Origin of the sequence: Chryseobacterium sp. CBo1 (genome assembly GCF_001693475.1) — a bacterium.
GTDB lineage: Bacteria > Bacteroidota > Bacteroidia > Flavobacteriales > Weeksellaceae > Chryseobacterium > Chryseobacterium formosense.
This window is the reverse complement of the sequence record NZ_MAUH01000012.1, coordinates 173,014-223,601: the sequence shown is the minus strand read 5'-3', so window position 1 is coordinate 223,601 and position 50,588 is coordinate 173,014. Positions and strand designations below refer to the sequence as shown.

Annotated in this window: 42 protein-coding genes (1 of these 42 running past the window's edge); 24 read left to right on the top strand and 18 right to left on the bottom strand. The window is 34.7% G+C overall.

What is annotated here, in order from left to right:
- Nucleotides 1–236 precede the first annotated feature (236 nt).
- Nucleotides 237–851: a 4'-phosphopantetheinyl transferase family protein gene (locus tag BA768_RS09635; RefSeq protein WP_065720554.1), complete on the top strand. Its 615-nt coding sequence runs from the start codon at nucleotides 237–239 to the stop codon at nucleotides 849–851.
- On the opposite strand, the gene BA768_RS09630 is transcribed toward BA768_RS09635, so the two are convergent.
- From BA768_RS09630 to porU, 3 genes are all read right to left on the bottom strand, one after another.
- Nucleotides 832–3,093, bottom strand: a complete 2,262-nt coding sequence (locus tag BA768_RS09630) for an FUSC family protein (RefSeq protein WP_065720553.1) — start codon at nucleotides 3,091–3,093, stop codon at nucleotides 832–834. The two genes, BA768_RS09635 and BA768_RS09630, sit on opposite strands and share 20 nt — an antisense overlap.
- 167 nt (nucleotides 3,094–3,260) lie before the next feature.
- Complete coding sequence (gene porV, locus BA768_RS09625) at nucleotides 3,261–4,427, bottom strand: type IX secretion system outer membrane channel protein PorV (protein WP_034674352.1); 1,167 nt, start codon at nucleotides 4,425–4,427, stop codon at nucleotides 3,261–3,263.
- A gap of 56 nt (nucleotides 4,428–4,483) precedes the next feature.
- Complete coding sequence (gene porU / locus BA768_RS09620; protein WP_065720552.1) at nucleotides 4,484–8,383, bottom strand: type IX secretion system sortase PorU; 3,900 nt, start codon at nucleotides 8,381–8,383, stop codon at nucleotides 4,484–4,486.
- 165 nt (nucleotides 8,384–8,548) lie between these two features.
- Between porU and gldJ the strand changes: the two genes are divergently transcribed.
- On the top strand, nucleotides 8,549–10,150 hold the full coding sequence (gldJ, locus tag BA768_RS09615; RefSeq protein WP_034674356.1) for a gliding motility lipoprotein GldJ: 1,602 nt from the start codon (nucleotides 8,549–8,551) through the stop codon (nucleotides 10,148–10,150).
- Nucleotides 10,151–10,299: 149 nt separating this feature from the next.
- Nucleotides 10,300–11,571 (top strand): UDP-N-acetylmuramoyl-tripeptide--D-alanyl-D-alanine ligase, encoded by a 1,272-nt coding sequence (locus BA768_RS09610; protein ID WP_065720551.1) that lies wholly within the window; start codon nucleotides 10,300–10,302, stop codon nucleotides 11,569–11,571.
- Here the strand turns inward: BA768_RS09610 and BA768_RS09605 are convergent.
- Nucleotides 11,564–12,175, bottom strand: coding sequence for an NUDIX hydrolase (locus BA768_RS09605; protein ID WP_065720550.1), 612 nt, complete (start codon nucleotides 12,173–12,175; stop codon nucleotides 11,564–11,566). The genes BA768_RS09610 and BA768_RS09605 overlap by 8 nt on opposite strands.
- Nucleotides 12,176–12,204: 29 nt before the next feature.
- On the opposite strand from BA768_RS09605, the gene BA768_RS09600 reads away from it, so the two are divergent.
- Nucleotides 12,205–12,594, top strand: a complete 390-nt coding sequence (locus BA768_RS09600) for a hypothetical protein (RefSeq protein WP_034674362.1) — start codon at nucleotides 12,205–12,207, stop codon at nucleotides 12,592–12,594.
- A 29-nt stretch (nucleotides 12,595–12,623) separates the two neighbouring features.
- Here the strand turns inward: BA768_RS09600 and BA768_RS09595 are convergent, their stop codons facing one another.
- The 3 genes from BA768_RS09595 to BA768_RS09585 are packed head-to-tail and all read right to left on the bottom strand — an operon-like array spanning nucleotide 12,624 to nucleotide 15,550.
- Nucleotides 12,624–13,673: an anhydro-N-acetylmuramic acid kinase gene (locus BA768_RS09595; protein WP_065720549.1), complete on the bottom strand. Its 1,050-nt coding sequence runs from the start codon at nucleotides 13,671–13,673 to the stop codon at nucleotides 12,624–12,626.
- Nucleotides 13,674–13,676: 3 nt separating this feature from the next.
- On the bottom strand, nucleotides 13,677–14,273 hold the full coding sequence (gene lptC / locus BA768_RS09590) for an LPS export ABC transporter periplasmic protein LptC (RefSeq protein ID WP_065720548.1): 597 nt from the start codon (nucleotides 14,271–14,273) through the stop codon (nucleotides 13,677–13,679).
- Between the two features lie 2 nt (nucleotides 14,274–14,275).
- Nucleotides 14,276–15,550, bottom strand: a complete 1,275-nt coding sequence (locus tag BA768_RS09585) for a membrane protein (RefSeq protein ID WP_034674368.1) — start codon at nucleotides 15,548–15,550, stop codon at nucleotides 14,276–14,278.
- A 250-nt stretch (nucleotides 15,551–15,800) separates the two neighbouring features.
- Between BA768_RS09585 and BA768_RS09580 the strand changes: the two genes are divergently transcribed.
- The 6 genes from BA768_RS09580 to BA768_RS09560 all read left to right on the top strand — a co-directional run bounded on the left by BA768_RS09580 (nucleotide 15,801) and on the right by BA768_RS09560 (nucleotide 22,148).
- Entirely contained in the window at nucleotides 15,801–16,919 is a 1,119-nt protein-coding gene (locus BA768_RS09580; RefSeq protein ID WP_065720547.1) for an ATP-binding protein, read from the top strand.
- A 170-nt stretch (nucleotides 16,920–17,089) separates the two neighbouring features.
- Nucleotides 17,090–17,716, top strand: coding sequence for a TetR/AcrR family transcriptional regulator (locus tag BA768_RS09575; protein WP_065720546.1), 627 nt, complete (start codon nucleotides 17,090–17,092; stop codon nucleotides 17,714–17,716).
- Nucleotides 17,700–19,013: a TolC family protein gene (locus BA768_RS09570; RefSeq protein WP_065720545.1), complete on the top strand. Its 1,314-nt coding sequence runs from the start codon at nucleotides 17,700–17,702 to the stop codon at nucleotides 19,011–19,013. The genes BA768_RS09575 and BA768_RS09570 overlap by 17 nt, the downstream gene beginning before the upstream one ends.
- A gap of 19 nt (nucleotides 19,014–19,032) precedes the next feature.
- Complete coding sequence (locus BA768_RS09565; RefSeq protein WP_065720544.1) at nucleotides 19,033–20,136, top strand: HlyD family secretion protein; 1,104 nt, start codon at nucleotides 19,033–19,035, stop codon at nucleotides 20,134–20,136.
- Nucleotides 20,137–20,346: 210 nt separating this feature from the next.
- Nucleotides 20,347–20,484, top strand: a complete 138-nt coding sequence (locus BA768_RS21265) for a hypothetical protein (protein WP_165601781.1) — start codon at nucleotides 20,347–20,349, stop codon at nucleotides 20,482–20,484.
- A gap of 86 nt (nucleotides 20,485–20,570) precedes the next feature.
- Nucleotides 20,571–22,148 carry a DHA2 family efflux MFS transporter permease subunit gene (locus BA768_RS09560; RefSeq protein ID WP_034674380.1) on the top strand — a complete coding sequence of 526 codons (1,578 nt, stop codon included), beginning with the start codon at nucleotides 20,571–20,573 and terminating at the stop codon, nucleotides 22,146–22,148.
- A gap of 38 nt (nucleotides 22,149–22,186) precedes the next feature.
- Here the strand turns inward: BA768_RS09560 and BA768_RS09555 are convergent, their stop codons facing one another.
- The gene (locus tag BA768_RS09555) at nucleotides 22,187–22,828 is read right to left on the bottom strand and encodes a DNA-binding response regulator (protein ID WP_034674382.1); all 642 of its coding nucleotides are present in this window, start codon (nucleotides 22,826–22,828) and stop codon (nucleotides 22,187–22,189) included.
- Nucleotides 22,815–24,803, bottom strand: a complete 1,989-nt coding sequence (locus BA768_RS09550) for a sensor histidine kinase (RefSeq protein WP_065720543.1) — start codon at nucleotides 24,801–24,803, stop codon at nucleotides 22,815–22,817. Before BA768_RS09550 ends, BA768_RS09555 begins: the two co-directional genes overlap by 14 nt.
- A 197-nt stretch (nucleotides 24,804–25,000) precedes the next feature.
- Here BA768_RS09550 and BA768_RS09545 point away from each other — a divergent pair, with 197 nt between their 5' ends.
- Together BA768_RS09545 and BA768_RS09540 are read left to right on the top strand one after the other, a co-directional pair.
- Nucleotides 25,001–25,417: a hypothetical protein gene (locus BA768_RS09545; protein WP_065720542.1), complete on the top strand. Its 417-nt coding sequence runs from the start codon at nucleotides 25,001–25,003 to the stop codon at nucleotides 25,415–25,417.
- A gap of 190 nt (nucleotides 25,418–25,607) precedes the next feature.
- Nucleotides 25,608–26,021: a hypothetical protein gene (locus BA768_RS09540; protein WP_065720566.1), complete on the top strand. Its 414-nt coding sequence runs from the start codon at nucleotides 25,608–25,610 to the stop codon at nucleotides 26,019–26,021.
- A 73-nt stretch (nucleotides 26,022–26,094) separates the two neighbouring features.
- On the opposite strand, the gene tyrS is transcribed toward BA768_RS09540, so the two are convergent.
- Entirely contained in the window at nucleotides 26,095–27,390 is a 1,296-nt protein-coding gene (gene tyrS / locus BA768_RS09535) for a tyrosine--tRNA ligase (protein WP_065720541.1), read from the bottom strand.
- A 188-nt stretch (nucleotides 27,391–27,578) separates the two neighbouring features.
- Between tyrS and BA768_RS09530 the strand changes: the two genes are divergently transcribed.
- The gene (locus tag BA768_RS09530; protein ID WP_065720540.1) at nucleotides 27,579–28,139 is read left to right on the top strand and encodes an RNA polymerase sigma factor; all 561 of its coding nucleotides are present in this window, start codon (nucleotides 27,579–27,581) and stop codon (nucleotides 28,137–28,139) included.
- 156 nt (nucleotides 28,140–28,295) lie between these two features.
- On the top strand, nucleotides 28,296–29,162 hold the full coding sequence (gene lipA / locus BA768_RS09525) for a lipoyl synthase (protein ID WP_065720539.1): 867 nt from the start codon (nucleotides 28,296–28,298) through the stop codon (nucleotides 29,160–29,162).
- A gap of 250 nt (nucleotides 29,163–29,412) precedes the next feature.
- On the opposite strand, the gene BA768_RS09520 is transcribed toward lipA, so the two are convergent.
- A complete protein-coding gene (locus BA768_RS09520; RefSeq protein WP_065720538.1) occupies nucleotides 29,413–30,264 on the bottom strand; it encodes an AraC family transcriptional regulator in 852 nt (283 codons plus the stop codon).
- Nucleotides 30,265–30,434: 170 nt separating this feature from the next.
- Between BA768_RS09520 and BA768_RS09515 the strand changes: the two genes are divergently transcribed.
- Nucleotides 30,435–31,637, top strand: coding sequence for an MFS transporter (locus tag BA768_RS09515; protein ID WP_185114195.1), 1,203 nt, complete (start codon nucleotides 30,435–30,437; stop codon nucleotides 31,635–31,637).
- A 36-nt stretch (nucleotides 31,638–31,673) separates the two neighbouring features.
- On the opposite strand, the gene BA768_RS09510 is transcribed toward BA768_RS09515, so the two are convergent.
- Complete coding sequence (locus tag BA768_RS09510; protein ID WP_065720537.1) at nucleotides 31,674–32,054, bottom strand: STAS/SEC14 domain-containing protein; 381 nt, start codon at nucleotides 32,052–32,054, stop codon at nucleotides 31,674–31,676.
- Between the two features lie 111 nt (nucleotides 32,055–32,165).
- Between BA768_RS09510 and BA768_RS09505 the strand changes: the two genes are divergently transcribed.
- Entirely contained in the window at nucleotides 32,166–33,371 is a 1,206-nt protein-coding gene (locus BA768_RS09505; protein ID WP_065720536.1) for an NAD(P)/FAD-dependent oxidoreductase, read from the top strand.
- A 261-nt stretch (nucleotides 33,372–33,632) separates the two neighbouring features.
- Here BA768_RS09505 and BA768_RS09500 read toward each other — a convergent pair whose 3' ends face one another.
- From BA768_RS09500 to BA768_RS09480, 5 genes are all read right to left on the bottom strand, one after another.
- Entirely contained in the window at nucleotides 33,633–34,823 is a 1,191-nt protein-coding gene (locus tag BA768_RS09500; RefSeq protein WP_065720535.1) for a vWA domain-containing protein, read from the bottom strand.
- Nucleotides 34,824–34,950: 127 nt separating this feature from the next.
- Nucleotides 34,951–36,546 carry a DUF4139 domain-containing protein gene (locus BA768_RS09495; RefSeq protein WP_065720534.1) on the bottom strand — a complete coding sequence of 532 codons (1,596 nt, stop codon included), beginning with the start codon at nucleotides 36,544–36,546 and terminating at the stop codon, nucleotides 34,951–34,953.
- A 295-nt stretch (nucleotides 36,547–36,841) separates the two neighbouring features.
- Nucleotides 36,842–37,516, bottom strand: a complete 675-nt coding sequence (locus BA768_RS09490; RefSeq protein ID WP_065720533.1) for an SIMPL domain-containing protein — start codon at nucleotides 37,514–37,516, stop codon at nucleotides 36,842–36,844.
- 148 nt (nucleotides 37,517–37,664) lie between these two features.
- Nucleotides 37,665–38,780 carry a hypothetical protein gene (locus BA768_RS09485; RefSeq protein ID WP_123947093.1) on the bottom strand — a complete coding sequence of 372 codons (1,116 nt, stop codon included), beginning with the start codon at nucleotides 38,778–38,780 and terminating at the stop codon, nucleotides 37,665–37,667.
- A 31-nt stretch (nucleotides 38,781–38,811) separates the two neighbouring features.
- Nucleotides 38,812–39,384 (bottom strand): hypothetical protein, encoded by a 573-nt coding sequence (locus BA768_RS09480; RefSeq protein ID WP_065720531.1) that lies wholly within the window; start codon nucleotides 39,382–39,384, stop codon nucleotides 38,812–38,814.
- Nucleotides 39,385–39,514: 130 nt separating this feature from the next.
- Here BA768_RS09480 and BA768_RS09475 point away from each other — a divergent pair, with 130 nt between their 5' ends.
- From BA768_RS09475 to BA768_RS09465, 3 genes are all read left to right on the top strand, one after another.
- Nucleotides 39,515–41,302, top strand: a complete 1,788-nt coding sequence (locus BA768_RS09475; protein WP_065720530.1) for a histidine kinase — start codon at nucleotides 39,515–39,517, stop codon at nucleotides 41,300–41,302.
- A gap of 30 nt (nucleotides 41,303–41,332) precedes the next feature.
- A complete protein-coding gene (locus BA768_RS09470) occupies nucleotides 41,333–42,067 on the top strand; it encodes a LytR/AlgR family response regulator transcription factor (RefSeq protein ID WP_065720529.1) in 735 nt (244 codons plus the stop codon).
- Nucleotides 42,068–42,251: 184 nt separating this feature from the next.
- Nucleotides 42,252–42,791: a lipocalin family protein gene (locus tag BA768_RS09465; protein WP_065720528.1), complete on the top strand. Its 540-nt coding sequence runs from the start codon at nucleotides 42,252–42,254 to the stop codon at nucleotides 42,789–42,791.
- Nucleotides 42,792–42,918: 127 nt separating this feature from the next.
- On the opposite strand, the gene BA768_RS09460 is transcribed toward BA768_RS09465, so the two are convergent.
- A complete protein-coding gene (locus BA768_RS09460) occupies nucleotides 42,919–43,401 on the bottom strand; it encodes a hypothetical protein (protein WP_065720527.1) in 483 nt (160 codons plus the stop codon).
- A 121-nt stretch (nucleotides 43,402–43,522) separates the two neighbouring features.
- On the opposite strand from BA768_RS09460, the gene BA768_RS09455 reads away from it, so the two are divergent.
- The 5 genes from BA768_RS09455 to BA768_RS09435 all read left to right on the top strand — a co-directional run.
- Nucleotides 43,523–44,773, top strand: coding sequence for a CinA family nicotinamide mononucleotide deamidase-related protein (locus BA768_RS09455; RefSeq protein WP_065720526.1), 1,251 nt, complete (start codon nucleotides 43,523–43,525; stop codon nucleotides 44,771–44,773).
- Nucleotides 44,774–45,081: 308 nt separating this feature from the next.
- A complete protein-coding gene (locus BA768_RS09450; protein ID WP_034674417.1) occupies nucleotides 45,082–47,136 on the top strand; it encodes a M13 family metallopeptidase in 2,055 nt (684 codons plus the stop codon).
- 208 nt (nucleotides 47,137–47,344) lie between these two features.
- Nucleotides 47,345–49,444, top strand: coding sequence for a M13 family metallopeptidase (locus tag BA768_RS09445; RefSeq protein ID WP_065720525.1), 2,100 nt, complete (start codon nucleotides 47,345–47,347; stop codon nucleotides 49,442–49,444).
- Between the two features lie 149 nt (nucleotides 49,445–49,593).
- Nucleotides 49,594–50,130, top strand: a complete 537-nt coding sequence (locus BA768_RS09440) for a type VI secretion system contractile sheath small subunit (protein WP_051882635.1) — start codon at nucleotides 49,594–49,596, stop codon at nucleotides 50,128–50,130.
- A gap of 23 nt (nucleotides 50,131–50,153) precedes the next feature.
- Nucleotides 50,154–50,588 carry the beginning of a DUF5458 family protein gene (locus BA768_RS09435; protein ID WP_034674421.1) on the top strand. 927 nt of this gene lie beyond the right edge of the window, so 435 of the gene's 1,362 nt are visible here — the first part of the coding sequence; it begins with the start codon at nucleotides 50,154–50,156; its stop codon lies beyond the right edge, outside the window.

Here is a 50,588-nt window from a genome sequence, read left to right as displayed (position 1 = left end):
CTCTCAATTTTGTGAGAATAAAATCGTAAATTGCATCTAGGTTATTCATGAATGTATTTGATTGGTAGTCAATACAATTTACAAATTTTTGTAACATGAATAACTTTTTTTATAATGCACTACGGGTAATTTAAATAATAATATCACTTCAGAATTCGAATTGCAAAACTTCCATCACCCAGCTCCCATCTTCCAGCCAAAAATTTTTCACTATTTTTACTCAATAATTTAAACCGATGCCTCTTTACCGCGATTTTTCAGATGACAATGCTACGATTCTCGTATGGAAATACGATGAAACTGAAAATTTGGATATCAATACGCTTTTAGAGCCTGAAAATGCCGAAAAAGTAAAAGATTATCATCCGAAAAAATTGTTGGAGGTTTTGATGGTTCGTAAATTATTAAAGGGTTTAAAACCGCACTCAAAAATTCTATATAAAGAAAGAGAGCCATTTTTGTCTCCGAAAGATGCTGAAATTTCGATTACGCATTCTTTTCCTTTTGCAGCGATTGCGATTTCAAAAAATAAGATCGGAATTGATATTGAGAAATTTAATCCCAAAATTTTAAGGGTAATCGATAAATTCACCTATGAAAATGAGCGCGGATTTATTCCTTTTGATACGGAAGTTGTTTTTTATACGATTATCTGGAGTGTAAAAGAAAGCATGTATAAAATTCATCATTCGAAGCACTGGTCTCTGAAAAAACATTATGAAGTAAGACCTTTTGAATTAAAACATCTTCATTCTATAAAATGCAGGGTTCACGACGATAAAATTTCGGATGAACTAAAAGCGAGAGTTGAATTTTTCGACGAATATTGCTTTACGATTGTTGAGGAGTAATCTCTTCGTTTCTGTACTTTTCGATCACTTTTCGTTGTTCTTTTGCAACATCATAGATCAGTTCCAAAACATCGTGAATATTTTTAAGTTCCGTTAAATGAGAAATTTTATTCGGATCTCTTGTATCTAAATGTTCGTTTTCCATCAGTTCGGTTTTTCTTCGAAGGATCATATCTTCAATAGAAGAATCTTCTGGCTCAAGACGGCTGTCCATTCTCAAAGCTTCCGGGATTTTTTCTCCATTCAGAATTGCTGAGACCTGATTCATTTCAGACTCTATTTTTTTGCTCCAGCTTTCAGAATCAATTTCGGGATATTCGTGGTTGCTATTTGCATATTGCGATAACGAAGCGGTATAAGCAGTAATCAGATGAGAAGTTGCTACAAACTGATGCACGACTTCAAGTTTTTTCTGCTGATTTTTAGGATCAGAAATCATTCTCTGAAAATTATCGGAAAGATTGGCTAAAGAAATAATGGCGTTTTTCCGCTTTACTTTATAATCTTCCACATCGAAATTCTCATTCAGAAATTTAGACATCACACTATGAAAATAGGTAAGATTAGATTCTGCTGATTTTTTCATTAAATCTAAATTCTGCGTATGCTCCCAAACCGGAAGTACAATGTATGAAACCAGAAATGCAATGATTCCTGCAATAATGGTATCTACAATTCTGTCTTTAAAAATTACGTTTACATTTCCGGGATTCAGAAAATTAAAACTCATAAAGACATAAATCGTCATAAATAAAACCGCCCAGAAATATCTTCCCTTTAATAAGCTGAAACATAAAATCATGCTCAAAAGAAGAATCGCAAACAGAATTGCATTTACGTGAATGAAATGCAATAAAGCATAAGCAATCACCGCTCCGGCAACTGTCCCGAAAAACCGCAGAAAGTTCCGTTGTTTCGTTATAGAATAGGCTGGTTTTAAAATAGCGGTAATGGTAATTAAAATCCAATAGGTATGACCAATTTCTACAAACGGAAGCAAAGAAACCAGATAACCTAATAAAAGCGCAACGGTAATTCTTATCGCGTGGCGAAAATGTGATGAAGAAAGAGAAATATTGCTTTTTAAAACCTTAAAATTGATTTTCTGTTCATTAGGCATGAATTTTTTCAAATCCAAACCTGTGGAAAGACTTTTTGCCAATCTCACATTCTGAGAAAATACCTTATAAATCTCATTGATTTCCTTTGTAATTTCGTTGATGCGCATCATGATTTGTCGTAAAATCATGAAGTTCTCAAGGTTGTCGGGCGTCATTTGTCTGTTTCTCAGTTCGAAATAATGAACATTAAGTTCATGCTCCCGATCATGAAGATTGAAAATCGGTCTTGCACGAGTACTGCTTTGCAGGGAAATTCCAATGTTGGCAATTTCCTCGGAAAGAATATTCAGGTAATCATGTATTTTAACTAAAATTTCGGTGTCTTCAAAACTTTGCTGAAGTTTTTTGTAATCACTTTCAGAAGTCATGAGCTTTTCATGAAGATCCATCGAATTAAGAAACATCAACATCAATAATCGGCTGATTGTTGTTGATTCATTAACGATTGTTCTTGTTTTAAAAACAGTTTCACGGGTTTCTTCCTGCAGATTTTTTATTTCGATCTGCTTGGCAATGACCTGTAGACTAAGTTTGTCGAAATCCGGGTTTTTCTGATAATAATTCGCTTTAATTCTAAGAAATTCTGAGAGCTGAAGATAATTTTCACCAATCATCTGACTGGCGAGTTTATACGGTTGTATTGTGGTTACAATCAGGAAAATTAATAAAAACCAAATGCAGCCTGCTGCGAAAATAACAAGGCTTTTAAGAATATTTGCACCTGTTAAATGTCCGTCAATAAATATGGCTAAAACCACTAAGGCTAAAGAACCAACTGCCGCCAATCTTTGTCCGTATACTCCAATCAGGGAAAAAAACATTCCGAATATAACAATTTCTAAAAGAACAAGCGGAATTATTCCTTTGACTAAACTTGCAATCAATGCAACAACCACAAAGCAGAAGATGGCAAAAGTCAGTGAATTTCTGCGTCTGATGAACGGTCCCGGCTGATCGGTTAAGGCCACAAAGCTGGTTCCCAAAGGAAAAAGAAAGTATTCTTTCAGGATTCCGAAGTAGGAGAGAACTAAACACGGGATCACCGTTGCCAATGTAATTCTGATGGAAGAATAAACATATTGGCTGGTAACGATTTTTTTAAGCTCCGAAGAATAGTTCATACTGCAAAAATAGGGGTTATATGTGAATTGTCAGTTTTACTTCGTAAGTGAATTGTGAATTTTTATTTAATATTTATCAAAATGTCTATAGAGATTTATTCAAAATTATAGAAAATAAAAAAAGCCTCATAAAAATGAGACTTTTCAAAACTTTTATATGATGTTTTTTAATAATCTACATTAGATGTTTCATCACCGATGTTCCAGGTAAGACCGAAACGAAGAGTGTTATCCAAAGCAGTATTAATTTTAGACATATTGATCAGGTAAGAAACATCAAGACCGAAAGAACGGTATTTCAAACCGATACCTGCTGTTGCAAACTGTCTTGCTCCCTGCTCTTCACTTTCGTGGAAATAACCTGTTCTTACAGAGAATGCATTGTCATAAGAATATTCTAATGCACCACTCATCATGATTGAATTAGGATTTTTGAATGATTTTCCGATTCCTGACATTACCCCAACGTTTGGTACAGCGTAGATCGGCTGTCTTGTATTCGGGTCTGTACCTACAAATTCTGACCCAGGTACTAAGATTTTAGAACCTTCCACAGAAATTCCTACTCTGTTCATATCGTCAAGATACATATCGTATCCAACCCCTAATCTTGCCATTGTAGGAAGGTAAGATCTTGAATTTTCGTCACCTGTATAATCTAATTTAGGACCTAAATTGCTGACTGCAAAACCGGCATTTACTTTACCATCCATACCTCCGATACTTGAGAATCTTGGTGATGTATAGTAACCGGAAACGTCTACTGCAAATGTGTTTGCAGGCTTAAGGGTAGTATCTGTGTTGAATCCTCCGGATAAATCTGAACGGATGAATCTACCAGTAACAGCCATTGAGTAAGAATCTGATAATTTCAGACCGTAAGCAACGTCGATTGAGAATTCGTTTGGTTTTGAAACCCCGTTTGAAGTAACGGTGTTGTCTACACCAAGCTCAGTAAGTTCTACTTCTCCCATATTGAAGTAATAGATACTCGCAGAGATGGTAGATCTTTCTTCCTGACCTAAGAATTTATGGAAAGCACCGTACAATAAAAATACATCATTGGTTAGTTTTCCCATATATGGAGTGTAGTTTAAACCTACAGAAGAACTTGTTCTGCTAAAAGGATATTTTGCCGCATTCCAGAATTGTGAGAAAGCATCAGGCGAAGTTACCACACCCTGATCCCCCATACCTCCTGATCTTGCATCTGGTGCGATTCTAAGGAATGGAGCTCCGGTTAATACAGGTCTTACCTGACTCAAATCTTGTGCGTAGCCTAAAAACCCAGCACTCAAACCAATCCCTAAAAGCAGTTTAGTAGTTAAATTCATATGTTGTCTTTTATATATTATCAGTTTTTTATTGATAGTCCTATTTAATTATTTATTTACTTCAAAAGTACCATTTTTTCTACAGCTGTAGCACTACCTTTGCATTTTTCTTGATTTTGACTTTTTGCAAATATCTTAAAAATATACGTACCTTTTGCAACTGTGTCACCAAAATCGTCTTTTCCGTCCCATTCTATTGCCTGACGTGGCGTTCTAAAGCCCTGTAGGAACGGTTCTGCGACTACAACATTTGTTAAAGTTCTTACCAGTTTTCCTGTAATGGTGTAAATCTGAACGTTTACATCCAAAATATCATCACAATTATGTTCAAACTGAACGTACGTCTTATTGGTGAAAGGATTTGGCCAGTTTAGCGGTCTGTTGATAATCAGATGCTGATCGGCTTCGTCTTTAACCTCAAAGTTTAACGTTTCGCTTGTTGAATTATTGTTTATGTCCCAAACTTTAAATGTTAATTGATGTTGTCCTAATGCAAGGTTTCTGAAAGGGTAAGATACATTTCCTTTCTGATAGTCTGCTAAAGCAGGATTTAAACATCCATTTCCTTCCCCTGAAGAGAAGAAGTCATTTAAAACGACTGTGTTAATAATTTGTCCGTCCAAATATACAGTAATATCGTGACCAATACCAGAACCTGTTGAATTTATTCCGGTATCATCCGTTAAACAAGCCAAAAGCATAGGATTCTGATCTGTGATTCCACCGTTTGCGAAATTGGTATTGTTCATGTAAAGTTTCACCTTCGGCGGTTCGTTATCATTAATTCCGTTAGGATTAAGATCACCAACTCTTACCGTCTGATTGTTGAATACATCAATAGATTTGTTATCTGCATATCCTAAAATTCGACCATCTCCTACAGCATAGTTGATGTCTTTCGGTACGTAAAATTCAACAGTAAAGACTCCGTTTACAGCAGTTCCTGAAGCTTTTACAATGGCGCTTCCTTCTTCTGTATATTGTAGTTGCGGAGTAAGACCTCCGTCATTATTTAATGTGGTTTTGTTTAATCTTTTATCAAAAATATTAATAACAACCCTTCCGTTAAATGTTGTATTTACAGTTCCGTTTGGATTATTAATATGACCAGTTACTTTCACGAAATCTAATCCTCTGATCAATCCCGGAACCGGAGATTCTATATTATCGATCACCAATAATCTTTGCGGTCTGCTTAGTTTCATTGCCGGATCTCCCAAAACATTTACTTTTAAATGGTTTGAATCTCCCGGTCTTAATTTTTTTGCATTTAAATGGGCATTCCCGATGGTATTGAAATCGTCACCGGTCATTCTAAACATTTCTTTTGTATAAAGATCAGTAAACAATTCACCATATGAAACACTTACAGCTCTGCTTGAGGTAATCATCGCAGCCGGACCTCCTTGTTTTAGTTTGATGAATTGCTCGCCTGCCGAAAAAGTAGAAGGCTCATCCCACAGTGTAAATTCACAGGTAATGGTTGAAACAAATGGAAATCTGCTGTAGACATTAGAGAAATTATTAGAGTTTTGAATTTCATCTGTTGTTAAAACTCTTTCCTGAGCCCATCCGTTAATACCTCCATGCCCGAAATAGAAAAGATAAAGACTGTTACCAATATCATTTGATATTGCCTGATTTACCTGAGGATACCTTTGACCACCTGCCGTACTTTGTGCCTGAAAAGCATCCAGATACAATTTTCTTACATTGTATTCTTTAAGATCAGTAACAGCCGGAATTTCAAATGTATTTACCAATGAATTGTTCATGGTATTATGAAAAGGTGTACCGTTGTCTCTGTCATCATCCACTATAAAATCAAGCTTCATTCTCCATTCTCCAAATGGGGTCGATTGTCCCGGTAAAGAATTATAATAAGCCAATGTTTTGTCAATCATATTGGCTGCTTCGGTAGGATTTGCAGCAGGCAATCTGCCTATTGGTAGCGCAGGAAGATTGTTATATAAATATTCTGATGTCTGAGGGAATGTCATGACAATATAATCATCAGTCACATATGAACCCACAAAGTCTGTTGATTCCTCACTTTGATAACTTGAAACAATGTTAGAATTATTAGAAATTCTGTTTTTGTAATCGTAAGAAGTGTCACCCAAAATAAAAACATATTTCAAAGTTCCAGAAGGCGTATTGAGTTTGGTAATAAAATCTCTTATGGCAGTAATGTCTCTGCTTCCACTTCCAAACTCGTTATAAATTTTATCAGTATCTACAATCTGAACATTATAATTGTTTTTTGTCTGATGATAATTGGCAATTCTCTGAGCCTGAGACATAAATGGAGGAGTAGTAATGATCAGATAATCTACATTTTGCAATGCAGAAAGATTCTGGTTGGCAATTCTTCCTACAAATTGCGGAGAAAATGCCGCATCTGCTCTGAAAGCAACAAATTCATTATTGAAATTAGGATTAGAAGCTGCATACCCAAAGTTAAAACTTCCGCTTCCGGCAGCTTTATTTACCCTTCTGTTAGCATTGGTAATATCGGTAACATCCCAAATCTGCTCCATATTTCCTGTGTTTGAAACACTGAAGCCATACTGTGTTCCAGTTCCTGTTGCCAGAGAAAAATCTCTGAAGTTCATTTGCGAACCATTGTATTTCAGGTCTTCTTTATATTGTACTTCCACATAATCCAGGTAAAATGTACCATTAGGATTTGTTGAAATGTCTGGTTTGTAATTAATCGTAATCTGATTTCCCGAAAGATTGTTGATAACTCCGGTATATTGAACAGGATAAAAATCAGGGAGAGGGTTGAGTCCTGTTGATACAAGAACACGAGAATCAGGATTTTGACCATTGATATTAAAATCAATTTTATTATTCTGTGATCTCCAAGCAACAGCATTTGTTCTGTAACGGATGACGTCTCCACTTTGTATCGGTGAATTAAGGTTAAATGTAACAGCTTTATCAGTAATAAAACTTTGATCTTCCACCCAAATTCGTCCAACTTTCACTAAGTTTCTCTCATCTTTATTGATAACCTGATAGTCATCATATCTTGAAATGAGAGTTGTTGCAGGTAAATTTACATCAATATTCTGTACTCTTTTTCCTTCTCCTTTGTCAAAATTGATATAATAATAAGAGAAATCTTCGTAAATATTCTTCAGATTTTCACTGCGGTCATTTCTGCCATCCGTTCTTTTAACACCATTTCCATTGGATTTATTGTAAAGATTATAACCATTTGGCCCCTGTGCATAAAAAAGTGCATAATCATTATCATTCCACACCCCATCATCTTCACCCACAACCTGTATAGCATTTTCCTGAAGAGCGCTGTATTTTATATCCTGATTAAATTCTGGCAGCATCACACCACCATTTCCATATATTCTGAAGTTTTTTGGGTTGATATTAGACGGGTTCATTCCATTGTCTTTCAGAAATTGGGTTGTTACCCTAAAAATACCTGATTTATCAACTTTAATTTTATAAAAAGTTCCACTAGAAAGCGGGTTTTGTGTTGTTCCAACTTTAGCGGCCGAAAAGTTTGAGGCTAAATTATTGGTTTCAGTAACATCAAAAGATGAGAGTCTTTGAACTTTCCCTTTTACATTCTTAAAAAGACCAACATGCACACTTGCATATCTTTCCCCCTCAGAATAATAGTAGTTGATATCTGCAATATCATAATCCTGAATTAAATTTTTATCTAAATCAAATAAATCCTTAGTAGATACCGTTTCCCATATTAGATTAGATACACGAAGCTGTTTTTCTCCTGCCTTTTGCTGATTAAATATAAAAATATTATTTTGGCTGTAAGAAAAACCTTCATTTTTAAAATTCGGAAGATTCACTTTTACATCACCATAATCTTGAATTTTGGCACCATCCCAGTTAATAGAAACTCGTTGAGCCCAAGAGATTGATATAAAAGCAAATACAAATAAGAGAGTTAATTTTAGTCTCATGTTTATGTCTGAAATTTCTGAATTACAAAATAAATGAAAATTTTATAATTAAATTGTGATACCATAAAATTAATTTGTTAAGATTTTTCAAAAAAATCAAATCTTTATTTGATTTATTGAATAATTTATTTTTTCTTTGTACTTTGAATAATATTTATATCGACTATGAAAAAACTAAAGTTGTTTTCATTAATAGCATTAAGTTCTACACTTGCATTAACCAGTTGTGGTGGTTCAGGCACTTCCGGAGGCGGCGGTACTAAAAAGTTTGTCAGCAAGACAGGTTGGAAACCAAACGAAAAACAGGGTTGGTTTTTTGCAGGAAAGCAACAGAAACAAAAAGGTTGGCCGGGGATGGTATATGTGGAAGGTGGAACTTTTACCATGGGATTAGTGAAAGATGATGTAATGCACGATTGGAATAACACGCCACGCAGAATGCAGGTGAGTTCATTCTTTATCGGTGAAACTGAGATTACTAACTACGAATACCGCGAATACCTTACATGGTTGAAGTATGTATTCCCACCTAGTGATCCTAGCTTCAAAGAAATATACAACGGTGCTTTGCCCGATACTTTATTGTGGGATAATAAATTATCTAGAAATGACCTGAATGAAACGTATTTCAGAGATCAGAACTACGATTATTATCCGGTAGTAGGAGTTTCTTGGACTCAGGCAAACAGATACTGCGAATGGTTGACAGACAGAGCGAACGAAAAAGCTTTGATGCAGGCAGGTATTATTGCAAAAGATTTGTACATCAACGAATCAAACAATCAAGGTGGAACTGCATTCAATATGGATAAATTCAAATCGAATGATCCGGAAATGCAAGGATATATCAATGAAAAAAGAATGCAGCAAAAAACAGGTATGAAAACTACCAACCAAAGACTTTTGGCTGCAAACGGATCTCCAAATTCAGGGTTAGTGACGAAATTCAGACTTCCTACAGAAGTTGAATGGGAATATGCTGCTCTTGGAATGGAGAAAAACAGAGAATACAACAATTATTTAGATAAGAAACCTCAGATCGACCTTCTTAGAGGTACTAAAGGTAAAAACAGAGGGATGATCCTTGAAAACTTCAAGCAAGGAAGAGGGGATTATTCAGGACCTGCAGGTTGGAAAAATGATGGTGCTGCTCAAACTTCAGACGTTAGACAGTTTCCTTCAAACAACATCGGTATCTATGGTATGTTTGGTAACGTTGCAGAATGGACTGCAGATGTGTACAGACCAATCATCGATGAAGAAGCAAGCGACTTCAATTACTACAGAGGAAATATGCCTCAAGCTATCGTAAGAAACGGTGACGGTACTTACAAAATGGTAGAAGAAGGTTCAATGCAGTATGATACATTGGCAGACGGACGTTTGGTTTACAAAAACCTTCCGGGTCAGTTCGAAAGAAAGACAATTGCAGATTACAGAAACTATAGAGATGGTGACAGACAGTCTTCATTAGACTATAGAAACGCTAATGATTCTACAGCTTCTTACAACATGTACAATGCACCGGCTAAGAAATTTATCGTTGATGCAAACGGTAGAGTAGTAATGCAGAAAGATGCTAAAGACAGAACATCTGCAATCTCTAACGACATCAGAGTTGTAAAAGGTGGTTCTTGGCAAGATTCAGCTTATTGGTTGGATCCGGGACAAAGAAGATACAAAAATCAGTCAGCTGGTTATGGTTGGGTTGGTTTCCGTGTAGCTCAGGATGCTAGAGTAAACGACAAATCTAGAACGAGAAGATAATATTTATCAAAATACTTAAAAAAAACCTCCCGAATCTACGGGAGGTTTTTTATTTTTGAATGCTGAAAATATTGTGAAAATAATTAGCTTTTAAGCAACTTCCATGACTTATATTCAGACAAATTAAGAAAAATAATACCCGTTTTTACATGAATACAGAACAGTTTTATCCTCTATACCTTAAAGCAAATAAAGTAACGATCGACAGCAGAAAAATTGCCAAAAATGATATTTTCTTTGCCTTTTCAGGAGAAAATTTCGATGCTGCAACCGTAGCAGAAAAAGCGATCGATCAGGGAGCACTGGCTGTAATTGTTGAAAATAAAGAGTTTGAAAATTCAGAAAAAAATATTTTCTACGTTCGGTCAACGCTTGAGTTTTTACAGCAACTGGCTGTTCATCACAGAAATCAATTAAATATTCCGGTTATCGGTCTTACAGGAAGTAACGGGAAAACGACTACCAAAGAACTTATTCATGCAGTACTTTCGGAAAAGTATAATGTTCAGTACACCTTTGGTAATTTAAATAATCATATTGGTGTTCCTTTGACGCTGCTTTCTATAAAACCTGAACATGAAATGGCAGTGATCGAAATGGGAGCCAATCATCAGAAAGAAATTGAACTTTTATCTCATATTGCAAAACCTAATTTCGGATATATTACCAATTTCGGGAAAGCACATTTAGAAGGTTTTGGCGGTTTTGAAGGAGTTATTAAAGGCAAATCCGAATTGTATGATTATCTTAAAGCGCATCAGCAAACGATTGTTATTAATGAAAATGATCCGATTCAGGTTGAGAAAACACAAAACTATTCCAACAAAATTACTTTTGGAAAAGAAAGTTCAGATTATCAGTTTGAACTATTTTCATCCGATCATTTTGTAGGTTTAAAATATCAGAATGAAAAGGCTTTATCTAAACTTACAGGGGATTATAATTTTACTAATCTTTGCGCAGCAGTAAGCTTCGGCCTTCACTTTAGTGTTGATTTCAATAAAATTAAATCTGCCATAGAGAATTATACGCCGACCAATATGCGTTCTCAGATTGTGAAGAAAGAGGGGAAGACATTAGTTTTAGATACTTATAATGCAAACCCAAGTTCTATGTCGGCTTCATTGAATAATTTTATCACATTTGAAGGCTCAAAAACCATCATCATAGGTGATATGCTTGAGTTGGGAGATGAGAGCAAAAAAGAGCACCAAAACATCCTTGAAATGGCTCAGAAATTAGGCTTTAACGAAATCATTACGGTAGGAAAACAGTTTAAAAATGTTAACGCTATTTCTAAAGCATTTGAAAAAACAGATGATCTGATCGAATATCTGAAAGAAAATAAAATTCTCTCAGATCATATTCTTCTTAAAGCTTCACGCGGAATTTCTCTGGAAAAAGCAATCGATTTTATTTAGATTTCGAATCCCAGAATTCTTTAATAATCAGTTCTATATTTTTGAACGTGCTTGGGAAAACTTCGTCTTTTATCTGAGAGGTATTTTTCCAGGCAACTTCAGTTATTCCTTCTTCAATCTGAGGTTTGGAGGTATCTTCGCCATCAAAAAACATTTCAAACCAATGGGTGTATTTCAGCACACGATCTCCATTTCTTTCGATGTAAATATGATAGGTGGTGTTGATGAAATCTTTTAATTCCACATTCATCAATCCGGTTTCTTCCTCGATTTCCCTTACCGCAGATTCTTCACGCGATTCTCCTTTTTCCATCTTACCTTTCGGAAGATCCCATTTCCCGAGTCTTTTAATAAAAAGAGTATCTCCATTTGGCTTATTCACAATTCCGCCGGCTGCTTCAATGATTCTGAAAAGCTTTCTGAATTCAGACCAAATTTCATCAATCTGTTCATCAAAAACATTCAGTTCCGAGGTTGAAGTATTCTGTAAAAGATCAAGCGCAATTTCTAAAGTTGTGAAACTTTCATATTTTAAGGTTTTCTCTAAGTTTTCAGGGTGCTTAGATATCAATAATTTTTTTTCGTTCACAAAAACTTTATACATTTGTAGTAATTTAAATACAAAAATAAAAAATGAATTTAGAAGGACGAAAAATTATTGTCAATAAATCATCTAAAGATTTGTCTGAGCTGCTGAAATCTCCTGAAAATTATAAAGAATTTATGCCGGATGGTCTTCAGAAGTTTGAAACGAGAGAAGACGGTTTCAAATTCGGACTTCAGGGAATGCCCGAAATTGCATTAAAAATTGATGAAGTAACCGATGAAAAGGCAGTTTTGAAATCCGCCAGCTCAAGTTTAGATTTTGCTCTTACAGCAACTTTAAAACCGCTGAATGAGAATCAGACTGAAGTTCAGATGCTTTTTGAAGGAAAATTTAATCCTTTCATTAAAATGATGGTAGAAAAGCCGCTTCAGAATTTCATCAATACACTTACAGATAAGATCGAAGCTTATAAATAAAACAAAAACCTTCAGAAATGAAGGTTTTTTTATGCGATAATTCCTGAGCTGTGATCGTGTAAGCTTCCCGTTGCAGATGCAATAATGTTTATCTCATCGTTCCATCTCAAAACTCCCATAAAAGCAAATATCAAGGCTTCTTTGAAATCGATGATTTGTTTTTCGGGAATAATGATTTCGGATTCGGTTTTAGTTTTGATTCTTTCAATCAGATATTGATTGTAAGTTCCGCCTCCGGTAAACAATACTTTTTTGAGCTGATTTTTATTTAATATTTTTGAAATCTGTTCAGCCGTGTGTTCTGTAAATGTTGCTAAAACATCCAAAGCTTCTATTCCTGAAAATAAAGGATATACATTTTCATTGCACCATTCAATGCCCAATGATTTTGGATGCGATAGATTGTAAAATTCTAGAGAATTTAATTTTGCTAATATGTCTTGATTAATGTTTCCTTTCCTGGCTAAATCACCATTTTCATCGTAATTCTGATTGAAATTCTGCGCCAGATTATTCAGAACAATATTTAAAGGAGCAATGTCAAAAGCAATTCTTTTGTTGTTTATTTTAAATGAAATATTAGAAAATCCTCCCAAATTAAGACAGGCGTCATACTCTGAAAAAAGCATTTCATCACCGATCGGAACGAGAGGCGCACCATTTCCGCCCAGCAAAACATCCTGAGAACGGAAGTCGTAAATAACAGGAATTTCCGTCACTGTTTTTATAGCTCTTCCGTCACCAATCTGAAGGGTGAATTTTCTTTGTGGCTGATGAAAAACGGTATGACCGTGAGAGGCAATCAGATCAATTTTTTCAAGTTGATTGTTTTCAATAAAATCCCTGACAGCTTTACCTAAATAAAAGCCATAATCAGAATTTAAAGCTAATAAATCCTGTGAAGAAAGGTGTATTGAATTCCTTAACTGATCTTCTAAATCTTTAGGATAGGCAAGTGTTTTGGCCTTTACTATTTTAAAATTCCATTTAGAATTTTCTTTCCAAAATTGAGCAAAACAAATATCCAGACCATCAAGACTGGTTCCGGACATCAGACCTATCGCTTTTAGAACAGTCATAATTTATGGTCTTGGTTGAGCAATCTGAGTTTTACTCACATCAAGATCCCCCGAATTATTGAAGAACTTGTATTCTGAGAAATCGTCTTTGGCTGTCATTCCGTTGGCATGAACCATTGTAGAACCATCTTCCATAGTGGCATAAACGGTATCACGTGTATAAATTCTTTTCTTATTCTGATCCCAAAAAACACTTTGCGTTGCAAATCTCTGACCTTCACTGGTTAAAATCTTTACATTTCCGCGTGCCTCATAAAACTTTTTATAGTCGTAGATTTTGGCAAAATTTGCAGTAATATTACCTGGATTTTTTGGTTTTTTCTTATCAAAAAATTCGATTCTCATTCCTTTTCTGGCAACGGTATATTGACTGTCGATCAACTCATATTTTTCAATAATAGGAGCGGTCGCCCTTAAGGTAATAAATCCTGAATCTCTCTGAATGATTACAGCATTATGAATAACCTGCGAAGGAAAATTTTTATTATCATTTCCGTTTAATTTGGTGAGGTCTTCTTCGCACGATGTCAGTATAAAAAATATAGCACAACTGAAAAGGTATGCTATATTTTTAAATGCTTTATGTGAAATTAAATTCATTATTAATTATAAAGATTCTTTCTGAACCATCTGTCAGCAAAATTGAAACCAATTTTTAGGTTGAAGAAGTTCTGATTAATCAGATTGTCTTTAAGCGTTCCTCTTTTCCCAAGTTCTAAACCGATTTCCAGACCGCTCATTCTGGTGATACTGCTGGTCTTGAAAGGTAGCATAACTCCTGCAGAAATACCAAATTTATTAATGCTGTTTCCTGCAAGCTCTATATTTCCTTTTTCATAAAAAGCTCCGTAACGGTAAACGATTCTTGAGAAATAACTTCTGAAGTTATTGTAATTTGGCAAATACCAACCTCCTGCAGAAATTCTGTAAGAATCTTTAAAATCGAATGAATTTCCGAAATAGCTTACAGATTCTCCTTTTTTATAATCAATCTGTCCGGAAACAAACCATTGGTTTTCACTTCCGTAACCAACTCCCACAGAAGCCTGTAACGGCAAAAGATTGTTGGAGCTTGTGCTTCTTTTTTCGATGATCGTTTCGTTTGCTTTTACATCTACATCACTGTAATAATAAGTACTGTTAACATATTCAGTCGTCATATTACTGGTGTTCCCGAAAGTGGCAGTTGCACCGATCGTCAATTTATGATCATTACGATCTACACTTTGGTAACTTGATCCCAATGTGAAATTGAAGTTTTTTATACTGTTTTTGGTTTCGTAACCGTTGATCAATTCTGCATTAGATGCCGTAAATTCATTAAGGTCGTAAAGGTTTCCGAAATAGAAATTAGCTCTTGCACCAAATGATAAATTTGAATTGACCTTATAAGAAACAGCAGCCTGAGCTGTATTCAGAGTTCCGCTTCCTTTGAATTTGTTTCCGTAAACATTTCCGTCACCTAAAGTTTCTGTATGAATGATCTCATAGCTCTTAGAACTATAAGGCTGATACAAAAGCCCCATTTTTATTTTTGATGAAATAGGAAAAGCGATCGAGATATTAGATAAATACGTAGAATGTTTTGTAGACTTCGTATTGTTGTAATCAGTTTTAAAGTAATTATTTTCGTTTGTTGCTTCAAGTTTGATGCTTGTCAGTTCAAAATTGTTATTGTTTGCAGGGTTTCCGAAATTAAAATTACTGCTGAAATCACTTATAAAAGCAGTCGAAATACCTCCCATAGAAGAGGTTTCAATCGTATTATCATATTTTACATCCCCAATTCCGTAAACTGCATAAGGAGAGTTGCTTAAGCTCTGTGCGTTCAGGAAATACCCCACCGAAATGAATGATAGTACAAAAATTTTTTTCATTCTAGATTTTTAAAATAATGCGCAAATATCTTAAATATTAATGAATTGTAAAAATTTACTGAGGTTAAAGTTTGTTAAGGGGGATTTTGTCGTGAATGGTCAATAGTGAATAGTGAATCAGCTTCGCTGTGAATTGTGAATTCTCATTATTCAATAAATATTAAATTGTTATGTGAAATTGACTATTAACTTGCGAAGCAAAATTAACGATTGACAAATTATCAGTTCCAAAAATTATTATCTTTGGTGCATGAAATGGGAAAACATTGCCGGACAGGAAAATCTTAAAAAATTACTGAAAGACAGCATCACCGAAAACAGAGTGAGCCACGCCCAGCTTTTCATCGGAAAAGAAGGTTATGGTACGATGCCACTGGTTTTAGCTTACGCAAGAGAGATTTTAAAAGGTGAAAACGAGCATGCAGCTTCAAAAGTTGAACATCTTAATCACCTCGATCTGCATTTCAGCTTTCCGGTTTTTACGGAAGGAAAAACGGCGGTGAGCAAAAACAGGTTTGATGATTTTCGTGAAATGATTCTTAATTCCGCTTATGCAAGTTTTGATGACTGGACTGCACATTTAGAATCCGAGAATAAACAATTCTTTATTTCTGCGGATGAAGTAGATGACCAAAACCAAAAGTTTGCTTTAAAAAGTTATGAAGGCGGAACAAAAATTCTCATTGTCTGGAGAGCAGATAAAATGAATGTTGCAGCATCCAATAAATTTCTGAAATTTTTGGAAGAACCGCCTGCGAAAACAATTATTCTTCTTACTGCAGAAAGCACAGACGATATTTTGCCGACAATCTTATCTAGAACTCAACTCATCGAAGTACCAAGAATTAATGATGAGGATATTGAAGCTTATCTAAAGAATAATTTTCAGGTTTCTGCAGAAAAAATAAGAGAAATTGTACATCAGGCGCAAGGAAATCTTAATGATGCCATTAATTTTTTAAACTCAGAAAACAAAAACCCGGAATTTGAAAAGTTATTTGTGCAATGGGTTCGCGATGCATTTATGGTGAAAAAGAAACCGGAATTTCTTAAAAATATCATTTTGTGGGCAAGAGAAATAGCAGGCTGGAACAGAGAAAAGCAAAAGAACTTCCTAAATTATGCTTCGGAGATTTTCAGATTGGCTTTGTTGCAGAATTATCAGTCGCAGGATTTGGTGTATAAAAAAATTGATGCGAATGGTTTCAATTGGGAAGGGTTTTCAAAATTCATCAGTGGTGCAAATATCATCAGTATTTTAGATGAAATAAATGATGCAGATCTACATTTAACAAGAAATGGAAATCCTAAAATTGTGTGGACTGATTTAGGAATAAAACTTTCAAGATATATTCATAAGAATTCTTAAAACTCTTTGTTATTGATTAATACAGGCGTTTTCATTCATTTGGAAACGTTTTTTTATTGATAAAGATTAAACATGAATTTTAATAAAAATTAAAAATAAATTAAAAATTCAATCAATCGTTTGATTTTATCAGAAAAGCATTGTACATTTGCACCCGAAAATTATTACATATGATTTCAAAAGAAGAAAATATATTATTTGCCGCTGAGAAACTTTTTGCCGAAAAAGGTTTTGAAGGAACTTCTACAAGAGAGATTTCGAAAGCCGCAAACGTAAATATTTCGATGATCTCTTATTATTTCGGTTCAAAAGAGAAACTTTATGAGAAATTGGTAGAATACAGAATGAATGAAGGGCAGTTTTTTTCTAAAGATATTTTGGAAAGAACTGATATTAATGAATGGGAGAAAATTGAAAAGATCGTAGACCAGTTTGCAGGAAGAGTAAGACATCACAAATGCTTTTACAGAATTATGCAGAGAGAGCAGCTGCATACAGAAAACCCACAGATTGTTCAGTTTTTGAAGGAAACTAAAATGAGTTTCATCTCAATGTATTCTAAAGTTTTGGAAAGTGGTATACAGAAAGGGATTTTCACTAAAAATCCACCCATTTATTTGTTGCATTCCACAGTAAGCGGAACTTTATTTTACGCATCCAATGCGAAGGAAATGTATAAAGAATTCCTTAATAATACCGATGATGAGGAGATTTTCGAAGAACAATATTACTCAGAACTTAATAAACATATTAAATATATACTAAAAGACCTTTTAGGTTATGAAGAGAATAAATAACTCAGTTATTGCATTATCCCTTCTCGCAGGAATGATGTACACTCATGCTCAGGAGAAAAAGCAATTAAGTCTTGACGAGGCGGTTCAGCTAGGCATCCAGAACAGCAAAAGTTTAAAAATTGATGCTGCCAAAATTGAAGAAGCAACGGCTGATCTTTTGGAAGCAAAAAACAGACAGCTTCCGGAGCTGAAAGTTTCGGGAAGCTATATGTATCTCCCGATTAAACCGACTATCGATTTGAAAATTCCGGGTGTTTCTTCAGCGGGCGGACCGGAAGTTCATCAGGTTGCATTTGGTTCGGCGAATTTAAGTGTTCCATTGTACAGTGGAGGTAGAATTAAATACGGAATTCAGTCGGCAAAATATTTGGTGGAAGCATCAAAATTAAGCTCAGAAAACGATAAAGTTGCGATTGCTTATAATGTTGCAGAAGCTTATAATAATTTATTCAAAGCCAATCAATCCATTAAAGTTTTAGAAGAAAATCTTACAGCTTCTCAGAAAAGAGACGAGACATTTTTAAAGCTGGAAAATAACGGAGTAATTGCAAGAAACGACCGTTTAAAAGCAAATCTTCAGACCTCAAATATTGAATTGCAGCTTTTAGAAGCAAAAAATAATTACAACATCGCCAATATCAATATGGATTTGCTTTTGGGACTTCCGGAATCTACGGAAATCGAAGTAGACCAAAATTACATTGGTGAATCTGATGAAGTAAAAACCGTTGACTTTTATCTGAATGAAGCAAGAGAAAACCGTAAAGATCTTCAGGCTTTAGACCAACAGAGAAAAGCGGCAGAATTGGGAACGAAATCGGCAAAAGCAGAAAATCTTCCTTCGATCGCTTTAACGGGTGGTTACGTTGCAGCCGATGTTCCGAAGTTTTTAACATTATATAATGCTGTAAACGTGGGAGTGGGGATATCTTACAACCTATCAAATCTCTGGAAAGAAAACTCTTCTTTAAAACAATCTAAAGCCAGAGAAATGCAATTGTCTGCAACCAATGAATTGCTTAATGATAATATCAAACTGGATGTAAACAGAGAATATCAAAACACAGATTACTCGAAAAAGAGAATTGCGGTATTTGAAAAATCTGCCGAACAAGCCAACGAAAATTACAGAATTACAAAAAATAAATACGACAACGGTTTGGCAACGATGACCGAACTTTTGGATGCAGATGCAGCACAGATTGCAGCAAATGTCGGTGTAATCAATGCCAAAGCAGATGCTTCTCTGGCGTACAGAAAACTATTACAAACTACAGGAACTTTAACAATTAAATAAAAACAGAACGATACCCAAAATGGAAAATAATAATACACAGGCAACCGAACCTAAAAAGAAAAAAAGCTTAGTCTTTCCTATTATTTTGGCGGTGGTTTTAGTAGGAGGTGGAATCTTCGGATACAGATCTTACTCTTACGGACAAGTGCATGAAGAAACTGATGATGCTCAGATTGCATCAAACTTAGCTCCCGTGATTTCGAAAATTTCTGGTTATGTGACGGACGTAAAAGTGAAAGACAACCAGTTTGTGAAAAAAGGAGATACTTTGGTTATTCTGGATAACAGAGACCAGAAAATGGCTCTTCAACAAGCAGAAGCTGCTTTAGTTACGGCAAAAAGTAATATTTCCAACGCTGAAGCTTCTACAACAGCAACCTCAAAAAACATCGGTTCTTCTCAGGCAGCAGTGACAACCGCTAATGCACAGATTGAAGCAGCAAAAGTAAATGTTTGGAAAACCGGGCAGGATTTAAAGAGATACGAAATTCTTGTAAAAGATCACTCTATTACAGAACAACAATATGAGCAGGCTTTAGCAGCAAAACAATCTGCAGACAGACAATTGCAGGTTTTAGTTGACCAGAAAAATCAGATTGCTCAGCAGACGGATATTGCTTCTTCTCAGACAGCGGCAAGTTCTCAGCAAATCAGTGTTGCGGGATCTGTGGCAAAACAAAGAGAAGTAGATGTTGAAAATGCTAGATTAAATTTATCATATACTGTAATTGTTGCTCCTGAAGATGGTTTCGTAGGAAAAGTGCCAATTCAGGCAGGACAATATTTGCAGGCAGGTTCTCAGTTATTTGCTTTGGTTAAAAATGATCAGAAATGGGTTGTTGCCAACTTTAAAGAAACTCAGGTTGATAAAATGGTAGAAGGACAGAAAGTAAAAATCGAAATCGATGCTTTTCCTGACAAAGATTTTGAAGGGGTTGTAAGCTCATTCTCTCCGGCAACAGGTTCTACATTCTCTATTCTTCCTCCGGATAATGCAAGCGGAAACTTCGTAAAAGTAGTACAAAGACTTCCTGTAAAAATCGATTTTGTAAATCTTGATAAAGATATTGCAAAAAGACTGAGAACAGGAATGAATGTAAAAGCAGAAGTTTCTTTAAAATAAAGAGACAGGTTAAAAGGAAAAGGTATAATGTTTATATTCTTTCTGTTTGGAAAGATTTTAAAATAAGTGAATTGTCAGTTTTGCTGAAGAAAGTCAATTGTGAATTGAAAATGAAGTAAGATTGATGGAGTTTTGGAAATGAAGTAGTAAAAATTGACAACGAAGTTGATTGACATTGACAATTCACTTTTACGTAATAAAAATTCATAAGTGAATTGTCAGTTTGCTGTTGGAAGTCAAAGACAAATGCTGAAGGAAATGGGAAGCAGGAAATTGATGATGATTTTGAAGAAGATAATGGCAGTTGGAAATGAAGTAGTAAAAATTGACAACGAAGTTGATTGCTGACAATTCGCTTTTTTATAATTTTTAAAAATGATGTTAAATATTAAGCCTCAACCTTAAACTTAGCCTAATAATACATTAAAAAATCAATGCAAGATTCATTAGTAGAATACGGAGCCCGAAGAGTAATCATTACGATTACAGCGATTCTTTGTGCTTTGCTGGAAATTGTCGATTCCACGATTGTAAATGTTGCCCTCAACGAGATGAAGGGAAACCTGGGGTCTACACTTTCTGAAGTGGGTTGGGTAATTACAGCGTATGCCATTGGTAACGTAATTGTAGTTCCCATGACGAGCTGGCTGTCTCAACAGTTTGGACGTAGAAATTACTTTGCGGCATCCATCATTATATTTACCATTTTTTCTTTTCTCTGCGGAAATGCAGATAATATTTGGGAACTGGTATTTTTCAGACTGTGTCAAGGTATCGGAGGTGGTGCATTGCTGGTAACATCACAGACCATCATTACCGAATCTTATCCTATCGAAAAAAGAAGTATGGCGCAGGCAATTTATGGTTTGGGCGTTATTATTGGCCCGACTTTAGGTCCGCCATTGGGGGGATATATTGTTGATAATTACAGCTGGCCGTATATATTTTATATTAATATTCCAATTGGGATTGCGGCTACCTTAATGACTTTACAGTTTATTAAAAGTCCTAAATTTTCCGAAAAACGTAAGGCTTCAGATGTAGACTGGTTGGGAATTGCACTTTTGGCAGTTACCGTAGGATCCCTTCAGTTTATTCTGGAAAGAGGCCATGAAGAAGACTGGTTTGAAAGCGGAATGATCGTCACTTTTACTTCTACAGCTGTTTTAGGATTTATATGTTTCCTTTGGCGTGAACTCACTTTCAAATATCCAATCGTGGAGCTCAGGGTTCTGAAAAACGGAAACTTAAGGATCGGAACGGTGATGTCTTTCGTGTTAGGATTCGGTCTTTATGGTTCAACGTTTATCGTTCCTTTATATACGCAAAGTATTTTGGGCTGGACAGCGCTTCAGTCAGGTGCTTTAATGATCCCGGCTGCACTTACAACCGCATTTATGATGCCGATTATTGGCCGGTTACTTTCAAAAGGAGCGAAACAGCAGATTCTCGTTTCTTTGGGATTGCTTATATTCTTTATTTACAGTTTCTGGGGTTATAAGATTCTGACACCCGATACCGGGAAAGATGCCTTTTTCTGGATGCTGATTGTGCGAGGAATGGGATTAGGTTTATTATTTATTCCGATAACATCTTTATCACTAAGTACCTTAAAAGGCCAGGAAATCGGTCAGGGTGCAGCTTTTACAGGAATGATGCGACAGCTTGGCGGTTCTTTCGGAGTTGCGGCAATCACAACGTTTATTGCCAATGCAAGTCAGAAATACCGTGTGAACTTAATAAGTCATTTAGATTCTACCGATTTTGATGTTCAGCAAAGAATAAATGGTTTAAAAGCCAGTTTCATGGCAAAAGGAATGACTCCCGATGCTGCATTGAATGCTGCTTATAAAGTATTGGATATGTCTGTGACAAAACAGGCAACCGTACTTTCTTATATGGATGTATTTCTTTATCTCGGGATTGCGTTTCTCGTTTGTATACCTTTCATCTTGTTTGTGAGAGAAAGAAAAAGCAAAGAGAAAATAGACCTGAGTGAAGCCATGCACTAATTTTTCTTAGAAACCTCCGGATTTTTTCGGAGGTTTTTTTATTCCAGAATCATATTCTGCTGTATCGCCATATTTACAAGCTCGGCGGAGTTTTTTGCACCAAATTTATTAAGCAGATTTTTACGATGCGTATCAACAGTTAATGAGCTTAAACAAAGTTCATTCGCAATCTCATTACTCGTTTTTCCTTTTGCTAAAAACTGAAGAATCTGTTTTTCTCTTTTCGTCAGACGTGGAGTAGTAGTTAATTGCTGTGGAGAAGGCTTGCTGATGATGTTTTTGGTCTCGTTGCAGAAAACAATATTTCCTGAAAGTGCACCCTGAAAACATTCCATTAACTCTTCAATGGAAACATTTTTCAACAAATAACCACTGGCTCCATTTTGAATACACTGCATAATAATACTTCTTTCGGAGCGGTTACTGAACATAATAACAGAAGTATTCGGCGAAATTTTCTTAATCTCTTCACACAATTGTATTCCGCTGATGTCGGGAAGAGAAATGTCAAGCAAAACAATATCAACCTCATTCGTTTTCACAAACTTGATGACTTCAGAACCATTGGTAAATGTTTCGGAAATTTGAAAAAACGGTTTGTCGGATAACATGATTTTCAGCCCTTCAATGACGATAGGGTGGTCATCTACAATGACAATATTTATTTTATGAGATTGCATGAGTATTGAGTTCTATATTAATTGCCGTTCCTTCATTATCAGAATTGATTTCCATTTTTCCTTTTAAATAATCAACACGGATTCGTAAATTATGAAGACCCATACTTTTTGTTTTTGAATGATAATTTTCATCAAAACCTCTGCCGTCATCTTCAATGGTAATCATAAAAATATCATTTGACTGGGAACATTGCAGCAATATATTTTTTGCTTCTGAATGTTTTACCGCATTTGCCAGAATTTCCTGTACAATTCTGAAAATATTAATCTGAATAGCCAATGAAAGCTTTGGATTGATGTCGATTGCCTGAAAATCAATATGTAAGTCGTTTCGGGTGTAAAATTCACAAAGGTCTTTTAATGCGGTTTCTAAACCAAATTTTAAAAGAGATTCCGGCATAAGATTCCGTGAAATATTTCTCAGCTCAGAAACAGATTGATCCAGCTGATTAAGAATTTCATTAAAGTTTTCTTTATTTTTTTGTTCTAAATTTTGCGAGGCCCATGTCGAAAAATTAATTTTCACTCCGGCAAGCATTCCGCCAAGTCCGTCGTGAAGGTCTTTTCCGACTCTTTCTCTTTCCTTTTCTTCACCTTCAAGAATGGCTTTTGTTATTTTTAATTCTTCCTGCTGCGCAATTTCTTTAAGTTTTTGATGGTGATTAATTTCCTTTTGCTTGCTTAATTTTTTAGTATAAAAATAAATGGCAATCATTAAAATAATTAGAAATAAAGATGCAAAACCAAGAAGCCATAAATACTGATTTTTCTTATTGATTTCCAGTTCTTTTTGTGCTTTTTCAGTGTTCAAATTGGCAATTTCTTTTTGTTTTTCTGCGGTTCTGAATTTGGTTTCCAGCTTATTGAGTTCCAGCTTTACATTTTCAGTATTTAAACTGTCACTCAATTTCGAATACTTCTTTTCCCAGATTAAAGCTTCAGGAAGATTTCCCATTTGTTCATTTAGGCTTGAAAGCTGGTTGTAAAACGTTTTTCTGTTATTTACATCAATAATCAGTGTTTTTTCAGACAAAATATCTTCCAGAACTTTTTTTGCTTCATTTAGTTTATTTTGCTTTCTCAGAATATCATATTTGTTGAGATAAAACATCTGGGTCAAAAGATTCTGATTCGATTTTTTAGCATAAACCAACCCTTTTTCAATCATCGGAAGCGCTTCTTCATTCTTTTGTTTGGTAATAAAATAAAGTGTCTTTCCGTAATAATAGGAAGCATTGGATGAAGATTCAGGATAAGGCTGAATCAATTTTTCGGCTTTGTCTAAAAACCTTTTTGCTTCGTCTCCTTTAGCCTGATAACAGAAATTACTTGCCGTATTCAAGTAAGCAAAAAACAATTCGGGAGAACTGGGTGCATTTTTTTCTAATAATTGAATGGCTTTTGTGTTGTATTCAAAAGCTTTTGCAAACTCAGCATTATAGGTAAGAATAATCGCAAGTTGAGAATAAAGCTGACCTAAAGTTTTATGATTCTTATACTTTTCCACCTGCGGAATGCTTTTTTCAACTAAAATTTTAACCAAAAAAGGATAACCTTCTTTATTTTTCTGCGTAACTCCATAGTTATACCATGACGAAGCGGTGTAAAAATCGGCTTCTTCAGTTTTAATTTTAGAGAATTCCTTTATGGCTTTCTGGAAAGAAAGTGCTGCTTTTTCTTTGTTTCGTTCTATAAAATGTTGGCCTTCATAATAATGATATTTTGCTTTGTTTAAAGGATTTTTTAAACCTAAAGTGGCAGCTTTCTGTAAATAATTTTTACTTGAAAGCGAATCTGTATTTCGGTAAAAGCTTGATAGTAAGAAATATGCTTTCACTTTTGAATGATTGTCGGTTTTTCCGTTGACCACATTTTTTAAGCTGTCCGAATACGCTTTTTCGTTAAGCGGAATAAGTTGTTGCGATTGCAGGTAAAGAGATAAAAAAATACAGAGGGTGATAAGGTGTTTCTTCATGCTATCAATTTCATTATTTGAAATAAAAACTCCACAATTTAGTGATAAAATTAATATCAGAAAATACCTAAAATCTGGTAGAAAATTTTACTTGATTCTGAGGATTGATTGCCGCTTCGCACAATCATAGTTTTGCAGGTACTAAATCAGACAGATTACGTAATTAACAATAACAGTAATATTTAACAAGAGAAATTATGAAAAAAATGAAATTGAAAAACGTTTTAAGAGGATCATTTGTAATGGTGATGATGGCGTTGGTTTTTGGCTTTGTAACCTCGTGCAGCAATGATGACGATGACAATATTCCGGGAACGAATAAATCTCACAAAGTGGTTTTCAAAGCGGAAGCATCTGCGGGAAGCAATATTGAAATCGCTGTTTACGGAATCGACGGAAATCCTACCACTGCAACGAGTTTAAGCGGTACAACATGGTCAAGCCCGGAAATTACTTCTGAAGCAGGAGCAATGAGTGCTAATGTTGCGGTAAATGCAATTGGAGCAAGCGCTACATCTACTTTGAAAGTTCAGATCTGGGTAGATGGTGAACTTAAAAAAGAAGGAACTTCAAGCGGACAATATTTATCTGCATCTGCAGCATATACGTTCTAAAAATTAAACTGATGATGAAAAGGAATCCGGCTCAATCTTGAGTCGGATTTTTTATTACCGAATGAACTGAAAAATACCTGAAATAAGCTAGAATATTTTTTTTAAATTTGACGATTGACAGAATTTTAGTCTATCATATTCCTGCGGATGCTCAATGAAGAGATTCCGGATAAGATTAACAAATAAATTTATGAAAAAAATAAAATTGAATCAGGTATTTAAAGGATTATTTGTTGCTTTGATAACAGTAATGGTTTTTAGTTTTGTTGAATCTTGTCGGAAAGATGGTGATGATATTTCTGAAGATGTAAAGACACAAAAAATAGTCTTTAAGGCAGAGGCGTCACCCGGAGTGAATATAACCAAAGCCGTTTACGGGATCGACGGAAATCCTATTACGGTAACCGGTTTGAACGGAACGACCTGGACGAGCCCGGAAATCAATGCAGAAGGAGTAGTTTATAATTCTAATGTCGTAGTAAATGCAACAGGCGTTGATGCTTCATCTACTTTAAAAGTTCAGATTTGGGTAGATGGTGTATTGAAAAAAGAAGGTATTTCAAGCGGTCAGACTTTATCTGCTTCTGCAGCATATTCTTTCTAAAATTAAACTAAACTGATGATAAAAATAATCCGACTCAAAAACTGAGTCGGATTATTTTTATGTATTTTTTAGATTAAATTACTTTTACAATAAAGTAGCTTTTCTTTCCTTTTTGTAATAATAGGAATTTACCGTCAATCAAGTCGCTTTCATTGGCGGTGTAAACTTCATTGATTTTATCTTTATTTACAGAAATTGCATTTCCTTTCAATTCTCTGGTTGCCTCACTTTTAGACTTTAAAAATCCAGATTTTTCTGATAATAAATCAACGATATTAATTCCTAAAACATTCGCTTTTGCCACTTCTTTCTGTGGAACTCCGTCAAAAATATCCAAGAAAGTTTCTTCATCAAGGCTTACCAAATCTTCTGCTGTAGAACGACCAAATAGAATTTCAGAAGCTTTCAAAGCTTTTTCGTACTCTTCTCTTCCATGAACCCAAACCGTCACTTCTTCAGCTAATTTCTTTTGAAGTTTTCTTTCGTGAGGAGCAGTTTTGTGGTCTTCGATTAAGTCTTCGATTTCTTCTTTAGCTAAGAAAGTATAGAATTTTATAAATCTTTCAGCATCATCATCAGTTGCATTCAACCAGAATTGATAGAATTTATAAGGTGAAGTTTTCTTTTTGTCTAACCAGTAATTTTCTCCGCTTTCAGATTTTCCGAATTTTGAGCCGTCCGCTTTTGTAATCAACGGAACGGTTAATGCAAAAGCTTCTCCCTGAGCTTTTCTACGGATTAGTTCTGTACCCGTTGTGATATTTCCCCATTGGTCAGAACCACCCATCTGAAGCTTTACATTGTTATTTTGGTATAAATGTAAAAAGTCATAACCTTGGATCAATTGATACGTAAATTCTGTAAAACTCATTCCGTCTGCTCCCGATTCTCCTGAAAATCTTTTTTTTACAGAATCTTTCGCCATCATATAATTTACCGTAATATTTTTTCCCACATTTTTTGCAAAATCCAGAAAAGAAATATTTTTCATCCAGTCATAATTGTTAACCAGTTCAGCTTTATTTTCTCCACTTCCGGAAAAATCTAAAAATCTTGATAATTGGTTTTTCAAACAGTCAACATAATGTAAAAGTGTTGCTTCATCCAAAAGATTTCTCTCTGCAGATTTTCCTGACGGATCGCCAATCATACCTGTTGCACCACCAACCAAAGCAATTGGTTTGTGGCCGTGTTGCTGAAAATGAGCTAAAATTTTAATCTGAATAAGACTTCCGATATGCAAAGAATCTGCGGTAGGATCGAAACCGATATAGGCAGTTGTCATCTCCTTATTCAGTTGCTCGTCTGTTCCGGGCATCATGTCTGCAAAAAGACCGCGCCATTTTAATTCTTCTATAAAGGAATTCATTATTTTTTCAGTTTAAAATTTAAGGTGCAAAGATAATCATTTCGTGCGAGTTTTGGAATCGAGTTCCGAGTTTCGCATTCAAGGTTCGAGATTCAAGATTTATTTTCAAAGTTGTAAACTTCCGACACCATCACCCAACTTCCAGCCCTTATTGCTTCATTAGCAAAATTCAATTATATTTGTTATTAATGAAAGACGAGCAATTATTTCCTCTCATCCAAAAAGCAAAGGAAAAAGACCAGAAAGCGCAGACCAAACTCATCAATGTTTTTTGGGTGGATGTTTTTTCTTTTGTGATGAAAAAAGTTCGTGACGAAAACGATGCTGATGAAATTACAGTGAATGTTTTTTCAAAAGTTTTGTCTAAACTGGATATGTATGATCCGCATTTTCAGTTTAAAACATGGATTTTAACGATTGCTCAGAATACCATTATCGATTTTTGGCGAAGAAAATCAAGAGAAAATCAAGATCCGACGGAAAATCTGGATGAAGTAAAAAATCATTATGCAAAATCACCGGAAGAACTGATGATCTCGGAAGAAGAGCAGAAGAAAATTATCAAAACCATTGAATCTTTAGACGCCAATTATCAGGATATTATCAGATTAAGATTTTTTGAGGAAAAAAGCATTAAAGAGATTGCTGAAGAATTGGGGATTTCCGTTGCCAATACGAAAGTTCGTGTGATGCGCGCCAAAAAAGTCTTAGCTGAATTGCTGAAAAATAATGAGTTTGAGGATAATTAATATTATTAATGCCACAAATGCATGAATTTATATTTAAAAATTACCAAATAATCATTCGTGCATTCATGGCAGATTTAAATTATCATTTCCATCAATTCGTATCGTAGACACAGTCGATAAAAAATTCCTTAACTTTGAGGTCAATTTTAGAAATAAATGGAGAATTTAGTTCAGGATACTACCGTTCAGAAACCAAAATGGATTCGCGTAAAACTTCCTACCGGAAAGAATTACAGAGAATTGAGAACTTTGGTTGATAAATATAAATTAAATACAATTTGCCAAAGCGGAAGCTGCCCAAATATGGGTGAATGTTGGGGAGAAGGAACAGCAACTTTCATGATTTTAGGAAATATCTGTACAAGAAGCTGTGGATTTTGTGGTGTAAAAACAGGAAAACCCATGGATGTCAATTGGGATGAACCTGAAAAAGTAGCACGTTCTATTAAATTAATGAAAATAAAGCATGCTGTTTTAACTTCAGTTGACCGTGACGATTTGAAAGACATGGGCTCGATTCTCTGGGGTGAAACTGTAAATGCTGTAAGAAGAATTTCCCCGGGAACGACGATGGAAACATTGATTCCTGACTTTCAAGGGTTGACAAAACACCTTGACAGATTGGTAGAAGTTGCTCCGGAAGTGATTTCTCACAACATGGAAACGGTAAAACGTTTGACCAGAGAAGTGAGAATTCAGGCGAAATATGAGAGAAGCCTTGAAGTTTTAAGATATCTAAAAGAAGCAGGACAAAACAGAACAAAAACCGGATTAATGCTTGGTTTAGGAGAAAATAAAGATGAGGTTTTCCAGACGATTGAAGACATCAGAAACGCTAACGTTGACGTCATTACGATGGGGCAGTATTTACAGCCAACGAAAAAACATCTTCCTGTAAAGAAATTTATCACTCCGGAAGAATTTGATGAATTCGGGGATTTTGCAAGAAGCTTAGGCTTCAGACACGTTGAAAGTTCGCCTCTGGTAAGAAGTTCTTATCACGCTGAAAAACATATTCATTAAAAATATCAATCGCTTCAAATTCAGAAGCGATTTTTTTATTGTCATTACGAAGAATTAAAACATTGAGTTTGTCATTCCGTAGGAATCTAAGCAAATTTTATTAGAGATGATGCTTTACAAAATTTCATTGCTGAGTGAAACGCCTTTGCGAACAAAAATATACAGCATAATTTAAAATAAATCTTTGCGTTTATTGCGTAAAAAAAATAGATTCTTCCTTCGTCAGAATGACAAAGAAGTGTTGAAAAAACTATTCAACTTTACTTAGATGCTTTTTCTTAAAAGCAGACGGTGTTTCACCAATATATTTTTTAAATAATTTATTGAAATAGGAAAGACTTTCAAAGCCAACCTGAAAACAAACTTCCGTTACGCATTCATTTTGAAGGAGTAAAAGTTTTGCCTGATTAAGCCTGTAATTATTCACAAAATCTGTGAAAGTCATATTGGTTTGCTTCTTAAAATAACGACAAAAGGCAGGAGTACTCAAGTTTACATTTTCTGCAATTATGTTGACATTTAGGTGTTTATCATAATTCTCATGAATATAATCATAAATCGTTCCCATCCTGATTTTATCATTCAAAAACCATTTTATTCTAGTGTCTTCATTATTCAGTTCTTTTACTTCATTTGAACTTGCAAGAATCTGCAAAATCTCAATTAAACCCATGAAAGAACTGAATGAATTTTCATTTTTAATCTGATGAAGTTTTTCGACAACTGTTGCTTTGGTTTCGCCTGAAAAAGATAAACCTAAATAAGAACGTTCCAATAATTTTTTAATATTGTCAAATTCGGGGATAGGAAAAATAAGCTCCTGAAGGAAGTTTTCTCTCATTTGAAGAACCAATTGTTTGCATTCTGTCTGAATTTTATAATCAAAATTAAGGTGCGGAACATTTGAACCAATCAATAGCAGCTCGCTGTCTTTAAAATCTGAAATATTTTTCCCGACATGACGGATTCCTTTACAAGCTTCTACGTATACAAGCTCTATTTCAGGATGATAATGCCAAAAAAAACAGTCTTTCAAAGATGGAGAGAACAGTTTGAAAGATTTGCCATCTTCAAAATCGATGATTTCCTTCTGTATTTTCATTAGGTTCTATTTTGATTAATATTTGATTTAAATTAAAATAAAAAAGTTAATACAGAGCAAATTTATATCATTTCTGTTAAAGTTTAAATGATATTTTCTATCGAATTTTGTGCTGTTAAAAGAAGCAATGAATAATTGCTCAAATCAGGTTTATTTTTAAAGAATTTACAATGCAGATTGATAAAAGAATTATTCCGCTCGCAATAGGCGGTTTGGGAATTGGGACAACGGAATTTACGATTATGGGATTGCTTCCCGATTTGGCAAGAAGTTTACAGATTAGTATTCCGGAAGCGGGACATCTGATTTCTGCATACGCTTTTGGAGTTGTTGTAGGAGCACCAATTTTGATTGGATATTCGGTGAAATTTCCACCCAAAAAAGTGTTGATGGTATTAGTGATGATTTTCACATTGTTTAATGGATTGTCTGCAATAGCTCCTGATTATAATTCGATGATGATTATTCGTTTCTTGTCCGGACTTCCACATGGAGCATTTTTCGGTGTGGGAACAGTGGTTGCAACGAGAATGGCTGCAAAAGGGAAGGAGGCATTTTATATTTCCTTAATGTTTACGGGATTGACTGTGGCTAATTTGGCGATGGTTCCATTAGTGACTTACATTGGTCATATGTTTCACTGGAGATGGTATTTTGCAATTGTTGCGGTAATTGGTTTATTTGCTTTGTTATTTTTAAAACTTTGGCTTCCCGCGATGGAGGCGAATCAGGATACACATTTTAAAGAAGAAATTAAATTTCTCAAGAGAAAACAGGCTTGGCTGGTTTTGGCGATTACAGCAATTGGTTTTGGAGGTTTGTTTACGTGGTTCAGTTATATCACACCATTAATGACCGTTATTTCGGGAATTGCAGAAAGCAGTATGGCGTATGTAATGATTCTTGCCGGAGCCGGAATGGTAGTTGGAAATCTTGTCGGAGGATATTTATCTGACCGATTAAGTCCAGAAAAAACCTGTATTTTATTGCTTGCATTAATGATGGTTTCTTTATCCGGCGTATTTTTTCTTTCAGAATATCAGTATATTTCTTTAGGATTAACCTTTATCTGCGGTGCGTTATCAATGTCCGTTGCAGCTCCGATTAATATCATGATGATGAAAGCAGCACCGAAAAGTGAAATGATGGCGGCTGCGTTTATGCAGGCTGCATTTAATATTGCCAATGCAATGGGAGCATTTCTCGGAGGAATTCCTTTGGAAAACGGATTTTCATATAATTATCCTTCGTTGGTCGGAGTTTTTATGACATTGATCGGATTGGTCATAAGCATTCGATACATGTACCTTTATCGTTCTGCACAACCTGTGGAAAAAGAAGTTGCTGTGGAATGTGTCCCTTTTGATAAATAAAAAAAGAGAAGCAATTTTGCTTCTCTTTTTTGCTAACTAACTTTCAACTTCGTTACCGTTTTCACACCAGTACAAAGCATTATAAAGATTTTCTTTTGGAAAGGATTTAAATTCTCCGGGCATCAAAACACTGAAAATATCAGTAAAATTCTGTACGCCTTCTTTATCCGTTACAATGGCGCACCGGTTCCATTTTGAAAGATTTTTTAAACCTAAAAGAGCGTCCTGAAGCCATGCTCCCATTGTGAAATTGCTTAAATCTGTATCTAAATAAAGGAGGTAATTCAGTTCATCAAATTGTTCGACTTTGCTTTTAACGTATGGAATAACTAGATTTTCAAAATCTTCTTTCGTTATATCACCTGTTGCATTGAAAGCAGCCACATTTTCCGGAGCGTCATTAATAATCGTTATCATAATTTATATTTTAAATGGTTTTGGTGAGATTAATTGATCAATAATTAAACCATAAATGTAGAAATGCTTTATTAAAGGCGCAATTCTTGATGAGATTTTGAAAAATAATCTATGGACCTGAAATCTAACGAACCTTTCTGGCTTTTGAAAAATGGGTTGGTAGCTTCTTATCCCTCGCTTAAAAATGATGAAGAATGTGATGTTCTTATTATCGGTGGCGGAATTACCGGCAGTTTAATTGCCCATCAAATGATAAAAGACGGATACCAAACGATTTTAATTGATAAAAGGGAAGTCTGCAACGGAAGCACTTCAGCAACTACTTCAATGTTGCAGTATGAGATTGATGTTCCGCTTTATGAATTAATTGAAATGATTGGCGAAAAAGGTGCGGTAGAAAGTTATAAAGCCTGTTCAAAATCCATTGACCAAATAGCCAAACTCACCAAAGAAATAAAATCACGTTCGGGTTTTAAGAGAAAACAGTCACTGTATTTTGCTTCAAAAAAGAAAGATGCCATCTGGCTTGAAAAAGAATATGAAGCCAGAAAAAAAGCCGGATTTGATGTGGCTTGGCTGGGAACTGAAGAGATTGAGGAAAAATTCAGTTTTCAGAACACCTATGGCGGAATTTTATCGAAACAGGGCGCAAGTATCGATGCCTTTAAATTTGCGCATGAATTACTGAGATTTAACGTTAATAAGGGATTAAAGATTTTTGATAAAACAGAAATGAAATCCGTGAAATATCTTCGTGATCATAATTTGGCTTTAACAACTGATGGCTTTAATATTAAAGCAAAAAAAATTATTTACTGTATCGGCTATGAAAGTAAAATGCTGATTAAGGAAAACTTTGTCAACCTGAAAAGTACTTATGCGATTGTTTCTGAAATTGATAAAGATAAGTTTAAAAATATTGAACATACTCTCGTCTGGAATACCGATGATCCTTACATTTATATGCGGTCGACCGATGATGAAAGACTTTTGATTGGCGGTGGAGATGAAGATTTCTACGATCCCGAAAAGCGTGATTCTGTGTTGGGTAAAAAAGAAAAAGAAATTCGCCGGCATTTAAAGAGAATACAGCCTGATTATCATTTTTACACCGATTTTGTCTGGGCAGGAACTTTCGGTGAAACAAAAGACGGATTGCCTTACATAGGAACACATGATCAATTTAAAAACTCCTATTTTGTTTTAGGGTTTGGCGGAAACGGAATTACTTTCTCGGTTACCGGAATGGAAATGGCTTCCGCATTTATGAAAAATGAAACGCATAAGCTTTCTGAATATTTTAAATTTGGCAGATGATGTAAATTTTATTTTTTGAAGATCAATATAAATTGAAAAGTTTCGGGCTCGGCGAAGCCGAGCCCGAAACAAAATAAACAATAATAACATTCACATCGTCCAAAGGGATTTTTAATCATATGTGGAACTGGTGTTTGAGACCAATTCCTTTATTTATTATTGATAGGACTTCATCCTATCCTCTAAAAGACCGTCCTTTCAGGACTATGGATTTTAAATCTTGAATCCTGAATTTCGAATTTCAAACCTCAAATCTCAAATTTAAAACGCGTATCCATTTTTCTTTGCAATCTCGGCAATCGATTTTTCAATCGCTTTTCCCAAATCATCAGAATCTGAATTGCCACGTTTTTTGGTTTCAACATCAATGAACTCCTGACGTTTTTTTGCTAAAACCTCAATTTCTTTCTGAATTTTTTCCCGGTCTGCAGATTTTTGAGCCACAATTTTTGTGATTTCAGCTTTGCTTTTTCCTTTTAATTCTGAAGGCAATTCTTCTTCTTTCATCGATGAAATGTAAGCTTTATCTTTTTCAACTCTGTCTACCAAGTCCCAATGGTCATTTTTGTAAGCATTTTTCTTTGATTTGCTCACGGCTCTTTCCACTGCATTTGAAGCTGATAACGATTCCGCATTAACATCCTGAACTGCCTGTTTGTTTTTCATTTCAGAACCTCTGTTTCCGTAAGAAATATAAGTATTATTCAATTGGGAATTGTACTGTGAAATCTTTACGTCATAAGGCGTTTCAATGTAAATTACCTTTTGGTCGCTGTCGATATTAAAGAATTTTCCGTCTCCTAAAGTCGCTCCGGTTTGCCAATGCGACTGAATTCCTTCCTCACGACTTCCGCAGAAAATCGTATTGGTGTAAATGTTTTTGGTTTTAGCTTTAGAAATAACATCTTTATAACCTATTCTTCCCTGATCAAAAGGTTCGTTTCCGGCAATGTAAATCAGTTTCATGCTTTTTTCGTTTCCGTCCCATTTCAGATTGGTGGATGCATCACGAATGACCGCTCCGCAATATTCATTTCCGCCATTGGTTTTTAAAGCAAACAGTTTTTCCGAAACCAAATCCAAATCTTGTGTAAGCGGAGTAACCTGTCTGATGTAATTTTCATCCTGCAATCCATCATTTCCGTATTCATACAGAGCAATTTCCACTTGTGGCGATTTTCCGTTGTATTTTAAAGTCGTTAGAGTATTAACGATATTCCACAATCTCGATTTTGCCTGATCAATCAGTCCGTCCATACTGTTGGAAGTGTCCAAAAGCAAGGCAACCTGAATTTTATTATCCTTTGAAACCTCCATTGGTTTTTCGGAAACATTGCTTTCAAGAATTTGTCTTTCGTCTGTATTTTTGCTACAGCGAATTCCTGAAGTTTTTTCTGCGCTTAAAAATGCTGCAATACTTAAGCTAATTGTAATTAATTTTAAGGTGTTCATATTGTTTTGTTTTAATAATTTTTATTTTTTGTTACGAGTTACGAGATTCGTGTTATCACTTAATCTTAAATTCCGAACCTCGAATCTCGAATCTCACATCCCGGAACCCGAACCTCACATCCCGAAATTACCTGCTGTAATACTGGATCTGCATTTCTTTAGGATACTTCAATTCGTAAGAGAAGTTGATTTTTTCTGATGCTCCGCTGGAAATTTTTCTGTTCCAAAGAATGCTTCCGGTTTTTGCATCAAACTCTCCGTTTCCGATATCTAATGTTTTGACTGTAATTTTCTGATTTTCGCTTAATGGAATCTGGTCTAAAATTTCCAGTTCGATATTTTCTTTCGTATTATTTCTGATGGATATTTCGTAAGATTCGGTTTCTAACTTATTTGAGCTGAGTGATTTTTGAGCGGTTTTATCTTCTATTTTAATGCGTTTTACCACAATTCTTTCATCAATGCCAAGTGAAATCGGGAATTCATCTTTTACATAATTGCTTGTGATATTGGTTTTGCCGATATAATTGTCTTCAAAATAAATATTCGCTTCGCCAGAAATAAGATTTAAATTCTGCCAGTTTTTAACAAAAGCCATTAAGAAAACCTGATTGTTCAACTTCGGAACGGTGTGATATTTATATGTAGATTCTACATTTTTCTTATCTAAAATCACATATTGCTCTTTTTCCTGACTTAGAATGGTTTGATTATAATTTAATTCATACAAAATATTCATCTGATTATCTGAGACTGTTGCTACAGGAATCTGACTTGGTGCTGCAACTTCTTCTCTCATCTGATAAGAATTAGACATTTCAGCTTTTGCTTTTTGCATATATCCAACTTTCACATCTTCATTATTGTAAGCGGTATATTCTGCAACGTAAAGTGGCGATAAAATCGGACGGTTTTGATTGTAAGAAGGTCTGTAAGTGGAGACAAAAAGTTTTACGTTGTTCCAGTCTTGTCCTGTTTTCTGATAAATTTTTCCTTTATATGCAATCTCCAATGGTTTTTTCGTAGACTGCGCTCGCAAATCATAAGACGGAACCCATCCTGCATTGGAAACGATGTAGCTCACTCCGAGATTCAAATTCATTTCATTTTCGGCAAGAATTTCAAGAATTAGCTCTTTTCTGTTGCTGTTTTTGTGGGTTTGTTCTTCAGAGAATTGTTTGTTGATTTTAGCAATACTTTCATCCAAGACAGATTTTTGTTCGTTCAAAAGAAAAACCTGATTATCAATTTCCAGCATTCTTTTTCTGTAAAATTCTGTCAGTTTAATTAACTGTTCCTGCGGAGTCGATTTATCGTTGGTTGAAACTTTAAGATTATCATTAATGATATTTTGTTCGCCCGTCAGATTTTTAATCTGAATATTTAGTAAATTAACCTGTCTCTGAAATTTTTTTCTTTCATCATCTAATTTTTTTTCTCCTTCGGTCAGTTCATCATTTTTAAGAAAATTATTTTGTGGAGTGATCGATAAAAGCGTTGTGTTTTTTTCAAGATTAATTTTATAGGTGTTTTCATCCAAATCATTCGGAAGATTGATGATTTTCACGGTGTTTCTTCCTTTTTGAAGATTTACATTCGTGCTTCCGAAAACTTTGGCTCCCTGCAAAAATACAGTTGCCTGTTTCACATCGATTTCTTTTTTAATTTCCTGAGATTTAAAAAACGAAAGCGAAAAAATGAGGATTAAAATGGAGTGTCGCATTGTTTATTATTTAAAGTTCTACAGTAAAATTACCCTGATTTTAAACCGGAACTTTGAAGACTTGGTGAACAGAGGTTTTCACTTGGTGGAAGTTTTTTAGAACAAAAAAAGACAGTCATTTCTGACTGCCTCTGTAGGATTTTTTACCGCAAAAGAAACAAAAGATTGATTCAGTTTGAGCTACTCAAAAGTTTGCAAAATCATCATTAATTGATAGAATTCTACATTTTTCAACTTTTAAAATCTCTTTCTCAATAATTCTTTTGACTCTTTTGCGGTAAAAATTTATGCAGCATCAAAGAATCTCGTATTTTGTTTTGATGCTGTACTTCAGCTTGATATTTTCGATGTTGTCGAAAGAATAATCCAGACTTTGGTCGGCTGCTTCCAATTGCACATTGGCCATTTTGCTTCTGTAAGCTACAGGAAGCACAGAATCGCTCATGTAATCTTCAATTTCTACAATTTCGAGCGGTGTTCCGGTTTTTTTGCCAATACTTTCCAGAAGGTAATCTGCTTTTTCTTTTGCGGCTTTCAACGCATTGATTTTTACCGTTTTTCTGAAATCTGCAATTTTTGTGTTTTTAATTTCAGCAATATTCAGATTGCTTACCCATTTTTGATTCAGTTCTTCAAAAAGCTTACTCACATTGGTTTTTGCATTGACTTTAAACTGAAAACTCTTGGTAAACTTGGTTGTTTTCGAATACAAATTCTGGTACATCGACTTAAATTTGATGTCTTCGTTTTTTACACTGTTATTTTTCAGGGTTTCAAACAAAAGCTTTTCGCTGTCTGCCAATTGATTTTTGTTGTCGGCTTTTATTCCGATGTTAAAGATGATTTCATCCGGTTCTACTTCCATTTCGGCAACTCCGGTTACTTCAATGGCGTTTTTCTTAACTTCCTGCGCATTCACCAAACTTCCTGCTGCAAAAATTCCTACTAATAAAAGGTGTTTCAATTTCATAATGTAAATATTTATTGTTTTTGTTTGTCTTCAATCGCTTTTGCGATTTCATCATGTTTATTTTAAATTTCTAAAGTAAAATTACTGCGATTAGAAACCGAATTTTTGTAAACTTGGTAAACTTGGGTTTTCACTTGGTGAAAGAAGATTAATCTACCAAAATGTGAAATCTATCTTGCAATGCATTCATTTTTTCATACTGAACAGGTTTAGCATGAATGGTCTGATTCTTAAAAGAAAAAGTAATAGAATTGTCTTTGTTTCTGATCACGAAATGTTTGGAAATATGATGATTATAATCTTTGAGTATAATTTGGCTGTCAAAAGAAACATCATAATGAAATACAGTCATCTTTTCCGAAGATTTTTCCATCAAAATCAAATATTGGTCTTTATGGAAGAATAAATATTGAAACGGACTTTCTAAAGCCGTCACTTCATAAGCCTCATTGAATTGCATTAAATTCTTTTCTTCTTCTGTATTGAAATAAGGTATTCCTATTTTAATGAATATAATTCCGGCAATTAAAATTTTAAAAAATGTTTTATAAGGCAATATTGAATTTTGGTCTAAAAAAGTTCTTTTCGGAAGCTGAATTATTCTAATGATTAATTTCCATCCGTTTTCTCTTACCAGAAAAACACTCATTAAAAGTAAAATCAGCGAAAAAAACTTCACAGAAATATCAAAGCTGATATTGATAATTAATATCTGAGTAAAACTGATCATCGCCAATAATAATCCTAAAAACCGGGAACGTCTGAGCAACAATAAAATTCCTGAAAAAAGTTCAATAGAACCCATAATCATATTGTAGATTTTGGAAGTTCCAATCGTGCTCCAGAATAAAATATCTTTATCTAAATTTCCAAATCTTGTAAAAAGAATATTAGGTTCCGGTTCTGGAAACTGAGCTTTGAAGATTTTATCGAAACCGTATTTAATCAGAATAATGGAAATGTAAAAAACACAAACATATTCTGTGATTATTAAAAATCTTTTAGTCTTTTTCTGGTCAATAATGAAACTGAAAATTACCGAAGAGAATAATAAGATGATGATTAAAACCAACATCGAATAACTATCCGAACTGTAATCTATGCGAGTGTTTTTTTTCTTTAGAAAAAATTCTAAAACAATTTGAGTAAAATCTCCAAATATAAAATGCGTAATTTTCAATTGAAAATCATTCAAAAAACTCAATGGGAAAAACAGAATAAACTGAAGAAAAAAAGTACCTGAAAAAATAGCTGATTTTCTCAAAAACACGGATTTGAATTCCACAAAAATATTTTTATCGGTTTTTTCTGGAAATAAATACAGCTCCAAAAACAGCGATTGCCAAAACCAAAACATACATGATCCCTTCTTTAGATTCAAGGCTTTTTATTTCAGCTTTTTTGATTTTTCTTTTTGTTGAAAAGGGCTTATATTCTTTCGTTTTCTCGTCGTATTTCAGGAAAACGGTACTGTCGATGTCATTCTGGAAGTTGTACTTTTCTTTAAGCGTTTTCTTCATGGTTTCAATATTCCTGTCTGAAAAAACGCGATGGTTGTAAACGGTATCTCTTCCGGGTTTCCATTTTTCGGAAATATCAAAATCTGTCATTTTGCAAGTTTTGGAAGTTACAATTACACTTTTATCATCGTCGATGATAATGACGCTGTCTAACCTTGAAGAGGTAACATATCTTTCAGGCCTTATTCCAAGATTTGAATAATTGGTGTTGTAGCTGCTTTCTATGATACTGTTTTCAAAATATTTCATATCTCCGCTGTGACTTTTAAAGGAGATTAATTTGGTCTGAGCATTAATCTGAGCAGTAGAAAATAGTAGCATAACCGCTAAAAAAGATAAATTTTTCATGAAAATTAAGTTTAAATGATACTGCAAACTTAGCTTCATACTCACAATTAGATGAGGTAAACTTGGTAAAGCTAATCTTTCACTTGGTGAATCGTTTTTCATACTTCATATATATGTATATCTTTGTTTTATGAAATTTATCAGGCTTTTTGTGTTTGTTCTTTTATTGTTTTTTGTGAATAACTTGTATTCGCAGAGCAGTCGAGATACAAAAGAAATTGTAGCCGAAACTTCCAAGCTTAAGAAAGCAGTCGACACCAAAAACGAATCCGCAGAAGCTGATTCTTATTACAATATTGGCGAAACCTATTTTAATAGTGGAAATTTCCCGAAAAGCGAAGAATATTTCATCAAATCAAAAGGTATTTACGAAAAACTTAATGATAAAAAGAACCTTGAGAAGGTTACACGAAAACTTGCGCAGTCTCAGGAAAGTCAGAATAAGCTGAAGGATGCGGTTTCAAATTATGAAAGCGCTTCGAAAATAGGCTATTCTAAAGCAAGCAAAAAGATGAACTCTAATGATGCTTCAAGAGTTGCAGCACCTTCCGTAAGCCAAAAAGAAGAAGCCATACGAAGCAATCTTGTCATTAGCGAAAAAGAAAATAATAAGGAAGATCTTGCTGCCGGTTATAGCCAAATGGCGGAAGTGAATATTGAAAATAAAAATATTCCTAAAGCTGAAGAAAACCTTAATACGGCCTATAAAATATCAAAAGAAGAAGCGCCGCAACAAGCTTTGGCAATCAATCAGAAATTAACGAATCTGTACGTTGAAAACAAAAATTTTGACAAAGCTATTGAAGCCAAAAAATCTGTTCTGAAAGAAGATTTTGTGAAAGAAAACTCACAGAAAAAAGTGGAGCAGATTCAGGAGCTCGCAGAAATTTATATCAAAAAAAACGATCCTAAAGAAGCCATTGTTTTGTTCAGAAATGCTTATGACATTGCTTTGCAAAAAGGTCATACCCTCGAAGCTCAAAAAAGTGTTCAAAAACTCGATAGTTTGTATCAGGATTCAGAAAATATTGATGCTTCGGTCAAGTTATACCGTGATTTTTTAGGAAAACTTCCTGATCTCGTTTCAAAAGACAGAAGCTTAACAGACAATAAAATACTGGAAGATACCGAACAGAAAATTCAACAGCTCGAACAGGAAAAAAAGCTGAAAGACGAACTCATTCGCAAGAAAAATCTGTTCAATTATAGTTTGATTGGAGCTTTGATAGTATTGATTGGGCTAATATTCTTCATTTTCAGAACCCTTAAAAAAGTTCAGGTCAAAAATAAAAAAATAGCATTACAATCTCTTCGTCGGGAGATGAATCCGCATTTTATTTTCAATAGTTTGAATTCGGTTAATCATTTTATATCAACCAATAATGAATTGGAAGCCAATCAATATTTAACCAAATTTTCAAAATTAATGCGTGGTGTGATGGAAAATTCTACGGAAGATTTCATTCCGTTTCAGCAGGAATTAGATTTACTTCAGAATTATTTGGCTTTAGAAAAAACACGTTTTGCTGATAAATTTGATTATGAAATTGAAGTTGATGAAAGTTTAAATACTCAAAGTCTGAAAGTTCCGGGAATGCTCATTCAGCCATTTCTTGAAAATGCAATCTGGCACGGTTTAAGATACCGAACCGAAAAAGGTTTTTTAAGTTTAAAATTTGAAAAGAATAAAGATTCTCTGAATGTTTTCATCGAAGACAACGGAATCGGCATTGAAGAAAGTAAGAAACAGAAAACCGAGCATCAGAAATCCCGAAAAGGCCGCGGAATGAAAAATACGCTGGAAAGAATTGCCTTATTGAATGATTTGTACAAACAAAATATCGAATGCAGAATCACCGATAAAAAAGATTCACAAGGTGTTTTTGTTGAAATTTCATATAAATTAATCAATAGCTAAACCTCAAACTTAATCTCAACCTCAAATAATATGAAAATAAAATCTGTGATCGTAGACGACGAAGTTATTGCAAGAGAAGTTCTTAGGAATTATCTCACAAAATACTGTCCGCAAATTGAGATTTTGGGTGAAGCAGAAAATATAAAAGAAGCCGTTCCTCTGATTGCTGAAAAGCAACCGCAACTCGTTTTCTTAGATGTTGAAATGCCTTTCGGAAACGCTTTTGATGTGCTGGAAGCGACCAAAGAATTTTCATACGAAACTATTTTTATCACAGCGTTTTCGCAGTATTCTTTACAGGCTTTGAATAAGTCGGCGAGTTACTATATTTTGAAACCTATCGATATTCAGGAATTGATTTTGGCGGTCAATAAAGTTGCTGAAAGCATCGAAAAGAAGGAAGAACTCAACCGAAATAAAATCCTCCTCGAAAATTTAAAATTAAAACCCGAAAAACAACAACTGATTCTTCCAACTTTACAAGGTTTTGATGTCGTGAAAACCGAAGATATTGTAAGACTTCAGGCGGACGGAAATTTTACTCAAGTCTATCTCACAGACGGTTCCAAGAAAATGGTCTGCCGATTTTTGAAGCATTTTGATGATCTTTTAGAAAATCCTTTCGTTCGGGTTCACCGCTCTCACATCATCAACACTGCTTTCGTGAAATCTTACCACAAAAGCGGAACGGCAACACTTTCCGATAATACTGAAATTGAAGTTTCGGGAAGTTTTAAAGACCAGTTTCTGAAAGTTTTTAACTAAAAATTTATTTAACCATTAAGAACATTTAAGTTGTTAAGTTTTATTAAGGAAAATCAAATAGATTTTATTAGCATCCGCTTAAAGCGAAACTCAACTTAACTTATCTCAATTGCTTAATAAATCTTAATGGTTCAAAATTAAAGGGCATCATTTTTGAATTTTTCATCGTACAAATTACAGTATTATGAAAACCTTATATAAAATTGCCATTCCGGTTTCTTTAGGTATTTTAGGATTAATTATACTCAATTCTTGCTCAGTTGGAATTCCGAAAGGAGCAACAGCTGTGAAAAATTTCAATTCAGATAAGTATCTTGGAAAATGGTACGAAATTGCCCGTTTCGATTATAAGTTTGAGCGGAATATGGATAATGTAACGGCAGATTATTCTCAAAATCCAGACGGAACCATTAAAGTTCAGAACAGAGGGTACAATTACGTGAAAAAAGAATGGAAAGAATCGATTGGTGAAGCAAGATTTGTAAATGATAAATCGGAAGCAAGACTGAAAGTTTCATTCTTTAAACCGATTTGGGCAGGATATAATGTGATTGATATTGATGATGATTATCAGCATGCTTTGATTGTCGGAAACAGCACAAAATACATCTGGATTCTATCCCGAACTAAAGAGATTCCTGAAAGCATCAAACAAAGATTTTTAGCAAAAGCTCAGAAAATAGGTTACAATACTGATGATTTGATTTGGGTAAAACATGATTAATTGTCATTGCGAGAAGCGTAGCGACGAAGCAATCCCCAAAATATACATACAATTTGTCATTCTGACGAAGGAAGAATCTATTTTATTGTAGAGATTCTTCCTTCGTCAGAATGACAAGCTTTACGTTTTAATTCATATTCAAAGTTTTATACTCTTTCCACTCCTCAAAACGGTGGTCAATAATCTGTTTCATCAGATCATAGTTTTCGTAAGTGTCTTCAATATGATAAAAAGTTTCATATTCAAAATCGCTTTCTTCGGCAATACTGTCAAAAAGATTGATATAATCGGTAGCAAACGAACTGTATCTATTTCCAAAATCGGTTTCATCTACATAATAATCTTTGGCAAAATCGTTTCCTAAATCATTCAGATCGTATTCGGAAAATTTTCCGTCCATAGAATCGATGATCAATTCTGCGCCGGTAATTTCTCTCTTTTTTAGTTTTTCAATTTCTTCTTCGGCATCCTCTTTAAATTCTTCAGAAACAAAATTTCTTTCAATGCACCAGTTGAGAAACATTCCTGTATGTGTTGCTCCGTTTCTTTCAGGCAATTCTTCAGGGAAATCACCTCCGTAATGCCATGAAGCATCATCATATTTAGACATAAATTTATTTTAATTATAGTTTCAGACAGTAGGGTTCAAAGATATAAAAAATGGTTTTCTTTTGTTCACTACACAGAATTTTCCGTCATTTGTAAAGAATTTTTTTTTCGAAAATAATTATATGAAAAACGCAGTTCTTATCACCATTGGTGACGAAATTCTTTCAGGAAATACCGTTGACACCAATTCGAATTTCATTGCAACCGAACTTAAAAATATAGGCATAAAAGTTTCTCAGATTTTCACCATTTCAGACGAAATCGACATTATTAAAAGTACATTGAAATCTGCTTTTGAGATTGGGGATTTGGTGATCACAACTGGTGGTTTGGGTCCGACAAGAGATGACAGAACCAAAAAAGCTCTGGCTGAATTTTTTGATGATGAAATTGCTTTGGATGAGGTTACTTTTGAGCATCTTAAAGCCTATATGGAAAAACGTGGCCGAATTGAAATTCTGGAAAGAAACCGCGAACAGGCTTTTGTTCCGACGAAATCCGTTGTTTTTCAAAACCATTACGGAACAGCACCTTGCATGATGATGCAGAACGGAGAAAAACTGTCTTTCAGTTTGCCCGGCGTTCCTTACGAAGTGAAACCGTTAATTAAAGACCAGATTATTCCTTATTTAAAAGAAAAATTCAGTCTGAATTATATTTCTACGAGAATTGTTTCTGTTGTTGGGATTCCCGAAAGTATTTTAGCTGATAAAATTGAAGAATGGGAATTGGCGTTACCTGAAAATATGGCTTTATCTTATCTTCCTGTAGGGACAAGAGTGAAATTGAGATTAACAGCAACCGGAGAAAACGAACAGTTTTTACAAATTCAGCTTGAAAATCAGATTCAGAAATTATTTCCGATTATTGGTGAAAATATTATTGCCACCGATGAAGATAAAATTGAAAAGATTTTAGCAGAAATTCTGAATGAAAAAGAATTAACGATCTCAACATCAGAAAGTTGCACTGGCGGAGAGTTGGCGAAATTACTGACTTCAAATTCAGGCAGTTCGAAATATTTTATCGGCGGCATTGTAGCATATGCAACGGAAAAAAAAGTTGATATTTTAAATGTTTCAGAAGGCACGATCGAACGTTTTACGGTGGTGAGCGAAGAAGTGGCAAGAGAAATGGCAGAAGGTTGTCAGAATCTTTTTAAAACAGATATTTCACTTTCTACAACAGGAGTGGCAGGTCCCGGAAAAGGAGAGGACGGAAAAGATGTAGGAACAGTTTACTACACCATAAGAGTACATAGCAAATCGGAGACTTTCAAGTTGTATCTTCCGCATCTTGACAGACCGGATTTCGTTTCTTTCGTTTCTCAGAAGGTGATTCAGGATTTGGTAGGGATTTTAATTAATAAATAAATTAATTGTAACAATTAATTTAAATCTTCGTGATCTTTTTAAGTGAAATCTAAGATTCGACGTAGTCAAACGCCTTGGCGAACTTAAAAACAGGTAGTAGTAAAAAACTTTGTGCACTTTGCGTTTAAATTATTCATAGCTTTTCCGAAAATTGAATTTTAAAATAAATTAACTTTCCCGTAACAAAATTTAAATTAAATATACATATTGTATAAATTATTATTACAATGAAATCGCTGTGATTATTAGTGAATGAAAAGTCACCAATTACGGCGGTTGCATAAGACCCTAAAAATAAAAAGTTTCTTATGAAAAAACTAACGCTTTCTTTGTTTTTATTGGCAGGAGTTTGTTCGCAAAACACGCTGAACGCTCAGGCTAAATCTGCTAAAACAGCAACTACAGGAGATAAAGGTTTAGACATCAGTCTGATGGATAAATCGGTTCGCCCACAAGACGATTTCTATAATTATGTGAGCGGAACATGGATGAAAACGGCAAAAATCCCTTCGGATAAGCCAACTTGGGGAAGTTTCAATAAACTTGCTGATGATACGGATAATAATTCCATGACGATTTTAAACTCGCTTCTGAAAGATAAATTCAAAGACGGAAGTGAAGGTAAAAAAATTCAGGACCTGTACGCTTCTTATATGAATCTTCAGAAAAGAAATACGGACGGGATAAAACCTATTCAGGATAATATCGATAAAATTGATGCGATCAAAAATCTTTCAGATCTACAAAATTATTTGACTTCTGTAACGAAAGAAGGTGAAAATAACTTCTACGGATGGGGCGTTTATGCTGATCTTAAAGATTCTAATATGAATGCTGTTTATCTTGGCGATGCAACATTGGGAATGGGCAGAGATTATTACCAGAAAGAAGATGCCAAAAATACGGAAGCTCTTGCAGAGTATGAGAAATATGTAGCCTCTATGCTTGAGGAACTTGGCTACAACAATGCTGGAGAAGCTGCAAAAGCAGTTGTGGAATACGAAAAAACGATTGCCAAAACTTTATTGACGAATGAGCAGAGCCGTGATAATACTTTGCAGTATAATCCTAAAAAATTGATTGAACTGTCTGAATTGGTTAAAAACGTAGATCTTCCTGCTTATCTGAAAAAAGTTGGGGTAAATTCACAGCTTGTAATCATCGGTGAACTGGGATATTATAAAAGTCTGGATCAATTAATCAATCAGGAAAATCTTCCCGTGATTAAAGATTATTTGAAATTCCACATGATCAACGGAAGCGCTTCTTATCTCACTGAAAAACTGGGTGACAAAAAGTTTGCTTTCTATGGTAAATATTTAAGAGGTCAGCAGGAGCAGAGAGCTTTAAACAAAAGAGGTTTCGAGCTGATCAATGGTTCTTTGGGTGAAGCTTTCGGTAAATTATATGTTGAAAAATATTTCCCGGCTTCAGCAAAAGCACAGATGGTTGAATTGATCGACTATTTAAAGAAAAGTTTTGCCGTTCATATCAATGGTTTGACATGGATGTCTGATGTAACCAAAGAAAAAGCAATGGCTAAGCTGAATAAGTTCACTGTGAAAGTTGCTTATCCGGATAAATGGAAAGATTATTCTAAACTAAATATTGTTCCGGAAGCTAAAGGTGGAAACTTATACTCAAATCTACAGAATATCTCAGAATGGCAATACAATAAAGATTTAGCTAAAATCGGAAAACCGGTTGATAAAACAGAATGGGGAATGACGCCTCAAACGGTAAATGCATACTACAATCCGGTTTATAACGAAATCGTTTTCCCTGCAGCTATTCTTCAGCCGCCTTTCTTCAATCCTCAAGCTGATGCTGCCGTTAATTTTGGTGGAATCGGAGCGGTAATTGGTCACGAAATGAGCCATGGATTTGATGATTCTGGAGCACAGTTCGATGCAGACGGAAACTTGGTTGACTGGTGGACTCCTGAAGATAAAGCTAATTTCGAAAAAGCAACAAAAGCTTTAGCCGCTCAATACGATAAATATGAGCCGGTAAAAGGAACTTTCGTAAACGGAACGTTCACAAATGGGGAAAATATTGCAGATTTAGGTGGGGTAAACATCGCTTACGATGCACTTCAGATGTATCTTAAAGATAAAGGAAATCCTGGATCAATCAGTGGTTATACACAGGATCAGAGATTCTTCCTAAGCTGGGCAACCGTGTGGAGAACTTTATCAAGCGAAAAATATATGGTAAACCAAGTGAAAACAGATCCGCATTCTCCTGGATATTTCAGAAGTTTTGGGCCTTTAACCAATGTTGATGCATTCTACAAAGCATTCGATGTAAAACCTGGTGACAAACTTTACAAAAAGCCGGAAGAAAGAATCAAAATCTGGTAATCAATATCAAAACCGTTCAGAAATGAGCGGTTTTTTCCTTCAATAGGAACGGGCTTTAGCCCGTTTTCATCATGAAAACATTCCAATGGCTTTAGCCAAAACCTATTTTTATTCCTTATTTTCAAAGGATATTAAAAAATCTTACAAAATAAATTTAACATAAATTCCTATATTTGATCAAACTGTTTTACACATCAAAATTATTTTAATGAAAAAACTAAATATTGCAGCACTTGCATTTTCGGGTGTTGTATTTCTAAATTCTTGTGGTACTGCTCAAAAGACTATCGAAAAAACAGAAAAAGCATCCACAAATCTTGTTGTTGAAAATTCCTCTTTAACTATTTATCCCGAAAATGGTCTTAATTTATCGTATATGGATAAAACGGTTCGTCCCCAAGATGATTTCTTCAGTTATGTCAACGGAAACTGGGTAAAAGAAACGCAAATTCCTTCGGATAAAGCGAGTTGGGGATCGTTCAATGCATTGAGAGAAAATGTAGATGATGCATCACTCGATATTTTAAATAAAATTTTAACTGAAAAATATGCAGAAGGTTCAGAAGGTCAGAAAATCCAGAATCTGTATGCGTCTTTCATGGATGTTGAAAAGAGAAATAAAGAAGGAATGGCTCCGATCAAATCTGATTTGGCTAAAATCGATGCGATTAAAAATGTAAATGACCTGCAGAAATATCTTTTGGAAGCCACAAAACTGGGTGATAATTCATTCTACGGTTGGAGAGTGGGCGCAGACATGAAAAACTCCAAAATGAATGCGGTTTACTTAGGTGGTCCGGATCTTGGCTTGGGAAGAGATTATTATCAGAAAGTAAATGAAGCCAATACAAAAACACTTGCAGAATATCAGAATTATGTAGCTAAATTATTTGGAATTTTAGGATATAAAAATTCTGATTCAGCCGCCAAAAATGTGGTTGATTTTGAAAAGCAATTGGCTAATTATCTGTTGACTTTAGAGCAAAACAGAGATGCCAATTTAAGATACAATCCTAAAAATGTTTCCGAGCTTTCAGGTTTGGTAAAAAATGTCAATTTAGCAAAATACCTTACCGATGCTGGTGTAAATACAGATAAAGTGATTGTTGGCGAACTGAAATATTATCAGAATATGGATCAGTTTATCAACCAGAAAAATCTTCCTTTGTTAAAAGATTATCTGAAATATCATGTCATTAACGGAAATGCAAGTAACCTGGGAGAAAGTTTAGATAATATCCGTTTCGATTTTTATTCTAAATATCTTCAGGGACAAAAGGAGCAACGTGCAATGGACAAAAGAGGTTTAGCGCTTGTAAACGGAGTTTTGGGTGAAGCTTTCGGGAAATTGTATGTAGATAAATATTTTACTCCGGAGTCTAAACAGCAGATGGAAATGTACATCGATTATCTGTTGAAGTCATTCAAAAAACATATTAATGATATGGATTGGATGTCGCCTGAAACCAAAGTAAAAGCTCAGGAAAAATTATCAAAATTCACTGTGAAAATTGCTTATCCGGATCAGTGGAAAGATTATTCTAAATTAAAAGTGGAAGCTCCTGCTCAAGGTGCAACTTTATATTCAAATCTTCAAAATGTTTCAGCTTGGCAATATCAAAAAAGCTTGGAAAAAGTTGGAAAGCCTGTTGATAAAACCGAGTGGGGAATGTCTCCTCAAACCGTAAACGCTTATTACAGCGGTTCAAATAACGAAATCGTTTTCCCTGCAGCGATTCTTCAGCCGCCTTTCTATAATCCAAAAGCAGATGCGGCAGTTAATTTTGGTGGAATCGGGGCAGTTATCGGGCACGAAATTTCTCATGGTTTCGACGATAGCGGTTCAAGATTCGATGGTGACGGAAATCTGAATAATTGGTGGACAGATCAGGATCGTAAGAACTTTGATGCAAAAGTAGGACAATTAGCTGCGCAGTATAACGCTTATGAACCGGTAAAAGGCAGTTTTGTGAATGGTAAATTTACAAGTGGTGAAAATATCGGAGATCTTGGTGGAGTAGCGGTTGCTTATGATGCGCTTCAAATGTATTTAAAAGATAAAGGAGATGTCGGTTTAATCAGTGGATATAATCAGGATCAGAGATTTTTTATGAGCTGGGCAACAGTCTGGAGAACAAAATCTACCGACCAGTATATGATCAATCAGGTGAAAACAGATCCGCATTCTCCAGGGTATTTCAGAGCATTTGGTCCTTTGGTAAATCAGGATTCTTTCATGAAAGCATTTGATATTAAGCCGGGAGATAAATTGTACAAAGCTCCTGAAGACAGAATAAAAATCTGGTAATTTTCAATGTAAAATTATTGTTAAACGCATCTTTTTGGTGCGTTTTTTTATTTATTTTTCATAGATTAGTGACACCAAAAAAGATTGTTAATCATTTAATTACAACTGTGTAATCGAATTGTTTTAAAAAAATCTTCACAAAATTTTGTATGTTAGACTTTTTTTATAAATTTAAACATTGGATTGGTCAAATATTTGCTAATTCAAACCAAAATCAGGAATCACAAAAAAATAATAATATGGCAATGTTCAATTATGGTGTTGGCGGAAACGAGGTAAAAGTTGATGCTAATGAAGCAATCCAGGAAATCCAGGAAAATAAATCCCTTATCGTAAGTCAGCTGACTACAGACGAATCTTATGTTCCCGAAATCGTTACAGGATTAAAAACAGTAGATGATGTCTTCAAACATTTTCAGCCTTCAGTTTCTGTACAACATGAAACACAGGATGGAAGCATGGTAGAAGAGGAGTTTCGTTTTCAGAATCTTGCAGATTTCACTCCCAAAAGTCTTACTCAAAAATCAGATTACCTTCAGCAGCTTAGTATGGAGCAGGAGCAATACAATAAAATTGTTCGCCAGCTTAAAACTAATAAAATTCTTAGAAATATGCTTGAAAATGAACAGACAAGAGCTGCTTTCATTGAAGCATTAAAGGATGTGGCACAAGAACTTGAAAAATAATTAAACGAAATCACACTAAAATCATGGATAGTAAGTTACAGGCTGCAGAAAGTCAACAGCATAATCAGCAACAACAGGCTGGAAGACCAAAAGGAAATCCGCTTGAAGAATTAAATAAAATAGGTGGGTTTGGCTTTATAGAATCTGTTGTAGACGGAATCGCCAATATGAACCCTACCAGAAAAGCAAGAAAAGAAATTTTCCTGAATGACGGTAATAAAGCAGACGAAAGAAAAGAGCTTCTCCAGAAGATCAATCTTTGGGTAGATCTTTTAAGTTCAAATGAACCTGCCGAAAAAATGGCAGATACCTGCAAAACAAAAGCACAGAATGCAGAGCAAAACCTTAAGCATAATCTTAAAAATGCTTTGGATGCTTCACGTCAGCTTGAAACCTCTTACAGAACAGTTGCCCAATTCTACAAAAATACAGAACTTGATAAAGTAGATAACGTAAGC

Bases quoted from the DNA above. Each gene is read 5' to 3' on its own strand.
- BA768_RS09635 (WP_065720554.1), top strand. From the start codon at position 237: ATGCCTCTTTACCGCGATTTTTCAGATGACAATGCTACGATTCTCGTA.
- BA768_RS09630 (WP_065720553.1), bottom strand. From the start codon at position 3,093: ATGAACTATTCTTCGGAGCTTAAAAAAATCGTTACCAGCCAATATGTT.
- porV (WP_034674352.1), bottom strand. From the start codon at position 4,427: ATGAATTTAACTACTAAACTGCTTTTAGGGATTGGTTTGAGTGCTGGG.
- porU (WP_065720552.1), bottom strand. From the start codon at position 8,383: ATGAGACTAAAATTAACTCTCTTATTTGTATTTGCTTTTATATCAATC.
- gldJ (WP_034674356.1), top strand. From the start codon at position 8,549: ATGAAAAAACTAAAGTTGTTTTCATTAATAGCATTAAGTTCTACACTT.
- BA768_RS09610 (WP_065720551.1), top strand. From the start codon at position 10,300: ATGAATACAGAACAGTTTTATCCTCTATACCTTAAAGCAAATAAAGTA.
- BA768_RS09605 (WP_065720550.1), bottom strand. From the start codon at position 12,175: ATGTATAAAGTTTTTGTGAACGAAAAAAAATTATTGATATCTAAGCAC.
- BA768_RS09600 (WP_034674362.1), top strand. From the start codon at position 12,205: ATGAATTTAGAAGGACGAAAAATTATTGTCAATAAATCATCTAAAGAT.
- BA768_RS09595 (WP_065720549.1), bottom strand. From the start codon at position 13,673: ATGACTGTTCTAAAAGCGATAGGTCTGATGTCCGGAACCAGTCTTGAT.
- lptC (WP_065720548.1), bottom strand. From the start codon at position 14,273: ATGAATTTAATTTCACATAAAGCATTTAAAAATATAGCATACCTTTTC.
- BA768_RS09585 (WP_034674368.1), bottom strand. From the start codon at position 15,550: ATGAAAAAAATTTTTGTACTATCATTCATTTCGGTGGGGTATTTCCTG.
- BA768_RS09580 (WP_065720547.1), top strand. From the start codon at position 15,801: ATGAAATGGGAAAACATTGCCGGACAGGAAAATCTTAAAAAATTACTG.
- BA768_RS09575 (WP_065720546.1), top strand. From the start codon at position 17,090: ATGATTTCAAAAGAAGAAAATATATTATTTGCCGCTGAGAAACTTTTT.
- BA768_RS09570 (WP_065720545.1), top strand. From the start codon at position 17,700: ATGAAGAGAATAAATAACTCAGTTATTGCATTATCCCTTCTCGCAGGA.
- BA768_RS09565 (WP_065720544.1), top strand. From the start codon at position 19,033: ATGGAAAATAATAATACACAGGCAACCGAACCTAAAAAGAAAAAAAGC.
- BA768_RS09560 (WP_034674380.1), top strand. From the start codon at position 20,571: ATGCAAGATTCATTAGTAGAATACGGAGCCCGAAGAGTAATCATTACG.
- BA768_RS09555 (WP_034674382.1), bottom strand. From the start codon at position 22,828: ATGCAATCTCATAAAATAAATATTGTCATTGTAGATGACCACCCTATC.
- BA768_RS09550 (WP_065720543.1), bottom strand. From the start codon at position 24,803: ATGAAGAAACACCTTATCACCCTCTGTATTTTTTTATCTCTTTACCTG.
- BA768_RS09545 (WP_065720542.1), top strand. From the start codon at position 25,001: ATGAAAAAAATGAAATTGAAAAACGTTTTAAGAGGATCATTTGTAATG.
- BA768_RS09540 (WP_065720566.1), top strand. From the start codon at position 25,608: ATGAAAAAAATAAAATTGAATCAGGTATTTAAAGGATTATTTGTTGCT.
- tyrS (WP_065720541.1), bottom strand. From the start codon at position 27,390: ATGAATTCCTTTATAGAAGAATTAAAATGGCGCGGTCTTTTTGCAGAC.
- BA768_RS09530 (WP_065720540.1), top strand. From the start codon at position 27,579: ATGAAAGACGAGCAATTATTTCCTCTCATCCAAAAAGCAAAGGAAAAA.
- lipA (WP_065720539.1), top strand. From the start codon at position 28,296: ATGGAGAATTTAGTTCAGGATACTACCGTTCAGAAACCAAAATGGATT.
- BA768_RS09520 (WP_065720538.1), bottom strand. From the start codon at position 30,264: ATGAAAATACAGAAGGAAATCATCGATTTTGAAGATGGCAAATCTTTC.
- BA768_RS09515 (WP_185114195.1), top strand. From the start codon at position 30,435: ATGCAGATTGATAAAAGAATTATTCCGCTCGCAATAGGCGGTTTGGGA.
- BA768_RS09510 (WP_065720537.1), bottom strand. From the start codon at position 32,054: ATGATAACGATTATTAATGACGCTCCGGAAAATGTGGCTGCTTTCAAT.
- BA768_RS09505 (WP_065720536.1), top strand. From the start codon at position 32,166: ATGGACCTGAAATCTAACGAACCTTTCTGGCTTTTGAAAAATGGGTTG.
- BA768_RS09500 (WP_065720535.1), bottom strand. From the start codon at position 34,823: ATGAACACCTTAAAATTAATTACAATTAGCTTAAGTATTGCAGCATTT.
- BA768_RS09495 (WP_065720534.1), bottom strand. From the start codon at position 36,546: ATGCGACACTCCATTTTAATCCTCATTTTTTCGCTTTCGTTTTTTAAA.
- BA768_RS09490 (WP_065720533.1), bottom strand. From the start codon at position 37,516: ATGAAATTGAAACACCTTTTATTAGTAGGAATTTTTGCAGCAGGAAGT.
- BA768_RS09480 (WP_065720531.1), bottom strand. From the start codon at position 39,384: ATGAAAAATTTATCTTTTTTAGCGGTTATGCTACTATTTTCTACTGCT.
- BA768_RS09475 (WP_065720530.1), top strand. From the start codon at position 39,515: ATGAAATTTATCAGGCTTTTTGTGTTTGTTCTTTTATTGTTTTTTGTG.
- BA768_RS09470 (WP_065720529.1), top strand. From the start codon at position 41,333: ATGAAAATAAAATCTGTGATCGTAGACGACGAAGTTATTGCAAGAGAA.
- BA768_RS09465 (WP_065720528.1), top strand. From the start codon at position 42,252: ATGAAAACCTTATATAAAATTGCCATTCCGGTTTCTTTAGGTATTTTA.
- BA768_RS09460 (WP_065720527.1), bottom strand. From the start codon at position 43,401: ATGTCTAAATATGATGATGCTTCATGGCATTACGGAGGTGATTTCCCT.
- BA768_RS09455 (WP_065720526.1), top strand. From the start codon at position 43,523: ATGAAAAACGCAGTTCTTATCACCATTGGTGACGAAATTCTTTCAGGA.
- BA768_RS09450 (WP_034674417.1), top strand. From the start codon at position 45,082: ATGAAAAAACTAACGCTTTCTTTGTTTTTATTGGCAGGAGTTTGTTCG.
- BA768_RS09445 (WP_065720525.1), top strand. From the start codon at position 47,345: ATGAAAAAACTAAATATTGCAGCACTTGCATTTTCGGGTGTTGTATTT.
- BA768_RS09440 (WP_051882635.1), top strand. From the start codon at position 49,594: ATGTTAGACTTTTTTTATAAATTTAAACATTGGATTGGTCAAATATTT.